The following is a 57,358-nucleotide window of genomic DNA, read 5'->3' as shown; positions in this document are numbered from 1 at the left end:
GTACGGCTGGTATATCGGATCAGCGCGCGAGAGAAGGAACTCCTCACCAACGATCGCCACGAGCGGCTCGTCGCGATGGTCAACGTGGTGAAGGAAAAAGTAAATGGCGCCCTGGGTGGCGCCTTCTACATCAACGAGTATCACGACGTTCTGGTGCCTCACCCTGACGGCGGTTGCGTTTACGCCGGGACGTACGAGGAGAATCTCGAGTTCGTCTACGACGGGCAGACGACCATCGGCCCAGTTCCACCACCCGGTCTTAACCCTGGGGATCCATGGCCCGGTCCCCACGCCGGAATTCCGTACGTGCTGCGCGCCGGGGGGACAGACATCAAGTACGACATGACCTCTGGTCGGCGGATCAGGGAAGTACATCTGTCCGATGAGGTTGGTCAACAGCCAGCACGACTGCTCGCGCGTCGCCTCGCCGCAGTCAAGGGACACTCTGGGGGCCGGGTCTACATCAACGAGGCGTCCCACTTCTTCGCACCACTCAATGCAGCCACCGGGGGTACCACTTACGTCTACCTCGGGGCTCTCGACGACGATGCTTGGTTCCCCGTCCCGGACGTCCCAGGACGGTTGTAGCGCAAGGTCCGTCCGCGGAACATCCCGCGCCACCAGCCGAGGGCCGGCCGGCCGGATCGCCTCAGCACCCCGCTCGCGACCGGCGCTCGCAAGCGCCGCCGCGACCTCCCGGCGAGACGGTGCGCGAGCGGGGTCACGGTTAGGCCGTGCGGCTGGTTCGCTTCTGGACCTCCATCGCCGGGGGGCGGGCACCGCGCCCCGCAGCCGGGCAACGGTACGGCCACCCGCTCGTCCTCGAGGTCGGGACTTGTGCGTCGACGCGCTCATCGGCCGCCATCCGTTGCGGCACTGCTGGGTGGACGAGCGGGAGATCGTCGGGCCGGCGGGGCGGGTCAGCCCTCAGCCCGCCGTCCGCCGGCTCCAGAACTCCCGGCTACCGCCGGCACACGGCTGGGCGGTGCTGCAACCACGGGCCCAACGGCTGCTGGCCGACGTGATGCTGCTGCTCAACCTCGCCGACGCGGACAACTCCGAGCGGGTGCGTCGGCTCAGCCGGGCCGAGTAACCCCGTGCCTCATCATCGACCGCAGCCCGATGCGGGTCACCCTGAGCCGCCGTCAGGCCCACGACGTCCAACCCGGCTGCACCGGGCGACCCTTACTGCGGTGCGCAGGTCACCAGGTTTCTGAGGTGAGCGAACTCGTGCGGCGCGAGGTTCGCGACGGCCGCGAACTCCTCCACGCTGCCGAACCCGCGGCGCACCTGCCGTTCGGCCACCACGCGCCGCGCACGCTCGGGGTCAAAGTGAGCGAGAGCGGCGAGCTGTTCGACCGTCGCCGCGTTGACATCCACGGCCCCCGGTGGCACAGCCCGCGGCACTGAGGGCGGTGGCGGCGACGGCTGAGTGGGCGCGGGCGCCACCGTGGTGGCGGCACCGGGGTAGGCGCCGGGCTGCGGCATCACCTCGTGCACGGCGAGCGGCGCGGATGTGGGCAGGGATGGTGGCCCTGCCTGCGCCGGTGGGTACGGGCCGCCGGGCCAGGTGGGTGGCTGCGCCTGGGGCCGGGCGTACCAGGGAAGGTGGTCGGCCCGCCAGCGCAGCCACGACGAGTTGACTACGCATCCGTGCACGATGCTCGCTACCCACATGGCCAGGAGCACGACCGTTGCCACCGTGCTTAGGGCGCCTGTCTTGTCCGACTCGCCGATAGTGGCGAAGGAAGTCCAACCGATCACCAGGTAGGCGATGCCGGCAATCCACCAGGCCGTGCGTCGAGCGCGCAGCCCGATGTAGAGGAATCCGGCCCCGGCGAGGAAGCCGCAACCGGCGATGGGCAGCAGCAGCCAAAGGCTGTGCCGGATCCGCCAGCCGAGGCTCGCTCCCGGGTGCGGGGGCACCGGTGGCGGCTGCCATCCTCCGTTAGACACGCTCGGCATCTCGCTCCTTCTGCGGGCGCTGCACGTTGACGTTGGTCCTCGCGTCTTCGACCGTCCAGCGGGCTCCACACCGCCGTTGCGGTGGCCACGGCCAGCGGAAGGATTGCAGCGCGATGGTCACCGCGCCCTCCCGATCGTGCCGCCCTGTCAAAGCATGATGATCTTCCACCAGGGCGGGGAACGCCGCATCGCCGGGGCGGATAGCGCCAGGTAGACCGAACGGTAAGTCCGGGACGGCCGCCCGGTCCGATCTTGGCGATGTCAGCGCTCCGACCCAAGAATCTGATCTTGTGGCGGGCCTCCCGTCTCTGTAGGCTCGCCCGCCGCCGCATCAACCGTGAAGGGAACGCCTGAGCGCTTCTAGCGCACCGTGTCGCCGCTGAAGACCCCTTGCCTTCGACCCACGCTGATCGTGCTCGTCAAGAGACCGACCGGTCGTCAGCAGCACCGAAAGGTTGAGCGGGCGAACATGCACTCGACCGAGCGACAAAGTCGTAGACCGACCGTACGGTCAGGGGATCTTGAGCGGACTTGCTGAACCGGCCTCAGCCTCCTCGGCTCCGCGTGAGGAAGGCCAAATTTGTCGCAGCAAGGCGCTACGGTGTGCGCCGCCAGCGGGAGGTCCAGGATGGATGCGGTCTCGGAAGAGATAAGTCGCGAGCAGAAGTACTTCGACACGGCTTGGGACCACCGGGAGCGCATGCGCAGGACTCTGGGCCTCGCCGCAGGCGCCGCCGCCAACGGCGGCGCCGCCGCGAGGATCAGGCAGGACACCCAAGCACGGCTGGCTCGCATAGGCGGATCGGACGAATCGGTCGCCTTCGGTCGGATGGATTACGAGGACGGCGAGGTCTACTACATAGGCCACCACGCGATCCTTGGTGATCATTCAAAGCTACTCGTCATGAACTGGCAGGCACCTGCCGCCGCCACCTACTACGAGGCAAGTCACGCCGACCCACGTGGCCTCCGACTCAAGCGCAACTTCGAGTGCTCAAGCAACACGATCAAGTCGTTCAGCGACACCGTGTTCGCCCAACTCGCCGCTGACGTCGCCGAGCTGGAGGCGCACGAGGACGTCAACGACGCGCTCCTCGCAGATCTCAACAGCAACCGCACCGGCACGATGCAGGACATCGTCCGGACGATCCAGGCGGCGCAGTTCGACCTCATCCGCGCCCCGATCGACCAGCTGTTGGTCATCCAGGGCGGACCTGGCACCGGCAAGACAGCAGTTGCGCTGCACAGAGTCTCGTGGCTGCTGTTCAACAGTCAGGGTCGACTGTCGGCCGAGGATGTACTCATCATCGGCCCGAACCCCACCTTTACGCGCTACACCCGCACGGTGCTGCCCAGCCTGGGTGACACGAGCATTGAGCAACGGGACATCAACCAGCTACATCCACCAGTGATACGTGGTCGCCAAGAGGATCCCGATGTCGTGAAGCTCAAGGGCGACGGAAGGATGGCTGGGCTCGTGCGGCGGGCGCTTTACGCTCGGGTCGGGCCGCCCGAGGGACAGCATTGGATTGAGGCGCAGATCGAGGGCCGCTCCGTGCCGATGGCTGCCGAGGAGCTCAAGCCGCTGATAATGCGGTGCCGTGCCAGTGCCGGCACGTACACCGAACGCCGGCACTTGTTCCGGGACTTGCTGATCGATCTCCTCTCCCCCCGGGTACACGTGAATCCGCAACGGCTGCGGACGGCACTCGATCCCGTCATGGACAGGCTCTGGCCGTCGTTCACCGCCGCATCGTTCCTACGTGAGCTCTACGGCTCCCGCGACCGGCTGATGGGAGCGGCGGGCGACGAATTCACAGCCCGAGAAGTTTCGCTGTTGCACCGGCGACCCGCCGATCGGCTCTCGCAAGAGACGTGGAGCGACGCTGACCTTGCAGTGCTCGACGAGGCCGAGCACCTCATCAACAGCGTGGAGGCCCACTTCACGCACATCGTCGTCGACGAGGCGCAGGACCTCTCCCCCATGCAACTGCGAACCATCGCCCGCCGCTCCGCCAATGGGTCCATGACCATCGTCGGGGACATCGCTCAGTCGACCGGCCACTGGGCGCGTGACGACTGGGACGAGCTTCTCGATCACCTGCCTGCCGATCTGCCCCAAGTCCGCGAAGAGCTGCGTTACGGGTACCGGGTACCTCGACAGGTCTTCGAGCTCGCGGCCCAGCTCCTGCCTCTCGCGGCTCCCACGGTGCAGGCACCGCAGATCGTGCGGGACGGTCCGGCCGAGCCTCTCATCCACCGCATCGACGGGGACGAGCGTGCGGCTGAGGCCGTCCGCGTCGCGATGGGGCACGCCGCCCACGGCCGATCCGTAGCCATCATCTGCCCCGCCTCCTGCCGCCCGGACACCGAACGAGAGCTGAAGGCCAAAGACGTGGCCTGGCGTGCCGCGTCCGCCGGTGAGCTCGGCCCAGGAATCAACCTGGTCGGTCCTCAGGAAGCAAAGGGCCTCGAGTTCGACGCTGTCGTTGTGATGGAGCCGGAAGATATCGTCGCCGAGGACGACCGGGGCCACCGCTTGCTGTATGTCGCACTGACCAGAACAACCAGGTATCTCGACATCGTCTGCGTCGGAGACCCGCTCGCGATGGGCGACGACGACCACGAATCGGACGATCCGACAACGGACGGCGCCGATGAAGCCTCTGATGCGGCGGCCAGCGATGGGGTCGATGCAGAGGAAGGTTCGGAGTTCAACCCGGACCCGTGGGGAAAAGTCATCAGTGAGGTGCTCGGTTCGAACTCCGATGCAGTTGATGGGTCAGATGCGGCCGAAGCGAAGGACGACCCGCACGTTGCTCCTCGCGCGGTGATGGAGCCCTCCCACTCCCCGCTACCACGAGGACACGTCTCCCAGCGGTTCGTCGACCTGGCGGCGGAGGAGGTAGCCGCGCTACTCCGCGGAACTGTCGCACCGAATCTGTGGAAATCCGTACTAGCCAGAGCGGGCGAGATTCTCGACGCAAAGGGCTGAAACTGGCGATCCTCCACGCTGAGGGGGGTCAGCGTGCCGGGTAGGGCGTGCCGGCTGCGGTGGACCCATTCCCATACCTACGATCCCCGCCGCGCCCGTTGTCTGTCACACGGCCATCGTCCAGACCGAGGATGCCGCGACCCAGGTCCGCCCACCGGCGGCCCCGATCAGGGCCGGATCGGCGAGCGCGGACACCCGCTGCAACACCGCGCCGAAGTCCTGCGGAAGACGGTCGTCGAGACGGTGCTTACGCCGCCAGGCCGCCCACCGTGACTGCGCGACCGTCGCGTAGCCGTCGAGGGCCTGACTCAGCGGCTCGAGCGTCACCTCGCGATACTCGGCTACCCGCTGCACAGCCGCCGCCAGCTCGTCGCCGTCGACATCGTGCCGACCCGACAGGAGATAAACGTCCGCGAAGTCGCGCCAGCGGGTGTTCGCCTCGCCCCGCTGCAACGCCGTCACCAGCTTCTCCGCGTACACCATCGGAAGCGGATATCCGGTCACCACGAGCTCGCCGTCGAGCAGCCGCGGCAGCTTGATCGGCTGCGGATCGGGCCAGATCGGGTCGCCGACGTTGACGTCGACGTGGAAGGCCAGCCGCGCGGCGGAAAGACTGCCGGTGAGGCTGACGCGCACCCCGGCATAGACGTCGTCGTCCCGGATCGTCTCCGCGGTTGCGGTCGGCGCGTCGAATACCAAGGCCGTCATCGAGGTGCCGGCTCGCGATGCCGCGGACGATGCCGAGTACCTGATCACTGTCATTCGAGATCCATCGGCCCTGAAGATCTACGTCACGGGTCGGCCGGCGGGCGGCGTAGGCGGCCAGCAGCACTCCACCCTTGAGGACGAGGTTGTCCGCGTACGGAGATCGGGCCAGGCGAGCGAGGAAACCTTCCAGTGCATAGACCTGGTGCAGCTCATCAGTGGGACGACCGGGGCGGCGGGCGAGGTTCTGGAGGTCGAGGTAGGCGCGGCCAGCGACAGTGGCGCGGGTCGGACGTACGGTCAAAGCAGGATCTCCAGTGCCTCTCGGAGCGGCCGCTCGGCCTTGGGGAACCGCCGAGCCATGGTCAGCAGTTTTGATGGCGATGCATCGCGGCGCCTCAGCCATCGCCGTAGCGCCGCGTACGCCAGTTCCGGCCCCTCCCGATGGCGCAGGCGGACGGCGTCGATGATGCTGCGTTCGGGGCTGTAGAGCCCGATCGAGGTGTCCGGGTCGAGCGGCAGCTCAGTGCGGCCGATTTCGAACGTGGCCGGGTCGAACAAGTGCCAGGCGACCAGCGCGGAGGTGGTGGGCCGATGCCGCCCGCGAGGCAGGGCGACATCGATGCGGGAGGGAATCTCGTCAGTGAGGTCGTGCCGGGCCAGGGCGGTGGTCAGGCACAACGTGGCTGGCGGCGCGCGATGGGCGACCTCGATGAGATCAATGTCCGCCATCTCGGCGTCATGGCGCCGGTAGAGACCCCGGCCAACAGGTTCGATGAGTCCTTGATCCCGCAGCCGGTACAGATGCCACTCGGAGAGGCCAGCTTCAAGGGCTTGGGAGTAGCTGAAAGTGGCCGGGAGCATGCCAAGCGGCATGCTCCCAGCCTCCGATCCGTCCCCCAACCCCACAGGGAAACTCTATACACGTGGCCGCCATCTGTAGCGGATTTCCTCGTCAAGGTTTCGGTAAGGGACCTCCAGCGAGGCGGCGGGTCCAGCTCGCATAGGCCCCTGTCCTCCCGCCATTTGACCGCGAGCGCCTTGGGGCAGAGGACGAGCGTGGTCCTGCGGCTGCTGGGCAGCCAGCTTCTTCATGATCAAGCCGGCTTCGGTCGTCTTACCGACGCCGACGTCGTCGGCGATGAGAAGTCGCGGCTCGTCGGCGTGGGCGAGGCGCAGGAGCGGCCGGAACTGAAACGGCAGGTATTTGATCCGCGCTGCCCGCAGCGAATAGACGTGCTCGGTGAGCGGATGACCGAGCCGGGCGGCGACCAGGCGGGCTCGGAACTCCTCAGGAGACAGGCCGCCAGTCGGTGCCTTCTGTTACGCCGCTGCGAGCACGAGCTGGTCCTCTGCGTACTCCCGCATGCTTCCCTCTTCGTGGGAGACGCCTCACGCGACTGGCGCTCAACCGCAGCCTCGCCCGATGCCCAGAGCATAGGCGCGCTTCGACGTCGCCGACGGGGTCGGTCAGCGAGATCGATCTGCGCCGAAGGTGAAAACATGAGCCGTTCCGGCTTGGGGCAGTCACCCACGCGCCGCTCCGCTATTCGCCACCCTCCGCGTCACGTGGCATCAGCACCTTCCCGTTGAAGCGCGGCTTGAGGGCGACGACGAGGGCTCCCTTCGTACCCTCCGGGTTGTCAGTCTCCTGCCAGCGGACCTCGCGCCGACTCAGCCAGCCGGCGATGTCGGCGGCCGACGCCGCGTTATCCGGGGTGTCGAGGAGCTGCCCGACCTGGTCGTGCAGCACGACGAGTCGCGGTTGCCGGTCAGGTGCTGCCGGAGGCGATCCCGCAGACCCCGCCTGGTCCGGCCGACGTAGATGACCACGCCGCCATCCAGGACCACATGCACGCCGGGGCCGCGGGGAGCGCCGGCGACGGCCACCATGGTGTACGGCTGGGGAGCCGTGAAGCCGGCCAGCAGGTCATCGTGCGCGGTGTCGGGCGTCCCCGGACGCTACCGGCGTGGATCCTCATCCGTGGCCCCACACGAGCCATCGTGGTCGTCGCGGCGTCGGCAGCGGCCGGCCCCGTCGAGCTTGGCGTCACACCAGATCCGGGTACGCAGGAACTGGCTGTCCTCCTCGCTGAGAGTGGTCTCGCCGAAGTCGATGGCGCTGACGTGGCCGAGCGAATCGCGCAGAGCCGCCGCGAGGATGTTTGCACCGTCGAGGCTGGTCAGCGTGGTCGGCAGATGAATGATCCAGCGCGGCGCGGTCATCGCGGCCACCTGCTGTTGGCCGCTCGCGGTTGCCGGTGGCGGCAGTTGGTGTGACGCGACTGCCATTGGCGCAGCGCCTGACGGACGCGTTCGGCCTCCGTGTTCGCCGTGGTCAGCTCGCGGTGCAGACGTTCCAGCTCGTCGGCGACCCGGTTGAGGTAGTCATGCACCTGGTCCGGGTCGAGCCCGCGCCACCGGCTGTCAAAGGTAGCGGCCCGGACGTCGTGCGGGTGCAGTCGCTCGCCGGTCACGTAGATCATCTGTGCGGCGCCGTCTGCCCGGCGATCAACAGCTGGACCTGGCGGTCGGTGAGGCCGCGCTGATCCAACGCCCGGCGGCCCCAGCGGTGCAGCCGGCACGGGTGCGGGGCGCGATCGTTGCGGCACCGTTGGCCGTCGGGCCACTGTTCGGCGGCGTGCACGGTGACCGCCTTGATGGCGAAGCCGACGTTTTCGGCGGTCACGTAGGGCGGTAGAGGTAGTTCACCGAGGATCTCGTCGATCGAGTCCATGGCCCTCCTTCGTCGGTCGACGGCGCCTGTCCTTTTCAGGTGGCGCCGAGGCGGGCGGGGTCGGTTGGTACGGCCGCGCGCCCGAACCGACCGGAGCCCAGCACCCACCCCGGGCCTGTGTCCCCACTCTGAAACCGACGGTGAGCAGGAACTACAGCGCTCGCTGGGCTCAAGTGAGGCATTACTGAGGCACTGTGCATCCCATTGATCGCGACGCACAGTCACTAAAGTGGCCTCATCGGGGAGGAGGACGCGTGGCCCTCAAGCGATACCGGCTGGTGCAGCGGCGCAAGATGCTCGGATTCAGCCAGGAGCGACTCGCCGAAGCCCTCGGTGTGGAGCGCTCAACGGTCGTTCGGTGGGAGCGGGCCGAGACGGATCCCCACCCGTGGCATCGGATCCGAATCGCCGAAGCACTCCAGGTGCCACTGGACCAGCTCCAGGAGATCCTCGATGATGTCTCCGTCGCGACGGCCCGAGGAAACATCATGGGAGACAGCGCCGGCCATATCCAGCCCGCAACGCGCGCCGAACTGCTCACCGGCCTGCGCGCCTTCCTCACGTGCTACCTGCCGAGCGATAACGCCGGACGCTCCCCTGCCTCACTACCGGAGGTGCGGCGGGCCGTTACCCGGGTACACGGGCTGTATCAGCGGGCCAGCTATGTCCCCGCCTCGCGCCACATCCCGGAGGTCCTCCGAGCCGCCACGGAGCTCACCCAATCCGGATCAGGCATCCACCGGGCATCCGCCTTCAAGCTGCTCGCCGCCGCATATGTTGCGGCATCGAAGATCGCCTGCAAAGTCGGTGACGGCGAGGCGGCGCTGCTCACCGCCGATCGGGCCGCGACATCGGCGCAGCTCGCCGAAGACCAGGCGCTGGCGGCGGTCGCCGCGTACCAGGCTGCGTGCGCCCTACTCCGGTTCCCGGATCGGCTCGGCGAGGCCGCGGCGGTCACCGATGCGAGCATCGACCACCTCGCGCGGCTGCGCTCATCGCCCCACCCGGACCTCATCTCCGCGCAAGGCGCGCTCCTGCTTCTCGCCGCCATCATCGCGGCGAGACGGGGTGACCTGAAGCAGGCCGGACATCACCTCGCGCACGCGCAGTCTGTCGCCGCGGACCTCGGATCCGACCAGAACCGGCTGTGGACCGGGTTCGGGCCGACGAACGTCACTATCCACGCGGTGTCCTCGGCCGTGGCGGCCGGCAATGCCGAACGTGCCATCGACATCGGAGGCCGGCTGGACACGTCACGGCTGCCGATCGCTCTGGTCGGGCGACGGGCACAGGTCCACCTCGACCTGGCGGAAGCAAGCACAAAGGGCAACGACGGCAGCTCGCTCGCCGTCCTCCACCTCCTGGAGGCCGAACGAGTCGCGCCTGAGGTGCTCGGCGCCAACGTCCAGGCACGGTCGCTGCTGCTCAACCTGCTGTCAAAGGAACGCCGATCGGCGACACCCGGCCTCCGGCCGATGGCGGTACGCGCGGGGCTGCTCACATGACTGACGGGAAGGTTCTGTACCTCGTCGTGTGCGCCGCACCCCCGGCACTCCAGGTCGGCGAACTCATCGACCTGCTGATGTCGGCCGGCTGGACCGTCTGTGTGATCGCCACACCGACAGCGGCGACCTGGATCGACCGAGAGGCGCTGTCCGCGCAGACTGGCTACCCGGTTCGCTGGGAGTGGCGGCGGCCGGGTGAGCCAGACTTGCTACCCCAAGCGGATGCCGTATTGGTCGCGCCAGCCACCTTCAACACGATCAACAAGTGGGCGCTCGGCATCAGCGACAACCTCGCCCTCGGCATCCTCAACGAGGCGCTGGGGCTCCGTCTTCCCACCCTGATCGCGCCACATGCGAAGCCAGCGCTGACCGATCACCCTACGTTCACGCGGAACATTGATCTACTTCAACTCAATGGAGTAGCGGTCGCCGCGGCCGACGAGTCTCAGGTGTTCGATCATGAGCACCGGCCCTGGCTCAGCATCGTCAAGGCGATGGAAGGCGTTTGAGCGCCTATGCAGGCCGCCGCGCATGATGCCGATTATGGGCGCCCGGGGACAGTGGCCGCGACGGCGATGACCAGGGCACGGTCGTCGTGGGCGTCGAGGATGACACCCGCGTCTCGGGATGGACCGGCGCACCCCGTCCTCGGCGAATTCACACTGCCCTCAGGTGTTCCGCCTAAGCCTTCAGCGTGATAGGACCGAATCTACCGTCTTCAGCAGCGTGGGCGGACACTCGGCATCGACCTAGGCCAGGGCGGAGCATGTCACGTCCGGCCAGACGGGCTGTTCTCCTGGGGACGTCCTCGATTTGCCCGGACCGCGGCGATCACGCGGAGCGCCGCCGTTTGCGGCTCTTCGTGTTCCCAAACCCGAATTGACTGCCACCCGCCCTCGGCGAGCAGCTGATCCGTCTCGGCGTCGCGCGCCTTGTTGCCATCAATCTTAGTGTGCCAGAACTGCTGGTTCTCGCGGGCTGGCCGATAGTGCTCGGGGCAGCCGTGCCAATAGCATCCGTCGACGAAGACAGCGATCTTCGCGCCCGGGAATATTACGTCCGCAGTGCGGCGCAGCTTCTCCAGGGGCCGGGCGTTCACCCGATATCTGAGCCCGCTGTGGAAGAGGATGGAGCGTAGCTGGCGTTCCGGCTCGGTGTCCCGGCCCTTATTGCCCTGCATTGACAGGCGGACAGCTCGGGACTTGGCCCATGACCCGGGAACCGGCGCGGGCGGAGCGAGCAAACCCTTCTCCCGCGCTAGTCGCCAACCCTCCGCCAGGTTTAGAGCGCGGCTGGCCTTGCCGACCTCCCCTAAATATCTGCTCGGCGAGCGGCCGCGATCCGACCAGCGGAGATACGCTCGTAGCCGCCTGGTCTTCGGGAGAAGCTTCAGCTCCACCGAGGCGCGTGCCTGACGACCACCGTCGAGATCAACCCACCGGCGATCGGGGCCTCCGGCGGCTCGGTCCTGTTCCGCCGTTACCGCTCGGCGGCTGCGTCCCTTAAGGCCTTTCCAAGCCCGCTCAGGGGGGAGCGAATCGGCCCAGGCGCGGTCGACCCGCCCATCACCGCCAGTCATCGTCGACTTTCGGCCTCATCGAGCGCCCCAGCGATAGCACGCGCAAAGAACTCGCCCAACCGCACCGGAACCGCGTTCCCCAGCTGGCGCATCTGCTCACTTCTAGGACCTTTTATGATCCAGCGATCAGGGAAGGTCATCACCCGCGCCACCTCGCGGACCGTCATATATCGATGACGGTACCTCAGCGGGCTACCAGCGGCCGGCTCGGAGAGCAGGTCGTCGGTGAGCATCACCGACTCGCCGCCCGGAACCCCGTGCACTCCCGCCTTTACAGTCTTCGCGGGTCGATCCAGCTCATTCGGCGTGTGGCCTTGATAGATGCGAGCGTCCGGCCAACCAATGTGGTCGAGCACGCCACCGAGTTCGTACTCGCGACGGTCAAGCTTGTCCCAGGGAACCGGCGGTAGCGGCCGCCGCCGGTCGATCTCCTCCTTAAGCGCGTCGCGCAGGGTCAGCCATGGGAGCTTTCCGTCATCGAAGGGGATCGCCTGCGGCAGCCGCGACTCTACGTGTTCGCGGACGTGGTACGGCACCTCCGGGTGCTTCCGCCAATACGAGCCGTCCTGAATAGACCGAACGAGTGCGGCTTCGGAATGAGTCGGCGCGATGGAGGCCTCGAACCGCCTCAAGTCGACTTCAAGGTCGCACCGGAAGGCGACGATGATGATTCGGTTGCGCACCTGCGGCACCCCATAGTCGGCCGCGTTGACCCGAGTGGTAACGACCTCGTACCGTTTCTTCGGGTCGGCGGGGGCCTCCGACAGACGCGCTTGGAGAACGGCGTCGTGTTCGCGCCAGCTGACCCCTTCTTCGCGCTGCTCAAAAGGCAGGGCGAGCTCACGCTCGATGTAATCGAAATAGGGCCGGAACGATGGGCGTAGCAAGCCCTGAACGTTCTCACAGATTACGGCCTTGGGCTGGATGTCACGGATTGCCCGAAACATCTCAGGGAACATGTTCCGCCTGTCCTCGTCGCCCTTGGCGACTCCGCCGAGGCTGAACGGCTGACACGGCGGCCCACCGGCAAGAAGATCGACCTGATCCCACAGGTAATCGAACTTGATGTCGCGCACATCTCCTGGAACCAACGGCCACGCCTGCCCGACCGAGGGGATGAACTCCTCATCGCCTCGGAGCTCCGCCTTGTTGGCCTCTAGTGTCTTGCAGGCCCACTTGACCAGTTCGTTAACCAGGAGCGGACGGAACCCAGCTCGGTGGACCGCCATCGCTAGCCCCCCGCCGCCGGCGAACAACTCGACCGAGGTCCGGTCTTTGGTCTCCCCTCGCGGCTCAAGCATTGCGGAAGCATACCGCGGAGTTGTCGATCTTAGGAGCCGGCTCACCGACGGCCGCTCTCCGCTTGCCATTCCCGGCCACCGGGAACCACACTGGCCACGCCCTCCGATCCTCTGCGGCCACCATCCACCTGAGCCCGTGAGCCGCGACTCATCAAGGAGAGAAATGGCCACCTGGAACGTGGGGCCCTTCGACAATGACGACGCGGCGGAGTGGTGCGAGCAGTTCGAGGCGGCCGCGCCGGCCGAACGGACCGAAGCGGTATCGGGAGTGTTGCGGCGAGCGATCCTGGACTCAGCTTCACTATCCGATACGGCCGCAGCTCAGACGATCGCCGCGGCCACGGTAGTCCTTCAGGCCCACACCGGTTTGCCCGACGTGACCACCCCGCACGCTCCTCGGTTCGTCGATGGCGCCGAATATGTCGACGTCACCCCGGACCTGCTGCGACTCGCCGCAGCGGCCGTGGAGCTGATCCTGCGGGAGGGTTCCTCCTGGCGTCGGGGTTGGGCCGATGACGTCGAGGGTGATCTCGCGGTCGAGGCGTTGGAACGCCTCCACGCGGCGCTGGGCGACGAACAGCCCTAGCCCGCCGCCGCTGCCAGCCACTCCCGCCGCACAAAGCCCACATCAAGTCCGCAATGTTCCGCGATCCGGCGGAACCTCCTTGATCTATCGGCGTCGATCAGAACATCGTCCGTCCCGTAGACGACGATCAGTGGACGCTCGGCCGAATCGACCGCCTCATTCAACGCCGCCCAGACCAGGTCGCGGAAGTTGCGCACCCGACCCCAACACACGTAGCGCTCCCGCGAGCCATCGGTGGCTTTGCAGTGCATGGGCTTCTCGCGGATGGTCTCCGGCCGCACGCGCCAGCCGGAGCCGAGGATCAGGAAGAGGAACTCACTCGGCGGCGTCAAGTGCTTCGATACGTATTGTGCGTACGATCCGAAGCTCTCGACGGCGCGCGCGTACTCCTTAAGGGGCCCGTCCTTGAGCCACACTCGCATGCCCTCCGACGTCATGTAGTCGGCGAGCACGCCCCCGATCGCGTCGTCCTCCACCCACCGGGTGTAGTAGGCGGTCTTGGCGCGCGCAGGGAGCTCCTCCCAGTCGAGCGTGTCCACCTGGCGGTAGAGCTCGCGAATGACCTCAGCGCGGACCTTCTCCGGAACTGACGGCTCGGGCAACTTTACGTCCTTACCACGTGTGATTTTCCGTTGGGATGGGCCGCTTAGCGGCGGCCCGATAGACCAAGGGCTGGGTACCGGCCGGGACCGCCTTCTCAGGTAGCTGAAGCCGGATAGCCATGACGACACCGTCCGGCCAGGTGTCGCGCGGGAGGTCCTCACGGGCCCGATCCTTGTCGATCACCGGATAAATGATCGCGCACCCGGTCTTTGAAGTTCGACCGGTGAGCGACGCGAGCCCCGCACGGTGAAGGCTCTCCGAGTTCCCGCGCAGGCTGTCATTCTCGATCTTCCGGCCGTGGAGCGAGAACGTGCCGAGGCCGGGTATGGTCACGCCACGGTCGGACCGCCGCTGTGGAAGCACAATAATCCACTTGTCGACGGCTTGGCTGTCCAGGCTCTTGATCCAGGCCAGGTCGGCCTTGAAGGTGTCGTCAGTCCGCCACTGGAGCTGCGTAAGAACGTCAACCATCTCCGCGTGGGAAACCTCTCCGGTCAACGCCTCGAAGCTCCGGGTGCCAGCGGACAAGGTGCTCTCGCTCGATGCGGCCCGTAACAACGGGGTCATGACCTTGACGTTGTTTCGCAGCTTCTCCGACTCGACTAGGGCCGGGTAGCCGGAGCTAGGCTCCTTGCTCGGGCTGCGCTTCTCCACGAGCTGGGCGTAGCGCATCTTGTTGGCCGCCGTCGGGCGGAGCCCATGCCGGGCGACCAAGGGCTGAATGTGGGCAGGGGTGACCAGCGGACGTCCGTCCGCCATCACCGCGTACTGCCGCAGCTCGTCGCGGAAGAGCTCCTCATCTAGGCAGGCGGCTTCGAAGGCGTCGCGGATTTTGGCGGTGATGAACAGGCGAACCAGGTCGCGGTAGCCGGGCCGGAAGCCGAACCAGCGCCCCATCTGCATCAGGGCTTCGGCGTGCCCGACGGTCCGGAGGTAGTAGGTGATCGTAAGGCCTTCGACGGTGAACCCGCGAGCCAGCTTGTTGCCGCCAACCAGGATCCGCCACACCGCGCGACGGTCGAAGTCCAGTTCTTCCTGATCCGGCTCCTTGTTGCTGTTGATCACCAACACTGGGTCGCCGTTCGGCGCGATCCTGCGCACGACCCGCCCGATCAGCGGTTCGAGCTCCGCGAACGACGCGGGCATCGGATATCCCAGATCGAGCCCGTGGGACGCCGGAGCGAAGTCGCTGTCGTAGAGCTCGCGGAGCCTCTTCATGCCGGATGCGAGCGTGTGGCCCGACCTACTCCATAGTTCTCGAATAGTCTCCGCACGGATGTTGTGCTTGGCCTTCTTGGCGGCCTCGTGCACGAGCATCGTGTGGTGCCGGTAATGGTTCTCATCAGGGCTCAGCCCTTGTCGGTACAGCTTAATGGCGCCGGCGAGCACGAACGAGTCGAGTGCCTTCTGAAAAGCGAACTCCTCGTCTCCGTCATCGATCAGGCGGACGTGCGCCTTCTCCTTCGAGTTCGAGAAGGTCCGCTCCGACTCGGGAACCGACGAATCGATGTCGTGGAAATCTTCGACACCCATGTAATCCAACGGCCGGCGCAGGGCGAGCAGGTAGTCGGACGGGAACACGTCGTTCTTGTCTGTGTAGTCGCTGAAGACGTTGGCGAACGGCGTCGCGGTGTACCCCACGTATTGAACCCGAGGGAGCATTTGCAGCAGCGTCGAGATGCGCTCGTTGATCGTGGTACGTTCCTTCTTGGCGCCCGGCGACTGCTTCTCGGGGTCGACGGTGTTGATAGACGCCTGGTCGGACTCGTCGTCGATGATGAGAGCGGGGATATCCTCGAGCCGGTCGGCGTTGTTCTTCAGGTCCGAGATGAGATTCTGCAGTACCGACTCATTCTTCTTCACCACGATGAGTCGAGCATCGGTGGAATAAAGATTCTCCGCGCTCCAGACGGGCTTATTTTTGTCCTTACGCTCGAATTCCAGCGCCGGCAATCCCTGCTGGAGTGAGCGGTAGTCGAACCGACGGGTGGTCATCCGCCGGATCTCGGGCTTTCCTAGGGCCGACGGCTGCATCCCATACCTGTTGAACCGGTCGTTGATCCAATCCTCATCATCGAAGTAGTCAATGTGCTTGGCCGCCTCGATGTCGTTCTCGTTGACGCTGCGGAGGATGTTTTCCCGGCCGACCAGCTCCATGTCCAGCCGCCGCTGGGTTTGGTCCCGAAGCAGGTTGGTCGTGCCGGTCATCACGATGATGAGGCGATAGCCCGCATCGATCGCCTTGGCTATGACTCCGGCGAAGTTCGCCGTCTTTCCGCTCTGCACATATCCAACGACCAGGCCCTTGGTCGGAACCGGCTTGCTTTGGGCCGGGTTGGCGAACCGTTCCAGCACCCTGCTGGTGGCCGCATCCAGACGAGTGATCGCTTTGGCGTTCCACCTCCTCCGCCTACGAAGGTAGGCCACGTAGTGGCTCCAGTAGAAATCCCGTTGCCGTTGAAGGTCAGCCGTGTACCACGGTTCCCACTTGCCGGCGATCACGGTGTCGTGGTCAGTGGCGATCGAGAAGGAGTCGGCGAACTGGGCAGCCGTCTTGTCCCCGAGGCCGAGCAGATTGATGATCCGCGCACGTCGTAGCTCGGTGTTTGGTTTGGTGTCGCCCATCCACAGGCCTGATTCGATGGGCGCGTGGTCCCAGGTGGCCAGCCGAATATGCAGCTGTACCCGGAGCTCGTCATTGGGGTCGGCGGCGGCGACATAGTCCCGTAGACGGTCCTCTGACACGTCGAGGTCGGGGGCGATGTCCTCCGCCTCGACGGCGGCCCGCCGCACCAGGGCCTTCGGCCCGCTCACCATCGCGCCGAGAGCGCCGAGGTATGCGGTTACCAGTGGTTCGTTCATGGTCGTCCTCACGATCCGAGTGCGGCGACGATACCTGCGGGAATGGAGACGGGGCTGGCCATACCATCCAGATCAACTCGATAGCGAACCTGGATCAACCGAACGATCGGCAGGCCGGCTCGCTGCAGGGCGTCCGGCACCAACCGCGGGAATTGCTCGTCGATCTCGAAGGCGGCACTCTCCGTACGACGCTCCCAGCGCGACGTCATCTGAGTGGCGTAGGCGGCGGACCACCCAGCCGCGCTCAGCTTCGCCTCGAAGTCGTCGCGAGTCGTGCTGGGAAGAGTTGATCCCACCCTGTCGATTAGTTCCGGCAACGTCCTCCCGAAGCCCACACCAGCAGCTGTTAATTGGTGCGACACGAGCCACAGCGGCCGGTCCGTTGTGGGCTGCAGCTGAGTTAGCGAATCGATCCAATGAGCGCGGCGCTCGCTGATCGTCGTCTTGACCTCGACGTCCACAGCAGGCAGCCCGAAGTCGTGTTCCTCGCCCTGAGGACCTCGCCAGGCACCCACTGCCGCCGAACCGCCGACTCTCGCCGCCAGACCACCGAGCGTCAACAACTCGCCGAACAGGCCGATCTCTCGCTCTTGAGAGATCGACTCAGGCTCGCGGAGAAGGGAGGCCAACTGTCCGAGCGTCTCCCGTAGCGCGTGAGCGGGCGTCATCCCGGCGATCTGGATTCGGTCGGCCATCGAGCAGAGCACGGCGTAGGCGTCCCGGAACAGGGCCGTCGCGACAACGACCACCTCCAGGTAGTGCTGTCCCTCGTGATCCGCCACACGAGCGACGATGTTGTTTAGCCCGGTGACCGGAGCCTGGGTGTCCGGGTCGACCTCAATCCGCAAACCGAGCTCCGGCTTCGCCGGGCGAACGAACACGGACACCGCCGGTGTCCCGCGGATCGGCAGGACGACCGGAACCTCGCTTGCGAGATACCGAACGAAGCTCTCGACCGAGACGTGGCGTCTATCCACGTTCGCCGCCGACGTCATCGGCGCTCCGCTTGCACGGCCGTGGTGAGAACGGACTGCCACAGTTCGATATTGTCCTTGTCGCGCGCGCCGTGGTAGTTACCTTCGAACGAATCCGCCACCAACAGGTACAACAATGCTTTGACCAGGGGGAGATCGTTCAGGCCACCGTGCTTGCCGCCGAGCAGCATCTTCCGGTAGCGCTTGTTCAGCCACAACGTGCTTTGCTCTCGGTCCACACGGAAGAAAGAGTCGTCCACAAAGGTCATCCAGCGGATTTCGATAGGATCACGGCCGAGGAACGGCGGCACCTCCTTACGGATCACGTCCTTGACTGTGGACGGCAAGCCGGCCCCGGGATAGATCATCGGTGAGCGCCTCATCGAGCGGGCGTTCGCCGTTCGATAGACCTGCTCGGCCAGATCGAAGTAATCATTGAAGCTAACGCCGTCGGACGATCGAGCCGCTGCGGCAAGGCGGGAGAACTCCAGTCCGACGAGCACCCGGGACTTCTCCGCGTTCATGTGAAACATGCCGGCGATGTCCCCGTCGATGTCCACCTCGACTCGCGCCAGCTGCAGCTTCGCGTGCGACACGTGGACGCCTTCCCAGCCGCCGAACTGCAGCAACCGGTCCCGGCGGTAGAAGTAAAGCCCCTGGTATTCAACCGGCGTCCCCCGCAGCCGGTAGGACGGGGTGCTGCTCTTGCCCGGCCAGATGTGGCACTTGAAGGAGATGTCGACACCGTCGACAGTGGCGGTCAGGGTCTTGGGGTAGCCCTCAGCACCCGGCCGTGAGTATGCGAACGGGTTCAGCGGGGTGACTGGGATCGGAGGCCCGAGATAGGCCTCATCGACGTCGTAGACCTCGAAGTCGACGCTGAGGCGCTCCTGTTCGAGGAAGCGATGGAACACGATCCCGAGGTGCTGGCACGCGCCGGTGATCAGGCGATCGATGAAGATCTCAACGCGATGGGCCTCCGACCCGGCCGGGAAAGTGACGACATCATCCCACCGGATGATGGTTCCGGACTCACCGAGCGAGATTCGCCAGTCCCGGTCGAACTCTGCGCTGACGAACGGAGCGGGAATCACGTCGCATGAGAAGTCGCGCTTCGTCGTGGTGTTCACCCGCCACCTGCGGCCGACCGGGTCCTGGCCGGCAGCGCGGGACATAACGGTAAGGCTGCGTGCCTGACTGAACGACGCAGCCTTGAGTCCGAGCCCGAAGTGTCCGAGGTCCGAATTCTCGTAGTCACGCCGCCCGCCTACCGTCATGGCCGTATCTATCTTGTCGGGAGCCATGCCTCGGCCATTGTCGGCCACATAGAGCACACGCGGAAGACCGCCCGCGACTACGAGCCTGATCACGACATTCGTGGCACCGGCGTCGACCGAATTGTCAACCAGGTCAGCGAGCGCCGTCTCGAGCGAGTGGTTCCGCCCGATCGCGTCGAGCGCTCTCGGATCCGGTGGCAAATCGATACTGCCGTCAGTTGGAACATCCGGGATCCAGTCGCTCACTACGCCTCCAGCATTCGCTCGGCCGCGAACCGAGCCACAGCTTATGTCGGATCTCCGCCAGCTTGAGAAGACCCGGTTCCACGCTCAGCCAGCCAGCGCCCGGAGCGGCGCGGCCAGCTCTAGGAAACGTGCATACCACAGTGTCCGCAACCGTCTAGGAGGCCACAAACTCTGCCACAACCGGCCCAACGATGTCACCATCGAGCCATCGGTTTAGGTCGCCCACGGTCGTCGCCTGGGGCAGCACTGTTTGATACATCAGCTACAGGTCCCCGGCATCGTTCAGTTCGTAGGCTCCAACTCCAGGCCAGTCCAGCCACCGGCGTCACCGAGCCGCCGACCGGGCCTCGCAGCTGGGTCAGGCTCCCAGCCACGACCTAATGCCGCTGGTGGGCGTACCGCGAACCGGGCGGCGCACCATCTACCCTCGCCATCGCCCGTCTACCGCCGGCTGGCCGAGGCCAACCCCGCCGCCTACCCGCCCCACCTCGCCACATCCCGGAACAACCTGTCAGTTGTGTTGGGCGAAGTCGGACGACGCGACGAGGGCCTGACCGCGATCGAAGAGGCCACCACCCTCTACCGCCGGCTTGCCGAGGCCAACCCCGCCGCCTACCCGCCCGACCTCGCCATGTCCCTGAACAACCTGTCGGCTGACCTGGGTGCGAGCGGACGATCGACGAGGGCCCGGCCGCGTTCGAAGAAGCTAGCCACTTCGCGGGGTTCCCTCGACGCACCGCCGCTTGCGACAGCCGCCGTTGTCCTGGCCGGCCGGCCCCGAGGCCATTGAAGCCCTGGAGCAACACTTCGCCGCGGATCAGGCCGAGGACTGGGGGGCGAGTGGGGTAATCGCTGCCGCAGCGGACCATGTCCGTCGCCACCACCACGTCGCCACCCCGCTTCCACTGCCAACCGATGCAGACCGAGACACCTTCACCGCTCTGCTCGACATCGCGCGCCGGCTGCAAACCGCCTGACCGGGCTGTTGTCCACGACGTCTCGTTTACAAGCTCTGTGCAGCTCGTCCGGCGGTGTCTGTCCCCGTTTGCGACCTCGGACGCCTGTCCCTGTCCGGTTGCGGACGGGCGTCCTCGTCCAAGTCGGTTGCTGTCGCCGTTGCTGTCGACCACCACCTTGGCCGCATCCGGCTGGTGGCTTTCAGCGGCATCGGCGATCGTTGGATCGAGTGGAGCGGCCCCCTCTCACCTGACCGCAGACGCCACCAGACGCGGCCATCGAGGCCGTCCAACAGGACCTCCTCGAACACCTCCGCAGGCACTGGAGCTTCACGGGCCAGCTGACCTGGCGGGAAGAAAGATTCGACTGGTGGGTCGCGACGCCCACCACCAACTGAACCCGAAGATCGCCTAGCCGGCGGTGTCACCCAACATCTGACATCGATCCGTCACGCATCAAGTGGAGCCCGACATCGCCGGCAGCCCCCGCGCCTGCTCATCTTGCCTGCTCAGCCCCTTGTGGCTGAGACAGAGGTTGACGACAGTCGGGAAGAGACGGTACAACTAGGAGCACTGGACGTAGAGCGTCCCAGTCGCTTCCCCTCTATAGGCTGCGCGAGCCCCCACGGAGGTACGACTACGCCGCGTGTAACGCGGTCAGTCAAGGCAGCTCTGGCACGCACTGCGACCGCTGGATCGACACCGACTCAAGGTCGGGACGACTCAGCGGGGTAGAGGGTCTTAGCCTTCGCGCCCCAGAAGGGGGTTGCGGAGGCTTTCTTGTCTCTTGCGGCCGGGTCGGCCTCGGCCACGCGTATCTCGCGTGGAAGCCAGCCGAACCCGCTCTATCCGAGCGCCCGTCTGGCATCGGAAGCCGTATCCATACGGCGGTCGCAAGGAGAAAGACAGATGACACTACTGGACTCACCCGGGAACACCGACGAGTTCGACCTGGAAGATCGGCCCGAACCAGGTGCCGACGCCCACGAGCGGGACGTTGACAGCATGTCCGCAGAAGGCGGACTCGAGGAGGACGAGGACCTCCCGAGCATGCCGGACGGGCTGCCGAGCGTGCCGCGGGCGGCGGCCGTGAAGAAGCTGGCGGAGGGCCTGAAGCCTTACGTCCTGAGCGAGGGCGCGGCTCTGGCCCTTGCCCGGGCGGTGGCGCGGCCTGAGGAGGCTCGGCGCCGTCTGCAGGCACCTGACCTGATGCGAGTTCCCGGTGGCACCCTGGAGACGATCAGTGTCCAGGTCTGGCTTCCGGCAGTGACAACGTTCCCGGTGAACAATCGGGAGGCGTCGGCCCGCGTGTATCCCCTCTCCGGTGCACTACGGGAGGACCAGTACCCCCCGCTCGGCCCGATCTCTGCCCCAGAGGGTGTCGCCGGGGAGCTGAGCATCGCGGCACAGTCACCCGCACACGTGGTCAGCGCCCTCGACTGGTCCAACGCCTATTTGGAGAGGGTGAACGACCTCTCGACCACGATCGGGCAGCACGGGGTGTTGCGTGACCTGCTTCTAAGCGTCGTTCGCATTGAGCACACGGATGGAGCGCCTCCGAGCTGGATCCTCGGGGCGGCGGATGGCAGCAGCCGAGTCAGCGCGGCCCACCGCCTCCACGACCTGAAGGCCGAAGAGGTGGTCTACCAGCTCCCGCAGAACGAGCGTAGGTTTCGGGGCCTAATCGGAGACGTTATCGCTGACGCGCAGCGGCCGATCGAGCAGGTCGCGGAGAGCGCCGTCAAGAGGACGCACGCTCTCGTGGCGCCGGCCACCGTCGTTCTGAGGTTCGTGCCGGACAGCCCCGCGCGTCACCTGCGGTACGACCAGGCGATCCGCTTCATCGTCGGCATCACACACGTGGAACCGCCAAAGGCGTGGGGGAAGGCGAGCGAAAACGATGCGCTTGGCGACGCGGTGATCGAGGAATTCGTCGACGGACGTCGCATAACGTCGGTTGAGGGTCGCTGGTATCGGGCCACGATCTCTCCTGCGGAGGCCGATCAAGAGGGATTCGACCGGCACCTCGACACCCGTGTCGCGGAGATCGCCGCCAGGTTCCTCCCGGACAGTGCACACAAGCCATTCCGCCGGGGCGTGTTGCGGATTACCGCCAAGAGCCGGGTCAACAGGGAGTTCAAGACGCAGATTGCGACCGAGCTGGCCCTCCGGCCCTGGCGGTCTACCCAGCCTGAGAGCGAGGCGGACGCCGTCAAGGGCGCCCGGAGCACTCTGCAGCGAACGCTCTTGTGGCCGGCGCTCAGGGAAGATGGGTGGCGTCGCACGACAAACGACCCCGACTTGCTTCTGACCGAGGCGTTGCGAGAGCTCGCGAGCACGGACGGCTCCATGTCAGGGCCGTCAGGCGTTGAGCTGGCCGTGCGCGGAGGCTACTACCTCGCGATCCATCGGCGCCTACGTCGCGAGGTTAGTACGTTCAATGACAAGCGAGCCCCCTATGCCGTCTTGCAGCGGATGACAGAGTCCGAACATGGACTGCGAACCCTGCACGCGGCGGTGGTCGAAGGTCGGGCCGATCGGGTGCCGGTCCAGGTCGACGGTGAAGGCAGCCCGATCCGCAGCAGCGATGGGTCCGTCCTCCTCGCGGACAACAGGTGGCTTCGCCTAACCTTCTCCCCCGCAGACGAGGTCGGCCCAGTGTTCGGCGAGGACGTCGACACACCGGAGACGACCTTCGCGCGGGAGCGCCGTCGAGTCTCTGGGCTGGTGGACTCCTTGGAGAGCACGATCCGGGTCGTCGCCGAAATCCCGGGTCGCACCACAAGGAAGCTCGTACGGGAGCAGGGATGGCCAAGTGGCCACGCGGAGGACTTGGCCAATCGCCTCATGAAAATCAGTGGTGACCTCCGGTTCTGGGCCTCCTTCTATGAGGCCGCCGAAGAAGCGGAGAACGAGGACGTAGACGAGGAGTTCGAGGATGTCGACGATGCCGAATAAGCCGGCTGATCGATAGCCCCTCGGCTAGGAACACAGGGCCCCTGGGTGCGCTCACTCCGCGCCCAGGGCCCTGTCAATGTCTGCCGGGCGCCAGCCGCCGCCTCAGTGGCCGTCGCCTGCTTCAAGAGCTCCTGCGGCTGGCCCCGCACCCCTGCCCGGTCAAAAGAGATCCGGACAAGGACGTCCCACTCGTACATGCGCCCGTCGCGGTGCATTTCGGTCAGGTCGACGTGGCTGATCCGAACGGTGGCAGGTGCCGGCTCGATGGCCTCGACGGCCCGGATTTAAGGCTCCGCCGGCCCATCTGCAGTCGGGTAGGCGGCGCTCACGTGTGGCCGGTACGGGCGGGCATTCTCCGCGACTGGTCCTCACTCACGACCCGTCCATGGCTGTCCGAGTCCCGGCGCGTACTTGCTGGCCGGCCTCGGCGGGCATCGCCGGCATGACGATGGCTTCGTCCGCGACGACGACCTTCCCGAAGTCGACCTCAACCTCGGGCGTGGTGGGCGAGCTGCTCGCCCGCTTCCCTGATGTTGGCGGCCAACGTCTCGTCGGGGATCTCGTCAGTACACCCGATGCCCTGCATCGTGAAGTGCAGCCACCGATCCGGAACGAGGGTCACGGGCGGCGTCGAGGCCAGCGCCGAACGGTAGGTGCAAGCCAGGCGGCACAGGTCGGGCTGGGCCTGGTCACCGCTGTTCGTCGCCGTCGCGGGCCTGGTCACCGAGGTCGGCGGGCTGATTGCCCACGGTGCTGTCATTGCCCGGGAGTACGGCCTGCCGGCCGTCATCGGTGTCGAGCGGGCCACCCGTCCGATCCGTGACGGCCAGCGCATTCGGATGCACGGCAGCGGCGGCTTCGTCGAGCTCCTGCCGTAGGCGGCCCGCTCCGGATTCAGCGCAGGTCGGGTCCGCCCTCCACGGCGAGTTCGTCGAGCACGCTGAACCCGTCGTCGACTACGTCGTTCGGGTCGTCCGTGTCCTCAACAACGAAGGCTTCGATTGGTTCCTCGTCTAGAAGTTGAGGGTACTTTTCCAGCAGGAACCGGCGTCGGTACGCCATTTCGGCGGTGTCGACGATTCCCTCCAGAGTGGTCCAGTTGAGGGTGCCGCCGACCAGGATTCCGGCTACCGGCACGACCTTGCCGAGGCCCTTCTTGGTGAGGGTGTGGCCGACCGCTTCCGCGAACCGTCCGGCGATCCGGGCTACGACCGAATCGTTCAGGACCTTCCACGTTTTACCGCGGACGAGTGCCTGGGTGAGGCGCGAGATGTCGGCGAAGGCGGCGTTCTTCGCGCCGACGGACGCGGCCGTCCCGGCGTTGACGACGGACAGCACGAAGAGCTTTTCGGCTGGTTCTTCGGGGTCGTAGCCGTACAGCAGCGAGACATGGCCGACCGCGCGGGATGCGAGTCCGATGACGATGGCGGCGTCGCCGGCGAGAGCGCTGACGATGGCACCTCCCGACGGCGCCGCCGCCGCGCCGCCGGAGACCGCGGTAGCCAGCTCGCCTCCCGAGATCACCAGCCCCGCGCCCATCCCCGAGACTGCGGCAGTAGCCGGGTAGTACCAGCTCAAAGCCCGCCCGCGGACCGCGTGGATCTGCTCGAGGTCGAGGCGCCGCAGGTCGGAGAGCTTGGTGACGTCGTGCCCGCGCTTCTGGTGGAGTTCCACCACCCGCTTGGGCGAGAGCCCCGCTCGCGAAATCTTCGCCACCGTTCGCTGCATCGAGCCCAGAGCACTGCCACTCCAGTCCGCCGCGCTGGTGGGGAGGACGCCGGCGGCCTTGCGAGCCCCGGTGCCGATGGCGCCCGCACCCTTGGCGACGATGCCGCGCCCCCGCGACACGGCTGATTGGGCTCCCGGGTGATTTTCCAGGTGCGTGAGTGCACGCCGACCGAGTGCCGCGGCGCCGTTGGACACGCCCTCGCCGGCGCTGCGCAACGCGGCCGACAGCGGCCTGCCCTTGAACCGCTGAATGTCACGCCACGCCGCAAGCTCGTACTCCGAGGGTTCTGCCATGTCGCCCAGGTTAGTGACCCGAACCGCCGCTCATGAACAGGTAGGCGGCGGAGTTAGCGTTGGCCCGATCGGCCTTAACCAAGTGGTGCAGGGCTACGAATCCACCCAGCCGTAGACTCCAAAAGGCGATCACGAAAAGTGGGCCAGAACCCACCGGGCACCGTCGAAGAGCGTCGCGGCCCTGGCCGCCGGGCCCGTCCCGGCGACCAGGGCCGCTCCTACGACACGCCCTGACGGTCGCGGCGCTGGCACGGACCAGAAGGCACTTCGAGGTGCCCATGCCACGGCAGGGACCTGAGCGAGAGCGCGGGCCCGGACGGTACGGCGCCGACGCAGCGACCGGCTATCGACAGCAGCGCCGAACGACCGGGAGATCCGATGGCTCTCGTCATCCCCGATGTACTCGAGGAAAGCTGCTCGACGCGGCAGCGTTGGAGCGGTTCGCGGCGAAGTGGCGGCTCCTGCTGATCTACGCGCTGCTGGCCGGGCCACAGCGGCACGCGCAGCTGCGCCGCCGTCTGCCCGGGATCAGCCAGAAGGTGCTGACCGAGACGTTGCGCGCAATGGAAGCCGACGGGCTCGTGCGGCGCCACGTGGTCAAGGCGAGCGCGCCGCAACACGTCGAGTACGAGCTCACGGACCTCGGGCACACGCTGGAGACACCTCTCGCGGCGATCTGCGAGTGGGCCGCAACGAGCCATTCATCTCGCTGAACAACCTCGCGGAGCCGGTCGGCGGGCTCGGTCGTCAGCGCGAACGCTGGACGGTCGGTGGCTGAGCCGTCAGCCGGGGTTCCACATCCTCCGGCAGCTCAGCGCCGCAGAGCGCGCAGATGTAGTCGTCGTCGCGGACGACGTTGCGCTCGCCGCAGGCAAGGCAGCGCCGGAAGACGACCGCCGCGGTGAAGCCGTCCGGGCGGCCGACACCCGCCCGATCGAGGGCGTCCGCCACCGCCGCCCATGAGGCGGGATCGGGGCAGTAGCCGGTGGACTGGTTGCTCACCTCGGTTACGACCCAGCCGTCCCGCTCGCCGGCGAAGGCGATCTCCCCCGCACCGAGGACCTCCCCACCGCCGGCGCAGGCGACATGCTCGCTGCGTCTCGGCGCGAGCCGCAGCGTGCCGCCAGCGTCGATGACGTAGGTGAACGGCTCGTCGCGGTCGCGCGGCTCCGCGGCCGCCAGGTAGGCGTCGAGATCGACCGATGATCGGATGGGCACGCCCTCGGGGAAGTCGCCGACCGACGCTCGCACGTCCGCCGGGCCGACGTACCGGTATCGACGCCCCGTCGCCACCACGGCACCGAGCGTACGCCCGTGCGGCCGCCGCCGTCGACGACCACGCTGGACCCGCGGCCTGGACCGGCTAACCCGGCTGGTCGGCGGCGCGGGCGTGCCGCCCGCTGGTCGGCCGCTCGTCGCCGTGGCCCGGCCACCACGCCTTGTGCCCGATCAGCGCGGTCAGGGCGGGGACGAAGAACATCGACATGACGAACGCGGACAGCACGATGCCGATCGCCACCGCGAAGCCCATCTGCTGCAGGAACGAGATGGGCGCGAGCAGCAGCACCGCGAACGTCCCGGCCAGGATCAATCCTGCTGCCGCGACCGTCGGGCCGGCGTGTTCCACGCCGATGGCGGCAGCCTTGCGTGGCTCGTTGCCTTCCCGTGCTTCCTCGCGTAGTCGGGCGATCATCAGGATGTTGTAGTCGGTCCCGATCGCCACCACGAAGAGGTAGAGGATGATCGGCAGCTGGAACGTGACGCCGGGCTCGCCCTGCAGCCCTTGGAAGAGGTAGACCGTGGCGCCCAGCGTGGCGGCGAAGTTGAGCAGCACCGCGATCACGAGGTAGATCGGCGCGACCAGGCTGCGCAGCAGCAGCGCGAGGATGAGCGCGATCAGGCCGGCCGCGACCGGCAGGATCACCGACAGGTCGCGGTTGTTCGCCGAGTTGATGTCCGCGAAGATCGCGGTGGTCCCGCCGACCAGCGCCCGGGTGCCGGGCGGGGCCGCCGCGTGTACGGCACCGCGCAGGTCCTCGCGGACAAGGTTGATCGCCTCGTTGGAGACCGGGTTCTCGTTGAGCAGCAGGTTGACCCGGGCCACACTCGGGTCGGTGCTGCGCTCCGGGGGCTGCGCCTGGCCCACTCCCGGGGCTTTCGCCACGGCCGCCGCGAAGTCGCTGACCTGCTGGTCGGTCAGCGGCGATCCGTTGCCGGTGGTCAGGTAGACCTCGGTGGGGGCGAGCGCACCGGCGGCGAACCCGCGCTGCAGGTCCTGCGCGGCCTTCGCCGACTCGGTGTCCTGCGGGAAGCCGGCGCTGAAGTCGTAGTCGGCCTTGTAGAACAGCGCGCCCGCGGCGAGCGCGACCAGGATGACGCCGGACGCCGCCGCGACGAGGGCCGGCCGGCGTCCGACGGCGGTGCCGAGCCGGTGCGACAGGGTGGCTTTGGGCGTACGCTGCCACGCCTTCGACGGCCAGAAGACGTACCGGCCGAGCAGCGAGACGACCGCCGGAATGAGGGTGAGAGAGGTGACCAGCATGACGGCGACCGCGATCGCGAGCGCCGGGCCGAGCGAGCCGAAGAAGCCCAGGGAGGCGAGGAGCAGCACGAGGAACGCGACGATGACCGCTCCGGCGGCCGACGTGATGACCTCGCCGACCCGCTGGACGGAGACGACCATCGCGGTGCGCTTGTCGTCACCGGCGCGCAGCCGCTCCCGGTAGCGGAAGAGCAGGAACAGGATGTAGTCGGTGCCGATGCCGAACAGCACGATCAGCAGGATCGTCTGCAGATCCTGACTGACACTGAGGTCGAATGCCTTGCCGGCGGCGGCGACGAGACCCGTCGTGATGCTCAGGACGACGCCGACGACCACCACGGGCAGCAGCGCGGCGATGGGGCTGCGGAAGATGATCAGGATCAGGCCGATGATCAGGATGATCGTCGCGATGCCGACCACGGCGAAGGCGTTGTTGAAGGTGTCCTCGTTGTCGACGAAGCTCGCCACGTCGCCGGCCACGCCCGCGGTCAACCCACTGTTCGCCAGCTCCGGGCCGATGTCCGCCCGCAGATCGCGTACGGCGTCGAGCAGCGCCGGGTCGTCGGGGGTGGGGGCATCGAGCCCGACGTTGATGATCTGCACCGACTTGTCCGGCGCCACCGCGGGCGGACCGGTCAGATAGCCGGACGTGTGCGGGATGTTCTTGGCCTTGAGCGACTGGGCGAGCTGGCCCACCTTCGCCTCGTCCGCCGGCGTGAGCTTCTGCCCGTCGGCGCGCTTGACCACGATGATCGCCGTCGCGGTGGCCTGCTGCGGGAACGCCTTCTGCCCGAGCTCGGTGGCCTGCACAGACTCGTACGAGCGGGGCAGGAAGCTTTCCTGATCGGCGGAGGTGATTTCGCTCAGCGAGGGTGTGGTGGCGATGATGGCGGCTGCCGCGACCACCCATCCGGCAATCACCCACCACGCTCGGCCCACAACGAATCTGCCCAGCCGCTCGAACATGGTTTCCCCCGTGTGTTCGGCACCACCGACGTCTGGGGCCTGGAGCGCCCAGGGCACCCGCCCGTCACTCTGCCGGCAGTCTTCGCTACCCGCTGTGCAGACTACCGTCGTCCGGTACTCCTTTTCGGATGCTTGGGCTCCGGGGGTTGCGCGAGTTTCACCCGTTCAGGTAGGCGAGCACCACGCATTGCTTCATCGCTTGATCGGCGAAGATGAAAGGGGGCGGGACCGATTCGGTCCCGCCCCGCACTGCTCGCCGGAGACCTTCGTGGTGGTCGGGTCGTGGCCCGCGGGCACACACGATCCGTCTCCCGAGCCACGCGCGTCTGGTGCCACGAAGATTTCGTTCTGCGGAGCAACCCCCGGAGCCAGTCCCCGCGTGACTATCTCGAATCGGGGATCGGAGGCTTGAATGGGCGATCGCGACGCGGCGTTCGCGGAGTACTTCTCGGCGAGGTCGGACGCGATGCGGGGCACCGCGTACCTGCTGTGCGGCGACTGGCACCGGGCGGAGGACCTGGTCCAGACCGCGTTCACGAAGCTCTACCTGGTCTGGAACCGGGTCTCCCGGCACGAGGTGCTCGACGCCTACGTACGCCAGATCCTGATCCGGTCCTTCCTCGATGAGCGGCGCCGCGGCTGGTGGCGGCGAGAGCGAGTCGGCGGGGAGGACGCCGAGCGGCCGACACCGCCCGACTCTCCGGAGAACCGGTTGGTGATGCTGCAGGCGCTGGCCGCCGTGCCGCCGCGGCAGCGGGCCGTCCTGGTTCTCCGGTACTGGGAGGACCTGTCTGTTGAGGAAGCCGCGGCGCTTCTGGGCTGCTCGCCCGGGACGGTGAAGAGCCAGGCAGCCCGCGGCCTGGACACGATGCGCGGCCTCCTGTCGCCCGCGCACGTCGGGATTGAGAAGGGGAAACGATGAACGGAGAACAGTTGCGCGATGCCCTGCGCAGCGAGATGGCAGTCACCGCCGCGCCGCCACCGTTGAACACGGCCGCCACGCTCGCCGCCGCTCGGCGGGTGCGTATGCGCCGCCATACGGCCTGGGCCTGCGCCGGATCCGCAGTCGTGGTTCTGGCGGTCACCGGGGTCGCGGCCATCGGCACACCGGGCGCCGGCGGCTCCGGCGGGCTGAGCCCGGCGGGTCCTGGGCCGCAGGCCATCCCGTCGTCCAAACAGGCCCTCCCACACCCATCGTCTCAACACACGCCCGGGCAACCGTGGCCAACCGGACCGGACGGCCGTCCACAGGAGGACCGGACCGCGCGGGCGGGTTCCAGGTACGACCAGGGGGTCCAGCTGCTCCACGAGATCGTCTCCGTCGTGCCCGCCGGCTACACCGCGCCGGAGAACCCTGCGAACCTGCCCGCCGACCAGATGCCCTTGCGGGACCACCAGGCGCAATTCAACGACAAGGTGAACGGCGTCGAGGTGTGGAGCTACATGTCCTTCGCCGCCCTGGCCGAAGGCGAACGGATGGGGCGCCTGCTGGTCGAGGTGCACACCGCAGGCAACCAGCTACCGGCCGAGCCGTGCGCGCTTGCCCGCCAGTTCTGGGGCATGCAGGGCGACTGCCAGGTAGTGGCTGTCGGCGCGACACAGGTCGGCGTGGTAGTCCGACCCGGCAGCGACGACCGGTTCGACCAGTGGGCGGCATACCGGCACCCAGACGGTGTGGTGGTCTACGTTGCACAGCGGGCAAAGCATGGCGACGACCGGCCGGGGTTGACGGCGCTGCCGTTCTCCGTACCGCAGCTGGCGGCCCTCGCCGTCGACGCACGGTTCCATCTGCAGTAATGCGCCATCGCATGGACTGCTGCCGGGGGCACGTAGCGCCGCCAGTCCGTATGCGATGTCTGTGAGGGCCGGTCGGTAGCGACCGGCCCTCCGCGTCCCCGGTCAGCAGACGCCCGAGAACGTGACGGGCACGTCCAGGTGAACCCGGGCAGCGGACGGGTGTGCGTCGAGCAGCTCGGCGATCCCGGCCCGCGCCACCGCGACGCACGCGTGTCGGTGCCGAGTGCTGAGCCGGCAGAGCTGCCTCAGCCGTTCAGGTACGCGAGCACCGCGAGCACCCGGCGGTTGTCGTCATCGGACGGCGGCATCCCCAGCTTGCTGAAGATGTTGTTGATGTGCTTGCTGACCGCCTTCTCGGTGACGAACAGTCGTCCCGCGATCGCCGCGTTCGACCGTCCCTCGGCCATCAACCCCAGCACCTCCCGCTCCCGGGCCGTGAGGTCCCGCAGTTGCTGCGTACCGGAGTTGCGGGCCAGCAGCTGCGACACCACCTCGGGGTCCATCACCATGCCGCCGTCGGCGACCCGGCGGAGCGCGTCGATGAACTGGCCGACGTTGGACACCCGGTCCTTGAGCAGGTAGCCGACTCCCCCGCTGCGGTCGGCAAGCAGTTCCCGCGCGTACAGCTGCTCGACGTGTTGGGACAGCACGAGGATCGGCAGCCCGGGCATCTGCACCCGGGCCGCGAGGGCGGCCTGCAGTCCCTCGTCGGTGAAGGTGGGTGGGAGGCGTACGTCGACGACGGCGATGTCGGGGCGGTGGCGGGTGAGGGCCGGCAGGACGGACGGCCCGTCGGCGACGGCCTCGACCACGCGGTGCCCGTACGCGTCGAGGATGTGCGTCAGCCCGTCCCGGAGGAGGGCGAGGTCCTCGGCGATGACAACACGCAAGGCAGCTCCATGGTCACGACGGTGGGTCCGCCGGGCGGACTCTGCACGGTCATCGTGCCATCGAAAGCTGCCAGTCGGCGTCGTACGCCCGCCAGGCCGGTCCCCGCGTCCGGCGTGGCCCCGCCGCGGCCGTCGTCGCCGACGACGATCGTCAGCACACCGTCGTGGTGGAAGACCTGGATCCACGCGCGCGCCGCGCCGCTGTGTTTGGCGATGTTGGTCAGCGCCTCGGCCACGGCGAAGTAGGACGCGGATTCGACCGCCGCGGGTGGGCTGCCGCCGGGTAGCCGCACGTCGACGTCCACGGGCAGCGGTGCGGTCAGCGCGAGGGCTTCCACCGCCCCGGGAAGGCCGCGTTCGGCGAGCACCGGCGGGTAGATGCCCCGGACGAGGTTGCGCAGGTCGGCGAGGGCGTGGCCGCTGGTCTCCTGCGCCTCGCTGAGCAGTCGCGCCGCCCGTGCCGGGTCGTCGGCCATGAGCTTCTCGGCCAGGCCGATGCTCATCCGCAGCGCGACCAGCCGGGCCTGCGCCCCGTCGTGCAGGTCACGTTCGATGCGGCGCAGCTCGGCGGCCTGGGTGTCGACGGTGTCGGCGCGGGTGGCGGCGAGGTGCCGCACCCGCAGGGCCAGTTCCTGCGCCCGGGTGGGGGCGAGGAAGAAGCCGGCGAAGCGGAAGTGCAGCCACACCAGCCAGTGGGCGACGGCCAGCCCGCCGGCGAGGAGCAGCCAGCCCTGCGGCGCGGCCAGCCATGCCTTCGCGAAGTTGTCCATCGGCCAGAACACCCCGTAGCCATACCAGCCGATGGTCAGGTAAAGCACCAGCGGCACGAACAGGACGCCCTCCAGCCCGTAGGCGGGCAGCACGAACGCGGCCAGGCAGACGCCGCCGGTGATGGTGCCGGGGATCAGCCAGGCGAGGTCCCGCCAGGTCGCCGGGTCCGAGACCACCCACCGGAACCGCTGCCAGGTGCCGAGCCGGGCGCCGGCGGGCACCGGCGGGTACGGCGAGGCGATCGGCACGCCGGCCCAGCGGCTCAGCCGGCGTTGCGCCGTCAGCGACAGCCGTACGAGGACGGTGACCGCCGGGAAGAGCGCGAACCCGATGCCGAGCGCGGGAATGAGTGCGAGGGAGACCACCGACAGCGCGAACAGCGCCACGTTGGTGCTCAGGCTCAGCAGGGCCACGGCCAGGCCCTGCACGGCGGCGAGGGCGCCGGGCCGGATCTGCTGCCAGATCGTCGAACGTACGGAGCGGTCCACGGCGTCATTCTCCGCCCGGGACGCCACGGAATTCGGTGGTGCTACCACCACCTGCCTTCGGGACGTGCCACCCCTGCCTTCGGGCCGCTCCGGCCGAAGGATCGGAGGCATGACCAGGCAAAAGGAAACCGCGCGATACCGGCTGGCGGGGCTGCCGTCCGGCCGTCGCAGCAAGTACATGATGCTCGTCTTCTGGCTCGTGCTCGTCGCGGCGGCCGGGCCGCTGGCGATCAAGCTGACCGAGGTGCAGGACAACGACAGCCTCGGCGCGCTGCCGGCCAGCGCCGAGGCCAGCCGGGCGGTGCAGCGGGCGGAGGAGGCGTTCCCCGACTCGCAGGAACCCCTGGCCGTGGCCGTCTACGCCCGTGACGGCGGCCTCACCGAGGCCGACCGGGCCAAGGTGGACGGCGACCTGGCGGCCTTCATCCCGTACGCCGCCGGCGGTCAGGTGTCCCCGCCGGTGCCCAGCGACGACGGGCAGGCGCTGCTGCTCTCCTTTCCCGTCGCCGGGGACGCCGACCAGCGCGCCGACGCCGTAACCGCCATCAAGGAGCGCTTGACCGCGGACGTACCGGATGGGTTGCGGACCGCGCTCACCGGTCCGGCCGGCGGGGAGGATGACGTTTTCGACGCGTTCGCCGGCATGGACACCGCGCTGCTGCTGGCGACCGCGGCCACCGTCGCGTTGCTGCTGCTCATCACGTACCGCAGTCCGGTGCTGTGGTTGATCCCGCTGATCACGGTGGCGCTGGCCAACCAGCTCGCCAGCGCGGTGGTGTACCTGCTGGCCCGGCACGCCAACCTGGCCGTGGATTTCCAGAGCCAGAGCATCCTGACCGTGCTGGTCTTCGGCGTCGGCGTGGACTACGCCCTGCTGCTCATCGCCCGCTACCGGGAGGAACTGCGCCGGCACGCCGACCGGCACACGGCGATGTCCGTGGCGCTGCGCCGGTCGATCGGCGCGATCGCAGCGTCCGCGGCGACCGTCGCGCTCGGCCTGCTGTGCCTGCTCGCCGCACAGTTGCCGTCCACCCGGGGGCTCGGGCCCGTCGGCGCGGTCGGGATCGTCGCGGCTCTGCTGGCCATGACCACGCTGCTTCCGGCCGTGCTGGTCATCTTCGGGCGGTGGCTGTTCTGGCCGTTCGTGCCCCGGTACTCCCCCGACTCGGTGGGGCTCGACGTTGCGGCCGAGCACGGGCTGTGGCGCCGCATCGCCGGGTTCGTCGGCCGGCGGCCCCGCGCGATCTGGCTGGGGACGGCGGCGGTGCTGGTCGCGCTGAGCTTCGGCATGGTCAACCTCAGCATCGGCATGCCGCACGACGAGTCGTTCACCAAGGAGGTCGGCTCCGTCACCGGCCAGCGGATGATCGAGGCGCACTACCCCAGAGGATCGGTCGCGCCCGCCGAGATCCTGGCCGCCGCCGGCCCGGCCGAGCAGGTCGTGGCCGCCGCCCGTACTGTGCCGGGGATCGCCGAGGTGGGTGAGCCGGAACGCTCACCGGACGGCCGTTGGGTACGCATCGCGGCGGTGCTGGCCGACACGCCGGACAGCGACGCGGCGCTGGACACGGTCGAGCGGCTCCGCGCCGCGGTGCACGCCGTGCCGGGTGCGCAGGCGCTGGTGGGCGGGGACACCGCGTACCTGATCGACGAGGAGCGGACGGTCGACCGCGACAACCGGGTGGTGGTGCCACTGGTGCTGGCGGTCGTCCTCGTCATCCTGGTGCTGCTGCTGCGGGCGCTGGTCGCACCGCTGCTGTTGCTGGCCAGCGTGGTCCTGTCCTACGCCGCCGCGCTGGGCGCGGCCGGGCTGATCCTCGACGCGATGGGCTACCCGAACCTGTTCGTCGGGATCCCGCTGCAGACGTTCCTGTTCCTCGTCGCGCTCGGGGTCGACTACACCATTTTCCTCAGCACCCGGGCGCGGGAGGAGGCCGCGCAGCTCGGGCACCGCAACGGCGTGCTGCACGCGCTGACCGTGACCGGTGGGGTGATCACCAGCGCGGGTGTGGTGCTGGCTGCCACGTTCGGCGCGTTGAGCGTGCTGCCGCTGGTGCCGTCCGTGCAGACGGCGGTCATCATCGGGGTCGGCGTGCTGCTCGACACGTTCCTCGTCCGGACCCTGCTCGTGCCGGCGCTGGCGCTGCACCTCGGCCGGCGTACCTGGTGGCCGAGCGCCCTGGCCCGGCCTTCACTGCGACCGGTCGCGGCCGCGCCGGTCGAGCGGACGTCGGCGGCGCCGTAAGAACCCGAGGCGCGACGATCAGGGGCACCGGCCGTGCCACAGCGGTACGGCCGGTGCCCGGGGCCGCCCGATCGGAGCCGTCGAAGGAACACCCGAGCTGATCCGCGAGCCGATCCTCGCCGTCCGGGTTTGCAACCAACGCCGCCGTACACAATCCGACTCTCCAGCCTGACCTGCTGGGCCACCTCGTCCGGCTTGCGCATCAGCAGGTAGCGCATATGACTTAAACGAGGGATTTGGCAGCGCTACCGGCAGTCACGGGGCCTGGGTGAAGCGGGAGAGGCAGCAAAGAGGCAGCGAGACGATCAGCAACGGCCGCCTATAGGTCGACGGAGGCAGCGAGGAGGTAGCGAGAGCAGCGGCAACGGCTTAAGCCAGGCGTCGTCCGACCGCGCATGCAGTGCATATCGACAGTCCCTTACGACCAAACGCAGCCGTTGGTGCGCCCTACCCGGCTCCTCCGGGCGGGGGTCGACGCTGCGTCTCGCCCCTGGTCGCTCTGCTGCAAGCAACTCACGCCGGCCGCACCCCACCGCTTCCGACTGGTGCAGCCCGCTTGACCTCGGACGAAACCGCACCAGGATCAACCGCCGCGAGTTCGGGACGAAAGGGTCAGGTCAGTCCAGGCAATGGTCGCCAGATCTCGTCGCTCAACTTGCCCGGACCAATTCAGACCTCGTCATCAACGCGTGGCGCGTTTTTGTAGACCGCGTAGGCGAACCAGGCGGCATCGCGGGCAACCATGGGGCTCTCGCTGGAGATCTTGGTGAATCCCTCCGAGCACTCACCAGTGGTAGCGGAGACGACGAAACAGGTGACGTTCGGCCAGCCCGCTTTAATACAAAAAACGCCTATGTCCTCCAAAATCGCGCCGGTGGCCAGCGGCGCGAGGCCGGGCTGCAACTTCTCGGCGAAGACTGCGTACGTAATCGGCTGGTCGCCCTTAGCTGCGATCTCCTGCAGGACACGCAAGCCGTTGACCATGCGGCGCGAGCGGGCCTCGTCAAAGCCGGCCCGCTTCACATACTCACTCAGTACGGGGTGCATCGTTTCCTCCAACCCGGCGCGAGAATTATGCTCCGGCAACGGGGCCACGTCGACCAACGGTTCCAGGCGGCAAGGTTGTCTCGATCAAGAATGACAGCTCTCTCGCTCCGTCCAGTCCGACCTCGGCTGGTCGGAACGGCGTCGGCGATCAGTCGGGTGCCCGTTACGGGCGAGCGCAGGTCGTGGCGACAGCAACCGAGGCGCGTTGCACCAGCCACAGACGGGACTCCGCCGTCACGACAGCCGAGGCGACACGGCCATGGCCACCGCTTGGTATGTGCCTCTTAATCCGCCGGTCCGGGGCGCTGCAAGCGCTGCCGCATCAGAGCACAGTGTGCACCAGTCGGCAGGGATGGTTTCGTGCCACTCCATGGAAGACGGTGGCTTGGCTTCGGCGACCAGCTGCGGCTTGCGGGCGAAGCAACGCATGGTCCAGCGGTCCTGCGCCGGCGGCCAGCCGCTGAGCGTGATCTGAACGGCCGTGCTGTCGTCGCTCCACCACATGTCCGCCGGCCTGGTTGCTTCAGGCGCAGGTGGCGCGTTGCAGCCAATAGCTACGACGTCCGCAGGCCGCCTACGGCAAGGGTCGCGGCGTGCTCGACGATGTTGATGCCGCTGCTCTCGCCCGTGTTCCCGCTCGTGAGCACCGCGACCAGCCAGTCGTGGCCGGGCTCCACGATCCGGCCGATGCTGTTGGTGACCCACAGCCCGTCGTCGCGGGAATCGCCCATCCAGCCGTTCTTCACGTACACGCCGCTGGCCTGCGCCGATGCCCCGGCCGGCACGCCCCAGTCCTGATCGTCCTGGACCTGGCTCATCAGGTTCAGCACGTAGCCACGACTGGTGGCGTTGAGCGGGCCGCTGGCGTTGGTCAGCGTCTGCAGGAGGCGAAGCTGGTCGTTGGCGGTGGTGGTCGTGGTACCCCAGGAGCCGCCGTCGGCAGGGATGGTCTCGGTCAACCCGAGCGTGCGGTTGGCCGCGGCCAGCCCGGAGGCGCCGCCGATCTCCTTCCAGAGGCTTGTCGCTGCGTCGTTGTCACTCTTGGTGATCATGTCGAATGCGAGGTTTCGTTCGTTCGTGGTGAGGCCCTGCGCCGGCTGCCGCTCGAGCAGCAGGGCAGCGAGGATGTCTACTTTGACGATGCTGGCCGTGTGGAACCCGGCGTCCGCGTTCACCGACAGTTGCTCGCCGGTCGTGAGGTCCAGCACGGCGACCGCACTCCGGTCGCCCTGACCCTTGAGGTAGGCCTGGACCGAGGCGGCGACCGCAGCGCTTGCGTCGCCCGGATCGACCTTCCCGGGCCGCGGCCCGGCCGGCGGTGTCGGATCCGCCGGCGCCGGATCGGACGGTGCGGCCGTCAGCGACGGCTCGCTCGGTGCGGCGGTTGTGGTGTTGGAGTGGCCGGCGCGGACACCCACCAACACGGAGAGGGCGCAGCAGAGGGCGACGGCCAGCGCCACCGCGAGGTAGCGGGCAACCCTCCGGCCACGCGGCGCGACGTCGTCCATGTGGGCAAATATCCAGGTCACCCTCGAAGCAGCCTGGACGCCAGCTGTGAAAACCCTGGGTGTGAGGGCTGCCACTCCGTCCGCTACCAACCCAGGCATGCCGAGCGGGCCGGGGCCAGGGCGACAAGGTCGTCCAGCAGGGCCCTCCACCTTGTCACCCTGGCCCTGGCCCGCTCCACCCGCTTGAGCCCGCAGGGCGGGTTCTAGACGAGAGCAGGGGCTGCGGCTGTGGGAGCCGGCCGAAGGCGATCTTGCCCGGAGCTATTGCCGCCACGGGAGTCCCTACTGTGCGGTTGCAAGGTGGCTGGCGGTAATCATTGGGCCGGGGATGACACAAGCCAGGGTGAGGGTTCGTCAACCAGGCAGGGGTTTTGGATGGGTCCACCGGCGGGACGCGATGAGGATTGGTTTACGAGGGTCTATAGGGCCGAATACGGACACGTTGTGAGGTACGGCCAGCGTCGGCTTGCCGATCTGGATGCAGCGGCTGAGCTCGCTCAGGACGTGTTCGTCATCGCCTGGCGGCGTCGCCGGGAGGTCCCGAACCGCAGCCTGCCCTGGCTGTACGGGGTGGCCCGGCGTCTGCTTGCGAACCAATGGCGGGCTCGCAGGGCCGCGCCGGATGTACTGCCGATTACCGACGCTGGCCACATCCAACAGCCGGGTTTGCCCGGCGCCGACGCGACCGTGGGCGTCGCCGATCTCCAAGCCGCCCTAGCCACCCTCGCCGACCTCGATCAGGAAATCCTCCGGTTGGTCGGTTGGGAGGAGTTGACGGTCTCCGAGGCCGCTCAGGTCCTCGGCTGTACCCGCACCACGGCCGCAGTGCGCCTGCACCGGGCTCGCAGACGCCTTTACGACGCCATGTCGCACCGAGCTTTACCGCCGGCACAGCAGCCGGTGTTGGCCAGTCCTCGAAAGGTTATGTGATGTTCGGAGAAGAGCGAACGCGCACCCTCCTTAAGCGCATTGACCCGGCCCGGCACAACACCATTGCACCGCCCCGGCTGTCGGCACGCGACCTGATCAACCGCGCGGAGGCAATCACCGAGCCGGTCGCTTATCGCCGTCAGGCACGCCCCATCCGCAGGCTGGTTCTGACGGCCGGGGCGGTGGCGATAGCGGTCGGCGCCGCAGCAATCGCCCAAACGTTCGGCCCGTCCAACCCGGACACCTCGGAGATCACCGGCCCCACCGGGGCGGATCCAGGGGTGGTGCTCGTGCCGGTGGCGTACGGCTCTGGCACCCGTGATGCTGGGAGCCAGCTGCGTGCGATGGCGAATAGGCTCGCCGGCACGGAGTACGACAATCGCGCCGGCCGGTACATGTACCACCACATGAAGACGTGGGGCGACCCAGTGATGACGTCTGCCGACGGTCGCCACCACGTCGCTTTCGCGGACGAGAGAAAGGTCTGGCAGGCGCCCGACGGGACCGGTAGCCAGGTTACGACTCAGCTTGAGCCCCAGTATCCGGACCAGGAGTCGCGGGACTACTGGCAGCGCAACCTCAAGCCCAAGGCTGACGCGTCCGCCACCCCCGCGCCTGACATCATGCCGCTGCCACCGATGGACCTCGCGCCATTGCCGTCGGGTCGGGCACAGCTGAACGACCTGCTCAAGATCAGGTTCGGCGGCGGCGCCGTCAGCAAGCAAGTCAGCACCGTGTACGGGCGGTACGTCGTCCCGCGTCAGACACGCGCTGAGATCCTGCGCGTCCTTGCCGACGTGCCCGGGTTCCTGTGGCGCGGACAGGTAACCGATCGGGCGGGCCGGAAGGGTCTAGCCATCACCTTTGACGACCGCGAGCACAACCAACAGTCCCTCCTAATCTTTGACCCCAACACCGGAGAACTGCTCGCCCACGAGCTACTGACCCTCTCCCCGGTACGGATCAGCGCGTACCGGGTGATCCTCGGCACTGCCTGGACCGATCGGCTCAACTGAATTGCCGGCGCCGGGGCCACTCCTGCGGGGCTGCCCGGCTCGCAGTCACCTCGGAGGCGGTGGGCCGGCACTCGGCTGCGGCAACGGTGGCCTCGACTGGGCCGATGTTCGGCCCCTCATCGACGCCGCGCTCGCCGGCCTGCCCGACGTGTGTGTCCTCCTGTATCCGCCGGCCTGAGGTCGGGGCTCGCCCCCGACGAGGGGACTTCACGGGCAACCTGGGTCGCGACGACGAGAAGCGGGGCCGGTCCGATCGGACCGGCCCCGCTCACGTGGCGAACCTCTTGATCAGCGCCGGCGTTCGACCACCGTCAGGGTGAAGTCGTCGTACGACGGCGCGTGGGTCTTGTCGCCGCCGTAGACCGCCCGGACCTTGTGGGTGCCGGGCCTGGGCAGCCTGTCGACCTCGCAGGTGGCGACGCCCTTCTTCAGCTTGGCCTCGCACAGCACGTCCTCACCGATGAGGAACTGCACGGGACCCGTCGCCGAGCTGGGCTTGACCGTGGCGGTCAGCTTCAGGGTCTTGCGCCAGGTCGCCGTCACGTCGTCGGCGCGCACCGACGTCGGGATGCGTACCTCGGTGGGGGTCTTCGTCACGGTGACCACGCGGCTGGCGACCGCCTGGTTGCCGTTGGTGTCGGAGACCAGGTAGGTGAGCGCGTAGCTGGCCGGGGTGTTGGTGTCGACGGTGCCGACCACCTGGATCCGGTCGGTGATGTTGCCGTTGGTGTTGTCCACCGCGGTGACCCCGGCGAGCGGGTCGAAGGGCTCGCCCTGCTTGACGGTGGTCGAGACCGGGACGGTCAGCACCGGCGGGGTGACGTCCGTGCCCGCTGCGGTGGCGATGAAGACGCCGCCGAACTGGTCCGCCGAGCCGACCTGCTCACCGTCGCCGGTGCTGCTGGTGCTGGTCCAGGCGTAGAGCTCGCCCTCGGTCAGGCCCTTCCACTCGACGCTGGCCGGCCAGCCGGACTTCGCGGTGGCCGCCCCGATGACGGTGTCGGTGGGGGTGACGACGACCAGGCTGTCCGTGCCGAAGCTGGTGGTCCGGCTGGACAGGTCGATCGGCAGCACCATGTTGTCCTCGGCGCCGTTGTAGCGCTTGCGGTCGTCGTACTCGGTGGCGCCGAAGTTGTTGAGCATCGGCGAGTAGGTGTCGATGCTCATCTCGGAGCGGTCGACGTCGATCTGCAGCAGCCGCAGGAAGCTGGCGCCGAACTGGAGCAGGTCGTCCTTCTTGTGGTCGACGGTGCCGTCGCCGTTGAGGTCGAGGTTGCCTGCGGCGTCGACCTTCTCCGGCCACAGCTCGCCCGCGGTCATCTTGTAGAACTGGTAGTCCGCGAGCAGCTCGACCACGTCGTGCGCCACCGTCACGCCGACCCCGGTCTTGAGGTTGGTGCCGACGCCGTGCTCGTGGCCGGCGAGGACCAGGAACACGTTCGGGTTGGACTGGACGATGCTCGAGAAGGCCCGGGAGCCGTCGGTGGAGAAGTTGGCGCCGCGGCCGTCCGGCGTCGTGGACGGGGCCAGGTAGGCGTGGGTCAGCAGGATGCCGTTGCGGTCGTGGTAGCGCTCGAACACCGAGCTGGCCCAGTCGGCCTCGGCCTGCGTGACGCCGTAGGACAGGCCGACCGCCACGAAGTCGAGCCCGCCGGCGGAGAAGAGGACATAGTTGTTCTGGTTGTCCTTGCCCCGGGTGACCGTGTTGCCCGCCGCGTCGGTGGTCTCGTCCCACGCGTGGTAGGAGGCCTTGGACACGGTTGGCCACTTCTGCGAGCCGTCGTAGTAGCGGTCCGGGCCGTAGTACTGGTTGAAGCGCGACGTCGGGCCGGTCTCGTTGCCGCCCTGGTTGTCGTGGTTGCCCGCGACGACCTGGTTGACCAGGCCGGCGTCGTCCAGCGTCCGCTGCGCTTGCGAGGTGAACTGGAACTCGCGGGTCACCTGCTCGTCCAGGCCCGGGTAGAGCAGGTTGCCGGCAGAGTCCTTGGCGAGCGGGTTGGAGTGGTCGTTCTCGATGACGTCACCGGTGTGCGCGGTGTAGGCGATCTTCTTGCCGCCGGCGTTCTGGGCCAGCCACTGGGTAGTGTCCCTATAGGACTTTTGCCAGAGTGCCCGCTCCTCCATGGTCATCTTGTCGGTCGGCTCGTCGACGCCGTCGAAGTCGTCGTACGTGCCGCCGGCCGCGCCCTCGGCGAGGTACTGGGTGTCGGTGAAGTGGGCCAGCGAGAAGTCGTCCTTCGCCGGGTCGTCGAAGTGGTCCCGGTTGGCCGGGTCGTTGGCGGAGCCGTCGCGCGGCGCGAGGTCGTCGGCGAACGGGTCCTCGCCGACCACCAGGACGTGGACGGTGCCGTTGTCGACCAGCTCGGGCCGGACGGCGGCCTTCAGCGTGGTGTCGCCTTCGGCCTGGCCGCGCGCGGTGGCGAGTTCGGTCCACGCCCCCGTGGTGGTGTTCCAGGCGTGCAGGGAGACCGCCCGCTCGGGGTCGACCACGCCGCTGAACAGGATCTGGCGACGCTCGGCCGACGCCGGCACCTGCACGTCGTAGCGCTGGAACGGGATGTTGCCCGTGGACGGGCTGTTCGCCAGGTTGCCGTCGGGGCGCGGGCTCGCGCCGATCTGGCCGCCCTCGGTGTATGAGAAGTCCAGCGTGGACGGCATCACCGGGACGACACCCTGGAAGCCGCCCACCGGCACGCTCGGGGTGGCCTGTTTGAAGGTGGTGGTGACGTCACCGCCGTCGGGGTTGTGGGCGATCGCCGAGAGGGTGACCCGGCCCTTGCCCTGGCCGACGTCGGTGCCGCCGCCGGTCGGGATGGCGTCGGAGGTGAAGGTGACGGTCTTGCCGACGGCCTTGCCGAACACGTCGGTCGCCGAGATCGCCAGGGTGTGGGTGCCGGACTTCAGGCCGGCGCCGATCTCCTGGCCGACCTGGACGGGCTGGCCGTCGAGCAGGTAGCGCCAGCCGGTGGCGTTGCCCTGGTTGGCGACGCTCACCTGCAGCTCGGTCGGGCGGCTGAGGTGGGCGCCCTCGGCCGGTACGGTCGCGGTGACCGCGACGCCCGCGTCCCGCACGTCGCCGAGCGCGGCGACGTTGAGGGCCTGCACCTCGTCCAGGGTGAGCACTCGGGAGAAGATGCGGGCGTTGCGCACCGTGGCCGGCGCCCAGAACTGGTTGACCGCGTCGGCGCCCACGTAGAAGGAGTTGCGGGCGGCGCCACCCGGCAGCCCGAGCGGGGCGGGCGCGACGACCGAGGCGGCCAGCACGCCGTCGACGTACAGGCGGGCGGTGGCGCCGTCCCACGTGCCGAGGGCGTGGTACCAGCGGCCGGAGGAGATCGGGACCTGGGCGTTGCGGTAGGCGCCGTTGGCGTACACGGCGAAGGTCAGCTTGTCGCCGTAGACGACGATCGAGTAGCCGCCGGTCTCCTTCTCCGAGCAGACCGAGTGCTCGCCGGAGTTGGGCAGGGTGCCGTTGTCCTTGAAGGTGCACTCGATCGAGACCTGGTTGCGGATCTTCGCCCACTGCGCGTCGCCCATCGCGTAGGCGTACGCGTCGTTGGCGCCGTCGAAGGAGGCGACCGGCACCTTCACCGCGGCGTCCTGGGCGATCACCGGCTCGCCGACGGTGGTGACGGCGAGGTTCTGCGCGTGGTCCTTCGGGGTGCTGTCGTCGAAGTCCACGTCGAGGACGTCGGCGACCGGCACCGGCGGCTTGAGCCCGTACGCCGACGCCAGCTCGGCCGCCTGGGCCGCGTCCAGCGGCCGGCTCCAGACCTTGCTGGCCGCGAAGGAGGCCGGCGGGGCGACCTGCCCGATGCCGGTGGGGGCCGCGTCGGCGCCGATGACGAACCGGCGGGCGGTCGCGGCCGGCAGCGTGAGCGCGCCGGTGGCGGCGGTGGAGCCGGCCAGCTGCCCGTTGAGGTAGAGGCGCAGGGTCTGCCCGTCCCAGACGGAGACGGCGTGGTACCAGCGGTTGCCGGTGATCGGGGTCAGCACCGACTTGTAGCCGCCGCCGATGTGCGCCATCGTGCCGAGGTTGCCGGCGTTGACGTAGACCGAGAAGCCGCCGCCCTCCTTGTCGGAGCAGAGGTCCTTCTCGCCGCTCACCGGCATGGTGGTGTCGACCCGGAAGACGCACTCGATGGCGAAGCCGGCGGAGAACCGGCTCCACTGGTCGGCGAAGTCGAAGGAGACCGCGTCGTCGAGCCGTCCACCGTGAGGATGTCGTGACCGATCGCCGGCTCGGTGGCGTAGCCGGGGGTGCCCCAGGTGGTGGGGGCGAGGCCCTGGGCCCGGTCGGTGGCGGTGCCGCCGGTGAAGGCGACGTCGAGCACGTCCGCGGCCGGAACAGCCACGGCCACCGGGTTGACGCTGCCCAGGGTCGGCGCGTCCTGGGCGGGCAGCAGCAGCGCGCCGCCGGCCACCACGAGCCCGAGGGTGGTCGCGCCGAGGCGGCGCCACCCTCGGGCGATCGGATGGAGTCGTGTCCTCACGACATCTCCTTCTGGTTGGGGGTTCTTCTGGTGTGGGGGTGGTCGGTGGTCGGGGATCCGCGACAGCGGGTCAGGTCCCGGGCAGGCCGGCGACGGCGGCGGCGGAGATGCCGACGCCGATGAGGGTGATTCCGCAGGCGGCCAGCACGGGGGCCACCCGCGCGGCCAGCCGTACGAGGGCGCGGGACGAGGCGGCGCGTGCCACGAGGGAGCGGCCGGTGAGGGCCAGCAGTCCGACGGTGAAGAGCACGGCGGCGAGCCCGAGGCCGAAGCAGACCACGAGAAGCAGGGCGATCCCGGCCCGGCCGGCGAAGATGCCGGTCACCAGCACGAGGAAGGCCGCCGGGGACGGCGTCAGACCGCCGGACACCCCCAACAGGAGCAGACCCGGCCGGGAGGTGTGGCCGTGGTCGTGGGTGTGGCCGTGACCATGGCCGTGGCCGTGGCTGTGGTCGTGCGCATGGTGATGGCCGTGCCGACGCAGGTGGCGGCGCAGCAGCCAGAGCCCGACGGCGACGACGGTCAGGCCGGCCACCAGTTGCAGTCCGGTGGTGAGTCGTTCGAGGCTGACCAGGTCGGAGAGGGAGAAGAAGGTCCAGGCCACCGCGATGACCAGCACCGAGACGGTGTGCATCGCGGCCACCGAGAATCCCAGCCAGGCCGCGTCGCGGACCCGACCGCGGGAGCCGATCAGGTACGCCGCCGCGAGGCTCTTGCCGTGCCCGGGCGCGAGCCCGTGCGCGGCCCCGGCCAGGAAGGCGATCACCAGCGCCACCGGCACGAAACCCGGCGACTGCACGATCTCGATCAGCTGATCGCCGATCCTTGCCGCCCCGAAGAGATCGCCGTTGAGCAGGCGGGCGAGGGGGTCGCCGACGAGCGCGGTGCCGAGGCTGACGGTGGCGTCCACGGTTCAGGCCGCTCGTCGGCGTCGGCGGTAGAAGAAGATCCCGGCCGCGGCGGCGGCCAGCATGACGCCCCCGATGACCAGGAGTTGCCGGGCGCTGCGGTCCGACGACACCGCGGCGACCGTCCGGGTCGACGCGGCACGGGAACCGGGGTCCGGGCCGGCGGTGATGCTCCAGTCGGCCGACTCGTGTGTGGCGTCGTACACCGCCTTCTGCCCGTCGGGGCCTCTGGCGAGCGTCCGGTAGGCCTCATGCAGGTCGGTGAGCATCCGCGAGGTCACGGTCACTCGGCTCACCGGCGCGGGGCAGGTGAACAGCACCTCGGCGCCGTCGGCCGCCAGGTCGCCGGCGACGCTGACCTCGCCCGCGCAGGACCGCCCGTCCTGGGTCGCGGTGATCCGCTCGGTCAGGTACCGGGCGAACTCGGGCGCCTTGGCCATCGCCTCGGCGTCGGAGTCCTCGTAGCTGACCGCGCCGTCCAGCATCACCCGGTCCTTCGGGAGCACGCCGAGGTCGATGCCGAGCAGGGTCAGATCATCGGTTCCGCCGACCAGCCAGCGGACCCGCACGGCGTGCTCGCCCTGGCCCGCGACCTCAATCTGCTGTGGAGCGCCGAAGGGGTGCGCCGAGGCCGGATCCGGCACGAGCACCCCGATCAGGGCCAGCGCGAGCACGCCCCAGGAGCAACGCCGGACGCGGCGCGGGGCACGGCGTGGGGAGGACACGGTGGACTCGCAATTCGCTCGGGGACCAGGCGCGATCCCCGTGATCGTTTCGGCTCCAGGTGACCGGCGAGGTCACGGAAACTGAGCGAACGTTGACGTCGAGATTGCCGGACCTCGAAGAGTGGGTGCGCGGTGAGTCCGAAGACGAGGGTGCGGACCGTCGCGTCCGCACCCTCGTCACCCGTGTCCGCCGAGGAGCCGTTAGGCCGTCGCGCAGATGGCGTACGCGGTGTTCGACCAGTTGCCGGCGAACGCGTCCTCCTCGTACGCGCCGGCGGTGGCCGAGGTGGGCGCGATGGCCGGGCCGCCGTTGGGGCGGAAGTCGTCCACGACCGCCTCGCCGGTGACGCCGTTCAGCTCGTACCCGGCGCCGGTGAGCACCTTCCCGGCGGGGCAGGTCGCGGTGACGCTGCGGAAGTCGGTGGAGTTGCTGACACTCGTCACCGAGGTGCGGACCAGTCCGGCGAGCGGGTTGGCGCAGATCGCGTACGCCGTGGCGGACCAGTTGCCGGCGAAGGCGTCCGCCTCGTACGCCCCGACGGTGACGGCGCTCGGCGCGGCGGCCACGCCGCCGTTGGGCCGGAAGTCGTCCACGACCGCCTCGCCGGTGACGCCGTTGAGCTCGTAGCCCGTGCCGGTCAGCACCTTCCCGACCGGGCAGGTCGCGGTGACGCTGCGGAAGTCGGCGGAGCTGCTGACGCTGGTCGCGGCGACCCGCACCAGGCCGGCGACCGGGTTGGCGCAGACCGCGTACGCGGTGACGGACCAGTTGCCGGCGAAGACCTCGGCCTCGTACGCCCCGACGGTGACGGCGGTCGGGGCGGTGGCCGGGCCGCCGTTTGGTCGGAAGTCGTCGACGACCGCTTCGCCGGTCGCCCCGTTGAGTTCGTAGCCGGCGCCGGTCAGCACCTTGCCGACGGGACAGGTCGCGGTGACGCTGCGGAAGTCGGTGGAGTTGCTGACGCTGGTCACGGCGACCCGGACCAGGCCGGGGACGGCGGCCGACGCCGGGGCGGCGGGGGCGACCACGACTGCGCCGGTGACGGCGAGGCCGACCATGAGGCTGAGCGCGCGGGGACCGAACCGGCGGGAGGCGTTTCGAGCTGACATGTGTGCTCTCCTGTCTGCCGCGCCGCGGCGTGATCGGATGACCGCCGCGGCGCTTCGTCGTTGACGCGCTCACGCTAGGTAGTCAAGCGACCAGGCATTATCTCCAAACCGACTACGTCAGGTAATCGACTGACGCCGTCGGAGTCGGCGGATCCTTGCGTTGCCGTGCCATGCTCTGCGCGGCGATCCCCGGCAGATTTGAGGTGTGGGCGTGGAGCTTCGGAAGAGTCGACGCCTGCTGGTGCTCGGCCTCGTGTTCCTGGCGTTCGGCGCCGCCGTGCTGCTCTGCGGCGCGGCCGGCGGTTCGCCGCCCTCCGTCGGAGCGTGGATCCTCGGCGGTCTCGCGCTGGTGATCGGTGGCGCGCTGGTCGTCAGCGAGCTCAAGCCGTTCACGTTCCAGATCGGAGCCGATGGGCTGACGCTGCGGACGGCCGGGCTCAACCGGTTGATGCCGTGGTCCGAGATCGACGCGATCATCCTCGATCAACCAGTGCCGACGGTGGGCGGCAGCACATCGAAGTCCCCGACCCTGCTGCTGGTGCCGGCCGACGGGTCGACGATCGGTCGCCCCCTCGACGGTCAGAGCGCGGTCGACGGCCGGGCCGGCCTGGTCCTCCTCGACCTCGACGACGTACGCCAGAAAACGGACGAGGTGGCCGCGGCCCTCGCCCGCTTCGGCGGCGACCGCTTCACCGATGCCCGGCAGCTGCGCCGGCAGCGGTTCGACGCACCGGACTTCGCCGTGGGGCTACGGGGGTATGACCCGGTCCCGGTGGATGCCCTGATCCGGCGCGGCCAGGACGCGCTGATGTCGGAGAGCGTGATTCAGCGCTACCAGATAAAGGCGGAGTTCGAGCGGGCGCGCGCCGGGCTGGTCATCGCGATGCGCGGATACGACGTCCGGCAGGTCGACGCGTTCCTGGACGAGCTGTCAGCCGCGCTGGCCCGGTGGGGTGACGAGGGCGCCGAGCCTGAGCAGACACGGCACTAGGGCGCGTTTCATAAGTCGGGGTGTGCCGGGCGAGGTCACGGCGTGGCGGTGATCGATAACTGAAGAGGTCTCCGGTACTTGGTACAACGACCAAGAAGCACCATGCACCGGAGACCTCGTGGCCACCCTAGCGGTGACGAGGCGGCACGATCTGACCGACGCGCAATGGGCGGCGCTCGCCCCGTTGCTGCCTGTGCGCTCGACCAGGGGACGTCCGCCGAAGTGGACAAGACGGCAGCTCATCGACGGGATCCGCTGGCGGATTCGGATCGGATCGCCATGGCGAGACGTCCCGGCCGAGTACGCGCCCTGGCCCACCATCTACGGCCTGTTCCGCCGCTGGCAACGCGACGGAACCTGGGAGAAGATCCTGGCCGCGTTGCAGGCCGTGGCGGACGCGGCCGGTCGCATCGACTGGAACGTCAGCATCGACTCGACGACCAGCCGCGCCCATCAGCACGCCGCTGGCGCCCGCCACGACGGGCACCTGCAGAAAGAACCACCCGGCGGCGTACACGACGAACCCGCCGATCACGCCTTGGGTCGTTCCCGAGGCGGGCTGACCACCAAGACCCACCTCGCCTGCGAGCAAGGCCAGAAAGTCCTGGCCCTGACCTTGACCGCAGGCCAACGCGGGGACAGCCCACAGTTCATCCCCGTCCTGCGCAAGATCCGCATCGCCCGGATCGGCGGTGGGCATCCCCGCACCCGCCCGGACCTGGTCCTGGCCGACAAGGCCTACACCTCGAAAGGCAACCGGGGCCATCCACGTTCCCGCGGTATCAAAGCCTGTATCCCGAGCAAAACCGACCAGGACGCCCACCGCAAAGCCCGAGGATCAAAGGGTGGCCGCCCGCCCGGGTTCGACCCGGCCATCTACCGGCAACGCCACGCCGTCGAGTGCGGCATCAACCGCCTCAAACGCCAGCGCGGCGTCGCCACCCGTTACGACAAGCTGGCCGTCCGCTTCCAGGCCGTCCTGACCATCGCCATCATCAACGAGTGGCTCTGACGGGATTATGAAACGCTCCCTAGCCGCGCCGGACAGGGAGCCGACCGGCGCGGCCGGCTCCCCGTCGTAGGTCAGCTCAGGCCGGTTCCGGGCCCTCGTTGACCCGGCGGACGTCGACCTCGACGTCGATGCCGTCGGCGATGAAGAGCTCGGCGAAGCGCCTGCCCCACTCCACCGCCTCTTCCTTGGACCGCACCTCCATCAGCGCGAACCCGGCGATGAGCTCCTTGGTCTCGGTGAACGGGCCGTCGATGATGGTGGTCTTGCCCTTCTCGGCGGTGATCCGGGCCGACTCCTTGCTGCTCTTCTCCAGGCCCTCGCCCGAGAGCAGCACACCGGCCTGGATCGCCTCCCCCATGAAGGCGCCCAGCCGCTCCAGGAACTGCGGGCTGGGGTCGAAGGCGCCGGGCTGGTTCTCGTCGAGCTTGTGCATGAGCATGTAGCGCATCTCAGGGTTCCTTCCAGGAAGTTTGCTGTCTCTCACTGACGCGTCGGGCGGGTCGGCCGGGATCCGACATCCGCTCTCAAGATTTTTTCTGGCCGCAGTCGGCGGCCCGGTCGAGTAGCAGTGCCCGCACCCGCGCGTTGTCGACGAGCGACGCCGCGCGCTCGAATTCCTGCCGGGCCTCGTCGTGCCGGCCGAGCTTGGCGAGCAGGTCGCCGAGCACGCCGGGCAGCAGGTAATATTGCGCGAGCGCCGGCTCGTCGGCCAGCGCCCGGGCCGCCGCCAGACCGGCGGCGGGCCCTTCGGCCTGGGCGATCGCGACGGCCCGGTTCAACTCCACGACGGGCGAGGGCACGAGCCGGGCCAGCTCCGCGTAGAGCGCGGCGATCCGCGCCCAGTCGGTCTCCTCGGGGGTACGCGCCCGCGCGTGACAGGCCGCGATCTCGGCCTGCACGGCGTACGGGCCGGGGTGGTCGGTGCGGGCCCGGTCGAGCGCGGCGAGCCCGCGGCGGATGAGCAACTGGTCCCAGCGGCGGCGGTCCTGGTCGTTGAGCAGGATGGGCTCGCCGTCGGGGGCGGTGCGGGCGTGGGTACGGGAGGCCTGGATCTCCAGCAGCGCGGCCAGGCCGTGCACCTCGGGCTCGCCGGGCATCAGCGCCTGCAACTGCCGGGCCAGGCGCAGCGCCTCCTGGCACAGGGCGGGGCGCATCAGGTCGTCGCCGGCGGTGGCCGCGTACCCCTCGTTGAAGATCAGGTAGACGACCTCCAGCACCGAGTCGAGGCGTTCGGCACGGTCGGCGGGCCCGGGGACCTCGAAGGGCACCCAGGCGGCGGCGAGGGTCTGCTTGGCGCGGGTGATCCGCTGGCCGACGGTGGGTTCGGTGGTGAGGAAGGCGCGGGCTATCTCGCCGGTGGTCAAGCCGCCGATCAGCCGCAGGGTGAGCGCGGCCCGCGCGATCGGGGAGAGCACCGGGTGGCAGGCGACGAAGATCAACCGGAGCAGGTCGTCCTCGATGCGGTCCTCGACGGCGGCGTCGAAGTCGGGGGTCACCTGCTCGTCGAGGTCGCGGCCGAGCTCGGCGAGCGTACGCTCGCGGGTCTGCCGGCGGCGCAGCGCGTCGATGGCCCGCCGCTTGCCGACGGTCGTCAGCCACGCGCCGGGGTTGGCCGGTACGCCGTCGCGCGGCCACTGTTCGAGGGCGGCGACCAGCGCGTCCTGGGCCAACTCCTCGGCCAGGCCGACGTCGCGCACGATCCCGGCGATGCCGGCGACGACGCGCCCGGCCTCCATCCGCCACACCGTCTCGACGGTGCGCCGTACCTCTGACTCCCCCACCGGCACATGACAGCATCCCCGGTCTGACGTTCGCCACCGACCCCCGGTGAATTCGCAGTTCAGAGGTGGCACAGCCCGCCAGGGACCGGTTCCCGGCCGGTCAGGGCTTGCGACCGACGCCGCCGTAGCCGTCGACGTCGGCGGGGGTGCCCTGCCCGGGTCGCCAGTGCGTGAACGGCACCAGGCCGGGCTCGACCAGCTCCAGGCCGTCGAAGAAACGGGCGATCCGCTCGGGGCTGCGCAGGTGGTAGGGCACCGCGCCGCTCTCGTTGTACTGCCGGTGGGACTCGACGACCGCCGCGCTGGTGTCGGTGCCGTCGGAGAGCGCCAGGTAGCTGCCCGAGGGGACCGCGGCGAGCAGCTCCCGGATGACGTCGGCCACCTCGTCGTCGTCGGCGATGTGCCCCATCACGCCGAAGAGCAGGACCGCGACGGGCTGCGTGAAGTCGAGGTGCTCCGCGGCCTGGCGCAGCACCGCGTCGGGGTCGCGCAGGTCGGAGTGCAGGTATCGGGTCAGCCCCTCGGGCGTGCCGGCCAGCAGCGCGCGGGCGTGGGCGAGCACCATCGGGTCGTTGTCGACGTAGACGACGCGGCTGTCGGGCCGGACCCGCTGGGCCACCTCGTGGGTGTTGTCGGCGGTGGGCAGGCCCGTGCCGATGTCGAGGAACTGCCGGATGCCGGCCTCGCCGGCGAGGAAGCCGACGGCGCGGGAGAGGAACGCCCGTGACTCACGAGCGGTCTCGATCATCGCGGGGAAGATCGCTCGTACCTGCTCGCCGGCCGCCCGGTCGGCCTCGAAGTTGTCCTTCCCGCCCAGCCAGTAGTTCCAGATCCGGGCCGAGTGCGGCACGCTCGCGTCGATCTTCGGCATCTGCTCGGTCACGGAGAACGGGGCGTTGTCTGCCACGGTGCTGCCTTCCGGATCGTCACTGTGCACAGGGGACAGATCATGCTCGCACGCCCCGGGCGATCACGGGTGCCGCGTCAGGGGCTCAGGCGGTGTCGGCGCTCATCGTGGGCCGGACGTCCAACTTCGCTCTCGCGCAGCTCCCGCGCCTCCTGGCCGAGTTCAAAGGCGATCCAGGTGGCCTCGTACGCCTCGGCTGCCCCCGGCTCGCCCATCCGGCGGTCGCGCAGGTCGTTCCAGTCGATCCGATCACTCACCGCTTCCCCCTCTGCACCGCGCGCCTCCTTGGCGCTTACCCGACATTCGGGAAACTCGATCAACTACACGTAGAGTCATGAGATCGACCACTACCGTAGTGGGGACGCGGCGGATGGGAGCGTGAGTACGGGTTGTTGCGCATCAGCGTGCTCGGCCCCGTCCGGGTGCAGGTCGACGACCGGCCGGTGCGGCTCGGCCCGAAACTGGTGGAGCTGCTGGCGATCCTGCTCGTCGAGCCGGGTACGGCGGTGCCGGCCTCGCGGGTGGTCGAGCTGATGTGGGCCGAGTCGCCTCCGCCGGGCGCCCGCACGACGTTGCGCAGTCACGTGTCGCACCTGCGCCGCGCGCTGCGGGTCGGAACGGCGGCGGACGAGCCGGCGGTGGCGACGGTCGGCGCCGGGGTGGCGTCGGCGTACCGGCTCGCGCTGCCGCCGGACGTGGTCGACGCGCACCGCTTCGTCCGATGGTGTGCGGAGGGCCGGCAACTCGTCTCGGCCGGCGAGCCGGACCTGGTCGAGCGGGGGGTTGCTCGGCTCGCGGAAGCGTTGAGCCTGTGGCGTGGTCAAGCCTTCGCCGACGTGGCCGACCGGCCGTTCGTGCTGCCGGCGGTCGCCCAACTCGAGGCGGAGCGCCGGGCGGCGCGCCGCGGCCACGCGGAGGGGCTGACCGCGCTCGGGCGGCACGCCGAGGCGATCGCGCAGCTGTCGGGCGCGGTGGTCGACGACCCGTACGACGAGGGGGTCCGGCGGCTGCTCGCGGTGGCGCTCTACGCCGAGCAGCGGGTGGACGAGGCGGCCGAGGTGTGCCGGGAGGGCCTGAACCTGCTCCGGGAACGCGGGTTGGACGCACCGGAGTTGCAGGCCCTGCAGCGCGACATCCTGCGCCGTCAGGTGCCACTGCCGCGGCTGCCGGCGGAGCACGCCAAGCCGCCACGGCCCTCGTTGCTGCCGCCGGATCCACCGCAGTTCGTCGGCCGGGTCGACGAACTCGACGCGGCCCGGCAGCTCCTGCTCGCCTGGGAGCAGAGCTGCCCCACCGTGCTGGTCAGCGGGCTGGCCGGGGTCGGCAAGACGCTCTTCGCGGTGCGCCTGGCCCACGAGGTCCGGGAGGAGTTCCCCGACGGGCAGCTCTACGTCGACATGCGCGGCTACGACCCGGTCGCGGCGCCGCTCACCGCGAGCCAGGCGCTGCGCGGTTTCCTCGACGCGCTGGCGGTCACGCCCGAGAAGATGCCGGCGACCCTGGCGGCGCAGACCGGCCTCTACCGCGCTCTGCTGGCCGGCCGACGAATCCTCGTGCTGGTCGACAACATCCGTGACGTGGCGCAGGTCCGCCCGCTGCTGCCGGGCGCGCCGGGCTGCGCCGCCATCGTGGTGAGCCGCAACCAGTTGCCCGATCTGGTGGTCGCCGAGGGTGCCCGGCCGCTGCGGTTGGGTCTGCTCAGCGGCGGTGAGTCCAGTGAGTTGATCGCGCGCCGGGTCGGGGCCGCCCGGCTTGCGGGCGAGCCGGCGGCGGTCGGGCAGATCATCGAGTCGTGCGGCCGGCTGCCGCTGGCGTTGGCCATCGTGGCCGCCCGCGCGGACACCCACCCCGAGTTCAGCCTCGACGCGCTCGCCGGGGAGTTGCGGGCCGGCGCCGGCCGGCTCGACGCGTTCGCGGTGGGCGACACCGACGTACGGGCGGTCTTCTCGTGGTCGTACCACGGGCTCACCCCGACGGCGGCCCGGCTGTTCCGGTTGCTGGCGGCGCATCCCGGCCCGGATGTCACCGTCGCCGCCGCGGCCAGTCTGGCCGCCCTGCCGGTCGACGAGGTACGGCCGGGGGTGCGGGAGTTGGCCGCGGCGCACCTGGTCGTCGAGCACGTGCCCGGCCGGTTCGCGCTGCACGATCTGCTCCGCGCCTACGGCAACGAACTGGCCGGCGCCGACGAGGTGCGAACCGCGCTGCCACGGGCGCTCGACCACTACCTGCACACCGCGCTCGCCGCCGACCGCCTGCTCTGGCCGCACCGCGATCCGCCGGACCCGCCGGTGGCCGCGCCGGGCGCGCAACCGGAGGCCTTCGGGGACCGGCCGGCGGCGCTGGCCTGGTTCACCGCCGAGCACCGGGTGCTGCTCGCCGCGTTGGATCGGGCCGCGCAGGCCGGCTTCGACGAGCGGGTCGGGCAGCTCGCCTGGGCCACCGCGAACTTCTTCGCCCGCCGGGGGCACTGGCTCGACTGGGCGTACGTCGGGGAAATGGCGGTGGCCGCGGCGCGGCGGCAGGGTGACCGCGCGGCGGAGGCGGAGGCGCACCGGATCCTGGGCGGTGCCCGGGTGCGCCTGCGGCAGTTCGACGCCGCGCAGGACGACTACCGGCAGGCGTTGGGCCTCTTCGACGACCTCGGTGACCTGGTCGGGCAGGGCTTCACCTACCGCAGCCTCGGCTGGTTGTCCGAGCAGCAGGGCGACGTCCGCGCGGCGCTGCGGCACGACCTGCGGGCGCTGGAGCTGTTCCGGCGCGCCGGTCACGAGCGCGGGGTCGCCAACACCCACAACTCGGTGGGCTGGTGTCACGCGCTGCTCGGCGAACACGAGCAGGCCATCGAACACTGCCGTCGGGCGCTGGCCCTGCTCGATCGGCTCGGCGACCCGGTCGGCATGGCGGGCACCTGGGACAGCCTCGGCTACGCGTACCGGCACGTCGACCTTCACCAGGCCCTCTCGTGCTATCAGGAGGCCCTCGGCCTCTATCGGAAACTCGGCGACCGGATGAACGAGGCGGTCACCCTGCGCCACCTCGGCGAGACCCGGCACGCCGCCGGTGACCTCGCCGCCGCCCGCAAATGCTGGCAGCAGGCGCTGGACATCTTCGTCGACCTCGACCACCCGGACGCCGAACAGGTCCGGGAACAGCTACGACAGGCGTCCGAACCGTCGACGCCCGGCTGATGCCGGCCACACCCCGGATGGCGGGGTGTGGCCGGCCTGGTCGCTACTCGACGTCGGCGGTGTCCGAGGCGGCAGCCGCGGCGTTCGCGGGCGGCGTCCACGGCAGGCACGTGCCGTAGTGCGAGTCGAAGCGCTGCTGGAACGGCACGTTCAGCGGGTGGTTGCGCAGCGCCAGGATGTTCTCGTCGTTCTGCCGCAGCGCGCGGTAGGTCAGGTTGTGGCTGCCCACGTAGAGCGTGGACTGGGCGCCACGCCGCACGATCATGAACTTCTCGTGCATGGGTACGCCGCCGGCTGCGGTGTAGCCGCACAGGTGCACCGGCATCGCCCGGGCGAGGTCCACCAGTGCCCGCATCGGGGCGCCCGCGTCGTGCGGCCGGCCCGAGGTGGCGCCGGTGACGATCCTGACCTGGCAGCCCCGACTCCGGGCGGCCTTCAGTTCCGTCACCACCGCGGCACGCTGGATCCGGAAGTTGGCCAGGTCGATGCGGGTCCCGCCGGAGCAGTTCGTCGCCTTCAGCAGGCTGACGACCGGGTCGTTGCTGGCGCCGCCCGGCTTACGCCCGGCCGCCTCCCGGCGGGGGAAGGTGTAGACGCGGTGGTCGCCGACGGCCGTCGTGCTGCCCAGGTTGGGGTTGTTCCGCCCCGAGTTGCCATAGCGCATCAGGTCGTTGAAGTAGCTCAGGTAGGCCGCGTAGAGGCCGGCGTTGCTGATGGTGATGGCGTTCTCGTACGCGCGGTAGTAATCCAGATTGGCCGACGCGACGTAGAGGACGTTGCGGGCCGTGCCGCCGCCGAGAAGTTGCACGCTGGAGATGGTCATGAACTTGTTGTGCATCAGAGGTGGGTTGGTCAGCGGCGTCGCACCGGTGCGGCTGGTCGCGCAGCCGCGGGTCGACTGCTTGTCGGGTCGCCGCTCGCCGCACTCCACCAGCGTGATGGCCGGGATCGCCTTCAGCGCGTTGTAGTGGGCGGTGCCGACCTGGCTGCCGTTGATGACGATCCGCACCCGAACGCCCCGCTCGGCGGCACCGCGCAGGGCAGTGACGATCTCCGGGCGGTTGAAGAAGTAGAGGGTGAGCGAGAGCGTCGCCCCGGTCGGCGCGGCGTTGATCAGCCGGGCCACGTGTGCCACGACTCCGCCGTGCATGTCGGCGTCGGTCTTGTTGTTGAACCAGGCGTAGTTGCGGACCTCTGAGGCGGCGATGGGCACCACCGCCGCGGCGGCGGCCGGTGCGCCAGCCTCGGTGCTGGCCGCGCTGGCCGGGGTCACCGCCATCGACAGCGACGTCACCGCGACGGCCGCCACGGCGAGGCCGCGCAGCAGCGGTGTCCTTCTCCTTCGGGCGGTGCTGTTTCCTGCCGTTCTCCCCAGCGACTCGTACTGCATCGGACAGTCCTTCCCCGTGCTCCTGGCCGGCGGCTGGCCCCCGTCAGCGTGTGGTGCCGCCACCGGTGCTCCTGATCGGGCATCGGCGCGGGCCGCACAAGCCAGCCGTCGGTCGGTGGGTGGTCGGGCGAGGTGCGTTGCGGTGCACCTTCCCGGGCTGACGTCCACGCTGCCAGGTGGCGGTGGAAGCGCTGTGGAAGGAGCGTGCAGGGACGGGTCGGCCGGCGGTCACTCGAGGCGCAGCTCGAAGTGCACGGTCCGGCCGCTCCTGCGCCGGGCGAGCCGGTGCGTCAGCGGCACCAGCACCCCGTGCAGCAGCGGGTACTTGCGGCGCAGCGCCCGCCGCGCGGTGGCGTACTCGTCACCGGTCAGTTGGCGGGCGGTGGCCCGCACGGCCGGGCCGGTGGGCGTGCCGCGCCCGGTGGCGGCGGCCACGGTGACGGCGGGGTTCCGCTGGATCCGCCGGGTCTTCCAGGCCCGCTCGTAGCTGCGCACGTAGGCGCGTTCGCCGCGGACGGCGATGCTGACCGGGGTGGCGACCGGGGTGCCGTCGCGGCGGAACGTGGTGAGCGCGATGGTCTTCTGCCGGCTGAACGGCGCCCACTGCGGCGAGCTGGCCGGCTCCACCGGGCCGAGGATCCAGCCCAGCTCGCGCCACCGCTCGACCAGGGCCACGGCGGCGAGCACCGACGAGACTCCGATGATCACCGTCTGCCCGGTGGCGCCGCCGAGGTTCCGGTCGGCGACGTGCACCACCGTGTGCGCGATGCTGCCGACCAGATATCCGGCCAGGGCCACGGTGAACCCGTCGGCCCAGATGATGGCCAGCAGCAGGGTCACCCCGATGCCGAGCTGGAACGCGCCGATGTCATGCACGAAGTGCCGGTGCGGTGGGAAGTTGACGGCCGAGGCGAATGCGGACGGTGCGAGCAGCGCGAGCACTCCGGCCGCGACGGCGAGCAGGCCGAGCAGACCGGTGACGGCCCGGATCGTATGTCTCATGCCAGCGGGACGCCGCAGCGTCCGGCGGTGTGACGCGTGTCGTTCCACGTCACACCCGGCCTTCGTCCGCGACCCGGCCGGCGACAGCGTCGGGGCCGGCTGCCACGCTCGGCGTGACCGGCGGTTAGGTTACGTGGATGGAGCAGCGGATCAGTCTGGTCACCCTCGGCGTCGCCGACCTGCCGCGCGCCCGGGCCTTCTACGAACGGTTGGGCTGGCGCGGCCAGGAGGTCGAGGAGACCGTCTTCTTCCAGGCCGGCGCCCTGGCGCTGGTGCTGTGGGGGCGAGACAAGCTGGCCGCCGACGCCGGCATCGACGACCCAGGGGGCGGCGGCTTCGGCGGGATGACGTTGGCGCAGAACGTCCGGACCCGCGGCGAG

The 57,358-nt window shown here is 69.0% G+C and carries 50 protein-coding genes and 2 pseudogenes (2 of these 52 running past the window's edge); 19 read left to right on the top strand and 33 right to left on the bottom strand.

From position 1 onward, the window contains the following. Positions 1-588: the 3' portion of a hypothetical protein gene (locus tag ACIBBA_RS07575; protein WP_396694761.1), read on the top strand. Its footprint begins 90 nt before the window's first position; the window shows 588 of its 678 coding nt (coding positions 91-678); its start codon lies beyond the left edge, outside the window; it ends in the stop codon at positions 586-588. 247 nt (positions 589-835) lie between these two features. Beyond that, positions 836-1,093 carry a hypothetical protein gene (locus ACIBBA_RS07570; RefSeq protein ID WP_396694759.1) on the top strand — a complete coding sequence of 86 codons (258 nt, stop codon included), beginning with the start codon at positions 836-838 and terminating at the stop codon, positions 1,091-1,093. A gap of 92 nt (positions 1,094-1,185) precedes the next feature. On the opposite strand, the gene ACIBBA_RS07565 is transcribed toward ACIBBA_RS07570, so the two are convergent. Next, positions 1,186-1,956 carry a ComEA family DNA-binding protein gene (locus ACIBBA_RS07565; RefSeq protein WP_396694757.1) on the bottom strand — a complete coding sequence of 257 codons (771 nt, stop codon included), beginning with the start codon at positions 1,954-1,956 and terminating at the stop codon, positions 1,186-1,188. A 637-nt stretch (positions 1,957-2,593) separates the two neighbouring features. On the opposite strand from ACIBBA_RS07565, the gene ACIBBA_RS07560 reads away from it, so the two are divergent. Further along, positions 2,594-4,960 (top strand): HelD family protein, encoded by a 2,367-nt coding sequence (locus ACIBBA_RS07560; RefSeq protein WP_396694756.1) that lies wholly within the window; start codon positions 2,594-2,596, stop codon positions 4,958-4,960. Between the two features lie 105 nt (positions 4,961-5,065). On the opposite strand, the gene ACIBBA_RS07555 is transcribed toward ACIBBA_RS07560, so the two are convergent. The 7 genes and pseudogenes from ACIBBA_RS07555 to ACIBBA_RS07525 form a co-directional block, all read right to left on the bottom strand. Beyond that, entirely contained in the window at positions 5,066-5,668 is a 603-nt protein-coding gene (locus tag ACIBBA_RS07555; protein ID WP_396694754.1) for a nucleotidyl transferase AbiEii/AbiGii toxin family protein, read from the bottom strand. 37 nt (positions 5,669-5,705) lie between these two features. Further along, positions 5,706-6,071 (bottom strand): annotated as a pseudogene (locus ACIBBA_RS07550) (nucleotidyl transferase AbiEii/AbiGii toxin family protein); the annotation flags it as partial. Beyond that, positions 5,966-6,541, bottom strand: coding sequence for a type IV toxin-antitoxin system AbiEi family antitoxin domain-containing protein (locus ACIBBA_RS07545; protein WP_396694752.1), 576 nt, complete (start codon positions 6,539-6,541; stop codon positions 5,966-5,968). The gene ACIBBA_RS07545 and the pseudogene ACIBBA_RS07550, both read right to left, overlap by 106 nt. 670 nt (positions 6,542-7,211) lie before the next feature. Further along, a complete protein-coding gene (locus ACIBBA_RS07540) occupies positions 7,212-7,418 on the bottom strand; it encodes a hypothetical protein (protein WP_396694750.1) in 207 nt (68 codons plus the stop codon). 209 nt (positions 7,419-7,627) lie between these two features. Further along, positions 7,628-7,891 (bottom strand): hypothetical protein, encoded by a 264-nt coding sequence (locus ACIBBA_RS07535; protein ID WP_396694748.1) that lies wholly within the window; start codon positions 7,889-7,891, stop codon positions 7,628-7,630. Beyond that, positions 7,888-8,151, bottom strand: coding sequence for a DivIVA domain-containing protein (locus tag ACIBBA_RS07530; protein WP_396694746.1), 264 nt, complete (start codon positions 8,149-8,151; stop codon positions 7,888-7,890). Before ACIBBA_RS07530 ends, ACIBBA_RS07535 begins: the two co-directional genes overlap by 4 nt. Further along, positions 8,148-8,402 (bottom strand): hypothetical protein, encoded by a 255-nt coding sequence (locus ACIBBA_RS07525; RefSeq protein ID WP_396694744.1) that lies wholly within the window; start codon positions 8,400-8,402, stop codon positions 8,148-8,150. Before ACIBBA_RS07525 ends, ACIBBA_RS07530 begins: the two co-directional genes overlap by 4 nt. A 254-nt stretch (positions 8,403-8,656) precedes the next feature. Between ACIBBA_RS07525 and ACIBBA_RS07520 the strand changes: the two genes are divergently transcribed. Next, positions 8,657-9,907, top strand: a complete 1,251-nt coding sequence (locus tag ACIBBA_RS07520) for a helix-turn-helix transcriptional regulator (RefSeq protein ID WP_396694742.1) — start codon at positions 8,657-8,659, stop codon at positions 9,905-9,907. Continuing rightward, complete coding sequence (locus ACIBBA_RS07515; RefSeq protein WP_396694740.1) at positions 9,904-10,416, top strand: flavoprotein; 513 nt, start codon at positions 9,904-9,906, stop codon at positions 10,414-10,416. The genes ACIBBA_RS07520 and ACIBBA_RS07515 overlap by 4 nt, the downstream gene beginning before the upstream one ends. Positions 10,417-10,676: 260 nt before the next feature. On the opposite strand, the gene ACIBBA_RS07510 is transcribed toward ACIBBA_RS07515, so the two are convergent. Both ACIBBA_RS07510 and ACIBBA_RS07505 read right to left on the bottom strand, forming a co-directional pair. Next, on the bottom strand, positions 10,677-11,087 hold the full coding sequence (locus ACIBBA_RS07510) for a very short patch repair endonuclease (protein ID WP_396694738.1): 411 nt from the start codon (positions 11,085-11,087) through the stop codon (positions 10,677-10,679). Positions 11,088-11,482: 395 nt separating this feature from the next. Further along, complete coding sequence (locus tag ACIBBA_RS07505) at positions 11,483-12,787, bottom strand: DNA cytosine methyltransferase (protein WP_396694736.1); 1,305 nt, start codon at positions 12,785-12,787, stop codon at positions 11,483-11,485. A gap of 163 nt (positions 12,788-12,950) precedes the next feature. Here ACIBBA_RS07505 and ACIBBA_RS07500 point away from each other — a divergent pair, with 163 nt between their 5' ends. Continuing rightward, positions 12,951-13,373: a DUF4259 domain-containing protein gene (locus ACIBBA_RS07500; RefSeq protein WP_396694734.1), complete on the top strand. Its 423-nt coding sequence runs from the start codon at positions 12,951-12,953 to the stop codon at positions 13,371-13,373. On the opposite strand, the gene ACIBBA_RS07495 is transcribed toward ACIBBA_RS07500, so the two are convergent. The 4 genes from ACIBBA_RS07495 to ACIBBA_RS07480 are packed head-to-tail and all read right to left on the bottom strand — an operon-like array spanning position 13,370 to position 19,335. Continuing rightward, on the bottom strand, positions 13,370-13,975 hold the full coding sequence (locus ACIBBA_RS07495; RefSeq protein ID WP_396694732.1) for a hypothetical protein: 606 nt from the start codon (positions 13,973-13,975) through the stop codon (positions 13,370-13,372). The genes ACIBBA_RS07500 and ACIBBA_RS07495 overlap by 4 nt on opposite strands. 10 nt (positions 13,976-13,985) lie before the next feature. After that, a complete protein-coding gene (locus tag ACIBBA_RS07490; RefSeq protein WP_396694730.1) occupies positions 13,986-16,838 on the bottom strand; it encodes a Z1 domain-containing protein in 2,853 nt (950 codons plus the stop codon). An 8-nt stretch (positions 16,839-16,846) separates the two neighbouring features. Further along, positions 16,847-17,833 (bottom strand): PD-(D/E)XK motif protein, encoded by a 987-nt coding sequence (locus tag ACIBBA_RS07485; protein ID WP_396694728.1) that lies wholly within the window; start codon positions 17,831-17,833, stop codon positions 16,847-16,849. Beyond that, entirely contained in the window at positions 17,830-19,335 is a 1,506-nt protein-coding gene (locus ACIBBA_RS07480) for an ATP-binding protein (RefSeq protein WP_396694726.1), read from the bottom strand. Before ACIBBA_RS07480 ends, ACIBBA_RS07485 begins: the two co-directional genes overlap by 4 nt. Positions 19,336-19,585: 250 nt before the next feature. Here ACIBBA_RS07480 and ACIBBA_RS07475 point away from each other — a divergent pair, with 250 nt between their 5' ends. Beyond that, the gene (locus ACIBBA_RS07475) at positions 19,586-20,125 is read left to right on the top strand and encodes a tetratricopeptide repeat protein (protein ID WP_396694724.1); all 540 of its coding nucleotides are present in this window, start codon (positions 19,586-19,588) and stop codon (positions 20,123-20,125) included. A 1,075-nt stretch (positions 20,126-21,200) separates the two neighbouring features. Continuing rightward, positions 21,201-23,249 (top strand): hypothetical protein, encoded by a 2,049-nt coding sequence (locus ACIBBA_RS07470; protein ID WP_396694722.1) that lies wholly within the window; start codon positions 21,201-21,203, stop codon positions 23,247-23,249. Between the two features lie 487 nt (positions 23,250-23,736). On the opposite strand, the gene ACIBBA_RS07465 is transcribed toward ACIBBA_RS07470, so the two are convergent. Further along, a complete protein-coding gene (locus ACIBBA_RS07465; RefSeq protein ID WP_396694720.1) occupies positions 23,737-23,871 on the bottom strand; it encodes a hypothetical protein in 135 nt (44 codons plus the stop codon). A 61-nt stretch (positions 23,872-23,932) separates the two neighbouring features. On the opposite strand from ACIBBA_RS07465, the pseudogene ACIBBA_RS07460 reads away from it, so the two are divergent. After that, positions 23,933-24,127 (top strand): annotated as a pseudogene (locus tag ACIBBA_RS07460) (PEP-utilizing enzyme); the annotation flags it as partial. A 16-nt stretch (positions 24,128-24,143) separates the two neighbouring features. Here ACIBBA_RS07460 and ACIBBA_RS07455 read toward each other — a convergent pair. Next, positions 24,144-25,271, bottom strand: a complete 1,128-nt coding sequence (locus ACIBBA_RS07455) for an EcsC family protein (RefSeq protein ID WP_396694718.1) — start codon at positions 25,269-25,271, stop codon at positions 24,144-24,146. Between the two features lie 431 nt (positions 25,272-25,702). Here ACIBBA_RS07455 and ACIBBA_RS07450 point away from each other — a divergent pair, with 431 nt between their 5' ends. Then, positions 25,703-25,984, top strand: coding sequence for a winged helix-turn-helix transcriptional regulator (locus tag ACIBBA_RS07450; protein ID WP_396694716.1), 282 nt, complete (start codon positions 25,703-25,705; stop codon positions 25,982-25,984). Positions 25,985-26,018: 34 nt separating this feature from the next. Here ACIBBA_RS07450 and ACIBBA_RS07445 read toward each other — a convergent pair whose 3' ends face one another. Next, a complete protein-coding gene (locus ACIBBA_RS07445) occupies positions 26,019-26,567 on the bottom strand; it encodes a hypothetical protein (protein WP_396694714.1) in 549 nt (182 codons plus the stop codon). 67 nt (positions 26,568-26,634) lie between these two features. Then, positions 26,635-28,734, bottom strand: a complete 2,100-nt coding sequence (locus ACIBBA_RS07440; protein ID WP_396694712.1) for an MMPL family transporter — start codon at positions 28,732-28,734, stop codon at positions 26,635-26,637. 457 nt (positions 28,735-29,191) lie between these two features. Here ACIBBA_RS07440 and ACIBBA_RS07435 point away from each other — a divergent pair, with 457 nt between their 5' ends. Beyond that, positions 29,192-29,701, top strand: a complete 510-nt coding sequence (locus ACIBBA_RS07435) for a SigE family RNA polymerase sigma factor (RefSeq protein WP_396694710.1) — start codon at positions 29,192-29,194, stop codon at positions 29,699-29,701. Further along, positions 29,698-30,576 carry a hypothetical protein gene (locus ACIBBA_RS07430; protein ID WP_396694708.1) on the top strand — a complete coding sequence of 293 codons (879 nt, stop codon included), beginning with the start codon at positions 29,698-29,700 and terminating at the stop codon, positions 30,574-30,576. The genes ACIBBA_RS07435 and ACIBBA_RS07430 overlap by 4 nt, the downstream gene beginning before the upstream one ends. Positions 30,577-30,821: 245 nt before the next feature. Here ACIBBA_RS07430 and ACIBBA_RS07425 read toward each other — a convergent pair whose 3' ends face one another. Together ACIBBA_RS07425 and ACIBBA_RS07420 are read right to left on the bottom strand one after the other, a co-directional pair. After that, the gene (locus ACIBBA_RS07425; RefSeq protein WP_396694706.1) at positions 30,822-31,466 is read right to left on the bottom strand and encodes a LuxR C-terminal-related transcriptional regulator; all 645 of its coding nucleotides are present in this window, start codon (positions 31,464-31,466) and stop codon (positions 30,822-30,824) included. Then, the gene (locus ACIBBA_RS07420) at positions 31,418-32,725 is read right to left on the bottom strand and encodes a sensor histidine kinase (protein ID WP_396694704.1); all 1,308 of its coding nucleotides are present in this window, start codon (positions 32,723-32,725) and stop codon (positions 31,418-31,420) included. Before ACIBBA_RS07420 ends, ACIBBA_RS07425 begins: the two co-directional genes overlap by 49 nt. A gap of 178 nt (positions 32,726-32,903) precedes the next feature. On the opposite strand from ACIBBA_RS07420, the gene ACIBBA_RS07415 reads away from it, so the two are divergent. Further along, a complete protein-coding gene (locus tag ACIBBA_RS07415) occupies positions 32,904-34,970 on the top strand; it encodes an MMPL family transporter (RefSeq protein ID WP_396695184.1) in 2,067 nt (688 codons plus the stop codon). Between the two features lie 669 nt (positions 34,971-35,639). Here the strand turns inward: ACIBBA_RS07415 and ACIBBA_RS07410 are convergent. Further along, positions 35,640-36,017, bottom strand: a complete 378-nt coding sequence (locus ACIBBA_RS07410) for a hypothetical protein (protein ID WP_396694702.1) — start codon at positions 36,015-36,017, stop codon at positions 35,640-35,642. Positions 36,018-36,571: 554 nt separating this feature from the next. Then, a complete protein-coding gene (locus ACIBBA_RS07405; protein WP_396694700.1) occupies positions 36,572-37,525 on the bottom strand; it encodes a serine hydrolase in 954 nt (317 codons plus the stop codon). Between the two features lie 375 nt (positions 37,526-37,900). Here ACIBBA_RS07405 and ACIBBA_RS07400 point away from each other — a divergent pair, with 375 nt between their 5' ends. Together ACIBBA_RS07400 and ACIBBA_RS07395 are read left to right on the top strand one after the other, a co-directional pair. Next, positions 37,901-38,455, top strand: coding sequence for an RNA polymerase sigma factor (locus ACIBBA_RS07400; protein WP_396694698.1), 555 nt, complete (start codon positions 37,901-37,903; stop codon positions 38,453-38,455). Further along, entirely contained in the window at positions 38,455-39,471 is a 1,017-nt protein-coding gene (locus ACIBBA_RS07395; protein WP_396694696.1) for a CU044_5270 family protein, read from the top strand. The genes ACIBBA_RS07400 and ACIBBA_RS07395 overlap by 1 nt, the downstream gene beginning before the upstream one ends. Before the next feature lie 288 nt (positions 39,472-39,759). On the opposite strand, the gene ACIBBA_RS07390 is transcribed toward ACIBBA_RS07395, so the two are convergent. The 5 genes from ACIBBA_RS07390 to ACIBBA_RS07370 all read right to left on the bottom strand — a co-directional run bounded on the left by ACIBBA_RS07390 (position 39,760) and on the right by ACIBBA_RS07370 (position 46,707). Then, a complete protein-coding gene (locus ACIBBA_RS07390) occupies positions 39,760-43,578 on the bottom strand; it encodes a LamG-like jellyroll fold domain-containing protein (protein ID WP_396694694.1) in 3,819 nt (1,272 codons plus the stop codon). Then, positions 43,575-43,964, bottom strand: coding sequence for a hypothetical protein (locus ACIBBA_RS07385; protein WP_396694692.1), 390 nt, complete (start codon positions 43,962-43,964; stop codon positions 43,575-43,577). Before ACIBBA_RS07385 ends, ACIBBA_RS07390 begins: the two co-directional genes overlap by 4 nt. Positions 43,965-44,034: 70 nt before the next feature. Then, complete coding sequence (locus ACIBBA_RS07380; RefSeq protein WP_396694690.1) at positions 44,035-44,874, bottom strand: cobalt transporter; 840 nt, start codon at positions 44,872-44,874, stop codon at positions 44,035-44,037. Between the two features lie 3 nt (positions 44,875-44,877). Beyond that, positions 44,878-45,597, bottom strand: a complete 720-nt coding sequence (locus ACIBBA_RS07375) for a hypothetical protein (RefSeq protein WP_350869047.1) — start codon at positions 45,595-45,597, stop codon at positions 44,878-44,880. A gap of 201 nt (positions 45,598-45,798) precedes the next feature. After that, complete coding sequence (locus tag ACIBBA_RS07370) at positions 45,799-46,707, bottom strand: hypothetical protein (protein WP_396694688.1); 909 nt, start codon at positions 46,705-46,707, stop codon at positions 45,799-45,801. Positions 46,708-46,918: 211 nt separating this feature from the next. Between ACIBBA_RS07370 and ACIBBA_RS07365 the strand changes: the two genes are divergently transcribed. Both ACIBBA_RS07365 and ACIBBA_RS07360 read left to right on the top strand, forming a co-directional pair. Then, positions 46,919-47,698 (top strand): DivIVA domain-containing protein, encoded by a 780-nt coding sequence (locus ACIBBA_RS07365; RefSeq protein ID WP_396694686.1) that lies wholly within the window; start codon positions 46,919-46,921, stop codon positions 47,696-47,698. A gap of 133 nt (positions 47,699-47,831) precedes the next feature. Beyond that, positions 47,832-48,710 carry an IS5 family transposase gene (locus ACIBBA_RS07360; protein WP_396695182.1) on the top strand — a complete coding sequence of 293 codons (879 nt, stop codon included), beginning with the start codon at positions 47,832-47,834 and terminating at the stop codon, positions 48,708-48,710. A gap of 76 nt (positions 48,711-48,786) precedes the next feature. Here the strand turns inward: ACIBBA_RS07360 and ACIBBA_RS07355 are convergent, their stop codons facing one another. From ACIBBA_RS07355 to ACIBBA_RS07340, 4 genes are all read right to left on the bottom strand, one after another. After that, the gene (locus ACIBBA_RS07355) at positions 48,787-49,158 is read right to left on the bottom strand and encodes a YciI family protein (protein WP_396694684.1); all 372 of its coding nucleotides are present in this window, start codon (positions 49,156-49,158) and stop codon (positions 48,787-48,789) included. A gap of 76 nt (positions 49,159-49,234) precedes the next feature. Further along, a complete protein-coding gene (locus tag ACIBBA_RS07350; protein WP_396694682.1) occupies positions 49,235-50,491 on the bottom strand; it encodes an RNA polymerase sigma factor in 1,257 nt (418 codons plus the stop codon). A gap of 100 nt (positions 50,492-50,591) precedes the next feature. After that, the gene (locus ACIBBA_RS07345; protein WP_396695180.1) at positions 50,592-51,362 is read right to left on the bottom strand and encodes an SAM-dependent methyltransferase; all 771 of its coding nucleotides are present in this window, start codon (positions 51,360-51,362) and stop codon (positions 50,592-50,594) included. 113 nt (positions 51,363-51,475) lie between these two features. Next, a complete protein-coding gene (locus tag ACIBBA_RS07340; protein WP_396694680.1) occupies positions 51,476-51,655 on the bottom strand; it encodes a hypothetical protein in 180 nt (59 codons plus the stop codon). 132 nt (positions 51,656-51,787) lie between these two features. On the opposite strand from ACIBBA_RS07340, the gene ACIBBA_RS07335 reads away from it, so the two are divergent. Beyond that, the gene (locus ACIBBA_RS07335; protein WP_396694678.1) at positions 51,788-54,586 is read left to right on the top strand and encodes a BTAD domain-containing putative transcriptional regulator; all 2,799 of its coding nucleotides are present in this window, start codon (positions 51,788-51,790) and stop codon (positions 54,584-54,586) included. A 43-nt stretch (positions 54,587-54,629) separates the two neighbouring features. Here the strand turns inward: ACIBBA_RS07335 and ACIBBA_RS07330 are convergent, their stop codons facing one another. Together ACIBBA_RS07330 and ACIBBA_RS07325 are read right to left on the bottom strand one after the other, a co-directional pair. Then, the gene (locus tag ACIBBA_RS07330) at positions 54,630-55,976 is read right to left on the bottom strand and encodes a phosphatidylserine/phosphatidylglycerophosphate/cardiolipin synthase family protein (RefSeq protein ID WP_396694676.1); all 1,347 of its coding nucleotides are present in this window, start codon (positions 55,974-55,976) and stop codon (positions 54,630-54,632) included. Positions 55,977-56,204: 228 nt separating this feature from the next. Continuing rightward, entirely contained in the window at positions 56,205-56,978 is a 774-nt protein-coding gene (locus tag ACIBBA_RS07325; protein WP_396694674.1) for a PPOX class F420-dependent oxidoreductase, read from the bottom strand. A 137-nt stretch (positions 56,979-57,115) separates the two neighbouring features. On the opposite strand from ACIBBA_RS07325, the gene ACIBBA_RS07320 reads away from it, so the two are divergent. Next, positions 57,116-57,358, top strand: partial view of a VOC family protein gene (locus tag ACIBBA_RS07320; protein WP_396694672.1) — the 5' portion only. 195 nt of this gene lie beyond the right edge of the window; the window shows 243 of its 438 coding nt (coding positions 1-243); it begins with the start codon at positions 57,116-57,118; its stop codon lies off the right edge, out of view.

Source organism: Micromonospora sp. NPDC051006, assembly GCF_044456245.1.
GTDB lineage: Bacteria > Actinomycetota > Actinomycetes > Mycobacteriales > Micromonosporaceae > Micromonospora.
This window is presented reverse-complemented; position numbering and strand designations above follow the sequence as displayed.

Coding starts and splice junctions, on each gene's coding strand:
- ACIBBA_RS07560 (WP_396694756.1), top strand. CDS start 2,594: ATGGATGCGGTCTCGGAAGAGATAAGTCGCGAGCAGAAGTACTTCGAC.
- ACIBBA_RS07555 (WP_396694754.1), bottom strand. CDS start 5,668: ATGACGGCCTTGGTATTCGACGCGCCGACCGCAACCGCGGAGACGATC.
- ACIBBA_RS07545 (WP_396694752.1), bottom strand. CDS start 6,541: ATGCCGCTTGGCATGCTCCCGGCCACTTTCAGCTACTCCCAAGCCCTT.
- ACIBBA_RS07535 (WP_396694748.1), bottom strand. CDS start 7,891: ATGACCGCGCCGCGCTGGATCATTCATCTGCCGACCACGCTGACCAGC.
- ACIBBA_RS07530 (WP_396694746.1), bottom strand. CDS start 8,151: ATGATCTACGTGACCGGCGAGCGACTGCACCCGCACGACGTCCGGGCC.
- ACIBBA_RS07525 (WP_396694744.1), bottom strand. CDS start 8,402: ATGGACTCGATCGACGAGATCCTCGGTGAACTACCTCTACCGCCCTAC.
- ACIBBA_RS07515 (WP_396694740.1), top strand. CDS start 9,904: ATGACTGACGGGAAGGTTCTGTACCTCGTCGTGTGCGCCGCACCCCCG.
- ACIBBA_RS07510 (WP_396694738.1), bottom strand. CDS start 11,087: ATGCAGGGCAATAAGGGCCGGGACACCGAGCCGGAACGCCAGCTACGC.
- ACIBBA_RS07505 (WP_396694736.1), bottom strand. CDS start 12,787: ATGCTTGAGCCGCGAGGGGAGACCAAAGACCGGACCTCGGTCGAGTTG.
- ACIBBA_RS07500 (WP_396694734.1), top strand. CDS start 12,951: ATGGCCACCTGGAACGTGGGGCCCTTCGACAATGACGACGCGGCGGAG.
- ACIBBA_RS07490 (WP_396694730.1), bottom strand. CDS start 16,838: ATGAACGAACCACTGGTAACCGCATACCTCGGCGCTCTCGGCGCGATG.
- ACIBBA_RS07485 (WP_396694728.1), bottom strand. CDS start 17,833: ATGACGTCGGCGGCGAACGTGGATAGACGCCACGTCTCGGTCGAGAGC.
- ACIBBA_RS07470 (WP_396694722.1), top strand. CDS start 21,201: ATGACACTACTGGACTCACCCGGGAACACCGACGAGTTCGACCTGGAA.
- ACIBBA_RS07455 (WP_396694718.1), bottom strand. CDS start 25,271: ATGGCAGAACCCTCGGAGTACGAGCTTGCGGCGTGGCGTGACATTCAG.
- ACIBBA_RS07435 (WP_396694710.1), top strand. CDS start 29,192: ATGGGCGATCGCGACGCGGCGTTCGCGGAGTACTTCTCGGCGAGGTCG.
- ACIBBA_RS07430 (WP_396694708.1), top strand. CDS start 29,698: ATGAACGGAGAACAGTTGCGCGATGCCCTGCGCAGCGAGATGGCAGTC.
- ACIBBA_RS07415 (WP_396695184.1), top strand. CDS start 32,904: ATGATGCTCGTCTTCTGGCTCGTGCTCGTCGCGGCGGCCGGGCCGCTG.
- ACIBBA_RS07410 (WP_396694702.1), bottom strand. CDS start 36,017: ATGCACCCCGTACTGAGTGAGTATGTGAAGCGGGCCGGCTTTGACGAG.
- ACIBBA_RS07405 (WP_396694700.1), bottom strand. CDS start 37,525: ATGGACGACGTCGCGCCGCGTGGCCGGAGGGTTGCCCGCTACCTCGCG.
- ACIBBA_RS07400 (WP_396694698.1), top strand. CDS start 37,901: ATGGGTCCACCGGCGGGACGCGATGAGGATTGGTTTACGAGGGTCTAT.
- ACIBBA_RS07395 (WP_396694696.1), top strand. CDS start 38,455: ATGTTCGGAGAAGAGCGAACGCGCACCCTCCTTAAGCGCATTGACCCG.
- ACIBBA_RS07370 (WP_396694688.1), bottom strand. CDS start 46,707: ATGTCAGCTCGAAACGCCTCCCGCCGGTTCGGTCCCCGCGCGCTCAGC.
- ACIBBA_RS07355 (WP_396694684.1), bottom strand. CDS start 49,158: ATGCGCTACATGCTCATGCACAAGCTCGACGAGAACCAGCCCGGCGCC.
- ACIBBA_RS07345 (WP_396695180.1), bottom strand. CDS start 51,362: ATGCCGAAGATCGACGCGAGCGTGCCGCACTCGGCCCGGATCTGGAAC.
- ACIBBA_RS07330 (WP_396694676.1), bottom strand. CDS start 55,976: ATGCAGTACGAGTCGCTGGGGAGAACGGCAGGAAACAGCACCGCCCGA.
- ACIBBA_RS07325 (WP_396694674.1), bottom strand. CDS start 56,978: ATGAGACATACGATCCGGGCCGTCACCGGTCTGCTCGGCCTGCTCGCC.